The following is a 56,169-nucleotide window of genomic DNA, read 5'->3' as shown; positions in this document are numbered from 1 at the left end:
GCGAACAGCGGGTGACAAAAAACGCTGATGGGGGTAAAGCAATGTGACAGGAACAGACGACGGCTGCCAGTCGGCCAGGACTTCAACCAGCGTTCCTTTCTGCAGATGTTCTGCGACCACATTCTCAGCAAGCTGCGCCAGTCCGAACCCTTCAAGGCACATTTTTATATAGAGTCCCGTCTCGTTAACGGCGGCCTGCCCGCTGACGGAGACAGACAGCGTTTCCGTTCCCTGCACAAAACGCAGTTCGTCCGTGCGCCGGCTCTGGCCGGAAAAATAGTGAATGGCCCGGTGATGCGATAACTCGTCAGGTGACTGCGGAATACCATATGCCCTGAGATAGTCGGGAGAGGCACAGGTGATCCAGCGAAACTGCCCGAGCGGACGGGCAACCAGCGTTGAGTTAAGCAACTCTCCGGTTCTGATTACGCAATCCACCCCCTCCTGAACCAGATCGACCTGCCGATCGCTGACGCCGATCATCAGGTAGATATCAGGATACCGGCTGCAGAACGCTTTCAGATTAGGCATAACAACGAACTGGGCTATTCCTCCGGGCATATCAACGCGCAGACGGCCCCGGGGCCGTCTGTTCGCATCGGCCAGACTGGCTTCCGTATGTTCGATCAGGGCCAGTATTTCTCTGCACTGCGCCAGATACTGCAGGCCTTCGGGGGTCAGACTGACCCGTCTCGTGGTCCGGTTCAGCAGACGCACCTGCAGATATTTCTCCAGATTTTTGATGGTGCTGGTAACCGTCGAGGCAGGCAGGGAGAGTGTTTCCGCTGCCCGCACAAAGCTTCCGGCCTCAGCCACCCTTAAAAAAATCTGCATAGCCTGAATGCGATCCATCTGGCTGCTCTCCTGGATATCCTGTGAAGGTGATAAGCATGATTATTCGTTAATTCTGAATTATGAAAACGCGTTAGTCATCTTTTTCAACTTAATCGGAGGGCGTATCGTTTTCCTGTTCACACATAAAGAGAGGATGACAATGACCGATTACAACAGAGATATTGTTAATAATCAGTACGAAAACCCGCCGGTAACGCTGATTCGCGGGGCCACCATACTGAGTATGGACGAGAATGTAGGAAACCTTGAGCGTGGCGATATTCTTGTCACTGGATCAACGATTACAGCCGTGGGACAGAACCTTGACGCGCCGGGTGCTCACGTCATTGATGCTACAAACATGATCGCCATGCCGGGGATGGTCGACTCTCACCGTCACGCCTGGGAAGGTCAGCTGCGCCGTATCAACCCCAACGCCACCTGTCTGGACGACTACAGCAACGCCACGCACTTTTCGTTCGCTAAGTATTACCGTCCGGAAGATATCTATGTGGGTAACCTTCTGACGGCGCTGGGCGCGATTGACGCGGGCATTACCACAATGATTGATAACTCGCACAACAGCCGGACCGCAGCGCACGCCGATGCCGCCGTTGAGGCCCTGCTTGATGCCGGTATTCGCGCTATCCATGCTTCGGGCGCACCGGTGGCCGGCGAATGGGATAAGGCGCACTGGCCTGGCAACTGGCAGCGCCTGCAGGAAAAATATTTCGCGGACAACCCTGATAGTCTTGTGACGCTGGGCGTCATGGCCCAGCTGGAACCCGAACTGTGGGCTGAGGCGCGCAGGCTGGGGCTGCCGATTGTCACCGAGTTCTTTGGTGCTGAAATGGCCTCCGAGCTTCAATCACTGCATCAGCAGGGTCTGCTCGGTCCGGACAATATCTTCAACCACTGCACCGCCGTACCTGATGAGGGATGGGAGATCCTGCGTGATGCCGGTGTCCGGGTGAATGTCTGCCCGCGCTCAGATTCCCACTATGGTATCGAAAGCGGAATGTTCGCCATTGAAGCCGCCCAGCGTCATGGTATCCATCCTGGCCTTAGCGTGGACAATGAAACCTCTTACAGCACAGACATGTTTATGGAAATGCGCGTGGCGTTCTATCTGCAGCGCGTGATGGGGATGCACAAGCAGCACTGCTGTGATTCAGCGCATTCGCTGACGACGCTTCCGGCTGCGCAACTGCTTAAATCGGCCACCGTCGATGGTGCTTTCTGTGCAGGAATGCAGGACAAAGTAGGCAGCCTGACGCCTGGCAAACAGGCTGATCTGGTGCTGATTAACGCGGCTGATCTCAACCTCTATCCCAACGGAAATGCGTTTGGTACGGTAGTACATGCAACCGAACGCAGCAACATCGACACCGTGATGATCGGCGGGCGCATCGTCAAGCAGAACGGCAAAGTGCTGGGTGTGGACAGTGAGCGCCTCCGCGCCGCTATCGATGAATCCCGCGCGCACCTCTTTGCGGCAGCAGGCTATCAGCCAGACATCTTCGCGGAAAAATTCCTGCCGCTGGTTCAGGCAGACTGACAGAGACGAACAGTATGAGCGCGATTTATTACGTCATTGCTTTTGCAGCAGGACTGGGGATTACGCTTCAGACGACCCTGAACAGTCAGCTCGCAAAAGGGCTCGGCGGGGACCCGGTCACCGCCGCGTTGTTTTCCTTTACAGCCGGGGCGTTCAGCCTCGGAATTTACTCGCTGCTGCGTGGGGGATTATTTAGCTCGCTTGCCGCCATACCTTCGCAGCCTGTGTGGAGCCTGGCGGGTGGACTGATCGGTGCATGTGCATTATTCAGCTACGTCGTGCTCGCACCCAAAATCGGTTTTTCAGCCCTGCTCGGGCTGGCGATTGTCGGACAGCTGCTCTCCTCGCAGGTGATCGACCATTTTGGCCTGCTGGGCGCGGTAAAGCGGCCGGTCTCGCTGCTGAAACTGGGAGGAATGCTGGTCATGCTGGCCGGTCTCGCCATCATGCTTTTCGGCGATCGGCTATCAGCACGTTTTATGCATTAACCAAGCGACATTGGCGGTTACGGATGTTTTCGCAGATATCCGTGACCTTAAATTCAGCCACAACGCAACTTTAACCTCCCCCGGAGAAACAACATGTTTTCAGTAGTAGCCGATGTCAAAAACCTGCTGGGAGAATGCCCTCTGTGGTGTGAAAGAACGCGCAGGCTTTTCTGGACGGATATTGAAGGCAGTGAGCTGCTCGTCTTACAGGAAGAAACTGGCATCGTTATGCGATGGTTTCTGCCAGAACGTCTCGGATCATTTGCCTTTACCAATGAGAAGGATGTTTTACTGATGGGGCTGGCGTCCAGGCTCGCCTTCTTTAATCTTCATACCGGTACGCTTTCTCAGGTGGCAGCATCACCGGGGAGCTCAGGTACCCGTATAGGAGATGGCCGATGCGATCGGGACGGCAATTTCGTCTTCGGGACTATGGATGACGGTTATCACGTAAACATCCCAGGGAAATTTCACAGGCTCAACGCGCAAACGCGCACTGTTGAGACACTTACTCTGCCCTGTGTTGCCATTCCCAACAGCATCTGCTTTAGTCCGGAGGGCGATACAATGTATTACTGTGATTCTATGCAGGGCCGGATAATGTGCTGCGACTATCCTTCTCTGAACAACCAGCGTGTGTTCACCAAAACAGAAGGCACGGGGGCCCCTGACGGATCCTGCGTTGATGCCATGGGCTATCTGTGGAATGCAGAGTGGGGTGGCAATCGTATTGTACGTTACAGTCCGGACGGGTCAGCAGAGCGAATCCTGTCCTCACCCGCAATTCAGAGTACCTGTCCGGTACTGACTGGTGAGACTTTCACTACCCTGGTTTGCACCAGTGCCAGCGTGGGTCTTTCGGCGCCATCAGAATCTGACGGAGCTTTGTTAAAAGCAGAATCTGATGTGCCTCCCGGTTTACCTGAAAGCCGCTTTGCAGGCAAAGTACTCTGATGCATTTCAAAACCGGTGACGTTAGTTCTGGCGGAGCTTAAACGTCACAATGCGATGAAAATGTATGCAGTCATGGGGCGCTTTTTGCTGAATATTTCCATATCCTCCTGCCTGTATCCGGTATTGTATGGTGACTTCATAGCAAGCAGGGTAAGCCGCTCCTCTTCCTGAGGGTGGTAAAATCCTGGCTACACAGCACTTCACTTATTGTTACGGTCATAACTAAACTCTTCATTTTTTTATGCTTATAAAGCTTATTTAAATAGTATTAATATATCAGCGAATTTCGTTTATGGCGCAAAAGTGAATAACATAAAGAGCATTTCAGCTATGAGTAAAAATCATCTCTCTAAGGATTACGAATGACTTTCACTTTGCCAGAATACAGGATTGGCAATAAAATTAAGAAAAAATAAAAATTTTTTCTTCAGTGTCTTACGCCACCCTGAGAGATAATATGAATAAGCATGCCAGTAACACAATGGGATAAAGGTGAGTGATATTTTATCCGGGTATTTAGTAAGTATACGTAAGAAGTTGGCCGGCATTTTTCCAGCTGATTCTGGATACGGGCGCATTATCTGATGAAGGCATATCGGATAACGCCCTCTCGACTATGGCCCCGCCAAGTCGTTGATAAAAAGCTACTGCTTTGGTGTTATCTTCAAACACCCAAAGATAGAGCGGTGATTCCCCATCCCTGTCTTTGACCCATTCGGCAGCGTACCGGAGCAGATGTTTTCCTGCACCTTTACCACGAAGTGAAGAGCTGACATGAAGACTGTCTATATAACAGCCCCATTGAGCGTCATGGTAAAGCTTGACACATATGAATCCTTCAATCTTTCTATTATATTCTGCTACACAAACCATTTCATTATCACTGCAATAGTTAAGTGCTGAGCGCCAGTGCGAAAGACGATCTTCCTGCGCATGGTTTGTAAGGAAAGCTGAAGACATTACTTTAGCGTATGTATCTCTCCATCCGGCGGTATGGATATGTGCGATTGCATCTGCATCACTGCGTTGAGCCAGCCTTATATTAATCACTTTTACCTCTCACAAACGCATATTAGGTTCCAGAGTATCATTAGTCTTTATTTCATGGAACTCTAATGTGTAAGATAAAGAATCTTCGAGCAAGCCATATAAATGCTTGATGTTACGGCAACCAATCACCAAAAGGTAAATTCAGTGTCTGTAAATATTCCGTCTTCATTTCCTGCCCGTCGTTTACGCCGTTCCCGTACGCACGCTTTTAGCCGCCGTCTGGTTGCCGAAAACCATCTGACGGTGGATGACCTGATCCTGCCTGTTTTCATAGTTGAGGGAAAAAACCAGCGTCAGGAAATCGCTTCAATGCCTGGAGTGTTCCGGTTGTCTCTTGACAATCTGCTGTATGATGCTGAATCGTTCGTAAAACTGGGCATTCCTGCTATTGCGCTATTCCCTTCGCTGGAAGCATGCACCAAAACATTATGCGCTGAGGCTGCGTGGGATCCGAGCGGGCTTGTTCCTCAAGCTGTTCGTGCACTTAAAAAGGCCTTCCCTGAGTTAGGTGTCATTACTGATGTTGCTCTTGATGCCTACACCTCACATGGACAGGACGGCATAGTTGATGAAAACGGATATGTCCTTAACGACAAGACGAATGAAATACTGGTTAAACAGGCAATGGCACACGCCATTGCGGGCGCTGATATCGTAGCACCGAGTGACATGATGGACGGACGTATTGGTCAAATAAGACGCGCTTTTGAATCACAATCGTTACATAATGTTCAGATAATGGCCTATTCGGCAAAATACGCTTCAAATTATTATGGGCCTTTCCGTGAAGCCACAAAATCTGCAACTGCACTGGGTAAAGCAAATAAGAAAAACTACCAGATGGATCCAGCAAATGCTATGGAAGCGATGCATGAGATAGCGCAGGATTTACAGGAAGGGGCCGATATGGTGATGGTGAAGCCGGGGCTTCCTTATCTTGATGTCATTTCAGAAGCGAAAAAAAACTTTGCCGTACCTGTCTTCGCCTATCAGGTTTCCGGCGAGTATGCCATGCATATGGCTGCGTTTCAGAACGGCTGGCTTGAGGAAGAAAAAACAATTATTGAATCCCTGATTTGTTTTAAACGCGCCGGAGCTGATGGAATTCTCAGTTACTTTGCCACGCGAGTAGCTAAGTTGATTAATCTCGGGCGTGGGGAGTACTGATCTTGCCTGTTCAGATAAATAGATCGGGTCTATTGAAATAACGTCCGCTGTTGGCACACAGCAGTCCTCGGCGAATCCAAGGACAGCGTTGAACGAAGCGGACACTCAGGTTTGCATGACCATTTCTTAATGGGATGGCGATCTACGCGCTGTTACAACAGTCAGTACAGCGCAGACGACCAGGATTGCAGCACTGGCAAAAAAGGTACTGCGATAACCATTGTGATCGAAAAGCAACCCGCCAGCGGTTGAACCTAATGCGATAGACATCTGCACAACGGCAACAAATAACCCACCACCTGCTTCAGCATCATCCGGGAAGACCCGTGCAATCCAGGCCCACCACCCCACGGGGGCCGAAGTCCCTGCCAGGCCCCAGAGTGCAAGTAGAGCGACGACTAAACCTGTAGAATCGCCGTATTCAATCAGGGCAAGTGCTGTAAAAGCCATCAAGGCCGGAATGACGATTAGCGTCGGATAGAACGCGCGCTGCAGAACCCGACCAATTAATATTGTGCCGATGAAACCCGCCGCCCCTATCACCAGCAGGACAAGGGAAATGTATGTTCCGTGTACGCCAGTAACGGTTTCCAGAAAAGGTCGTATGTAAGTAAAGAGGCCAAACTGCCCCATAAACAGCAGACTGCTTGCCAGCATGCCTGCGACTACACCCGGATATCTGAACAGGGTAAACACCTTAAAAGCACTGGCTACCCCGGGTGCACGTGCGGCAGAGGGCATTGACGGTAGCGCTTTCCATTGCCATGCCAGAGCAATAAGTGAGATCGGAACAAGGCACAGGAAAGCGCCACGCCACCCTATGAGGGCACCAAGCCATGCGCCCATCGGCGCAGCCACAACGGTCGCGAGCGCGTTTCCACCGTTCACCATCGCCAGCGCTCGCGGTATGTCGCGTTTGGGCACCATTCTGATGGCGGTTGCCGCTGACATCGACCAGAAGCCGCCGACCACTATCCCTATAAGCGCACGACCCAACATATAGGTCAGATAGTCAGGCGCGAGCGCAACAGTTCCACCTGAAACACCCATGGCAAAAGTCAGCGCCAGCAACAGCGTTTTACGGTTAAGGCTCCCGGCGAGTGCTGATATAAACAGGCTGGTTAGAACGGCAAACAAGCCAGAAATGGCAATCCCCTGTCCGGTCATGCCTTCGGTAACTTGCAGATCAGATGCCATGGGCGTCAGCAGGCTCACTGGCAGAAACTCGGAACTGATTAGCGCAAAAGCGCAGACTGACATGGCAAAGACACCACTCCAGGATGAGGGAGCTTCATGTGATGTTGCAGTGCCTTCAGAGGCCTCTGATAGAGCTGAATTCATAGGATAATCTTCATATTTTAAAAATGGGCGACCGCGCACTGAATCGCCTCCGCGCGGTCAGGATGAATGATGAGGAGATGTAAGCGGCGCTCAGCCCGATCGCTTTATGCTGTGGCGGCCAGGTTTTCCCTGAAGAAAGCCGTCAGTTTGTCGAAAGGAATTTTGTCCATCTGGTCGTAGAGATCGACGTGAACAGCATCCGGGATGATCAGCAGCTCCTTGGGTTCAGCAGCTGCTGCAAAGGCGGTTTCGCTGAAATAGCGTGAATGTGCTTTTTCTCCATGAATAAAGAGCACGGGCCGCGGCGAAATTTCACTGATATAGGTCAGGATGGGCATGTTCATGAACGGCAGCGGCGTGGTCTGTGTCCAGGCGTTTCCGGAGTTAACGGCGCGAGGATGGTAGCCGCGAGGGGTCATGTAGTAGTCGTGATACTCAACCAGGAACTGTGCCTCGCCACCCTTGAGCGCATTGTAGGGGGGCTGATATGCCGGTTTCCCGGCTTCAGCATCTTTCCAGCGCTGCTGGCTTAATGCTTCCAGCGTTTGCGCGCGCTGTGTCGGCGTGACGCTGTCGTTGTATCCCCTGGACATCACTCGTGTCATGTCATACATGGTGCTGGCGACAACAGCTTTGATTCGTTTGTCCACCGCTGCCGCGCTCAGGGCCATTCCACCCCAGCCGCAGATACCGATGATACCAATTCGCGCCTGATCGACATTCGGCTGCAAGCCCAGGCAATCCACCGCTGCGCTGAAATCTTCTACGCTGATATCCGGTGAAGCCACATTACGCGGCTCTCCTCCGCTCTCACCGGTGTAAGAAGGGTCAAACGCCAGGGTGATAAAACCGCGTTCTGCCATGGTCTGCGCGTAAAGCCCGGATGATTGCTCCTTAACGGCACCAAAAGGCCCACCCACCGCAAGAGCGGGGAGTTTTCCGGTGATATTTTTTGGCTGATAAATATCTGCGGCAAGCGTGTTGCCGTAACGGTTGCTGAACGTCACTTTGCGATGTTCAATCCGGTCGCTTTTCGGAAAGACTTTATCCCACTTGTCTGTGAGCGTAAGGCCCTTCTGCTCCTGTGCCGCAGCAGGGGACATAACGCTGACGCCCGCGGCCGCAATGCCGGCGGCAGTCAGCTTAAGCAGAGTACGTCGGTGTGCGTCCGGTTCACCGGGCAGTTTCACATCACGGTCATCAACGTTTCTGGTCATGACAGATCATCCTTTCGCGTAAAAGTAAAAGTGAGGTTCAGGGTTCAATTCGCTCAATGCGCAGATTGTAGGGGCCGGGCTGTGAGAGGATGTCCAGACCCTGATCGATTTTTCCCAGCGGCAGAAGATTGCGCGACCAGGTTCGCGGCCTGATGAAGATGGCGAGGTTACCCCAGGGCGCATAATGGGTCAGCTCTCCCGCCACCGGCGTCATACCGTCCGGCGCGCCCTCAGTAACGAGCTTGCGCGGCAGGTCGGACACGCGCTCAATGGTGTCGTAATCATTCATCGTGAGAGAAAGCGGAAGCATCGAACCAAAGTCTCTGGCGGTGGCATTGTCATACAGGGTGGCAACGGCAGTTTTCTTACCAACAATCAGTCTAATCTTCATAGTGTCGCCCTTTGCTTGTGTACGATGCGGCGCAGACTGCGCCAGCGAACCGGAACTTTTCTGTGCCCATGCGGCTGGAGCCAGTATCAGCACGGCGATCAGAATGATGAGTCCGTGCGGCCATTGAAGTGCGTTTTTGGTCGTTTTCATGGCAGTTATCATCCGTAATGCTGCTCGACGTGACTAGCTTATTTATACTGAATAGCCTTATAAGTTATGCTAATTAATCATGACTTTTGACCGGAAGCTGAGCACCATGGCCAGACGAAACCTTAACGACCTGATGTACTTCGTGACTATTGCGCGCGAAGGGAGTTTTACCCGTGCAGCGGCTTTGCTGGGCGTGACGCAGTCGGCGCTGAGCCAGGCGATTAACGGGCTTGAAGCACAACTGGAAATACGGTTGTTGAACCGCACCACGCGCAGTGTTTCTCCGACCGCTGCTGGCGAGCGCCTGCTGAACACCATCGGGCACCGGTTTGATGAAATTGAATCCGAGCTGGACGAGCTGACTGAAATGCGTGATAAGCCTGGAGGAACGGTACGCATTACCTGCGGAGACCATGTACTGCGAACGCTGCTGTTACCGAAAATCACGCCACTACTAAGTGAATATCCGGACATCAGCGTTGAGTACGATATTAACTATGGATTCCGCGATATCGTGGCGGATCGTTTTGATATGGGGGTGCGACTGGGTGATACCATCGACAAAGACATGATTGCAGTACCGATAGGCCCGCCTGTGCGCGTCGCCGTTGCCGCCTCACCTGATTACTTTGAGAAGTACCCCCGTCCTGAAAAGCCTCACGATCTGCTGAAACATAACTGCATCAATATGCGTATGCAGTCCAGCGGGGGAATATACACCTGGGATTTTATCAGGCAGGGCAGGCTGCAGAGCGTGCGTGTAGAAGGGCAGCTGATTTTTAACACGACTCCACCCATGGTTGAGGCAACGCTGATGGGGGCAGGTATCGCCTCGCTGCCGGAAGAAGAGTTTGCGCCGCATATTGAAGAGGGACGACTGGTCCGCGTGCTTGAAGACTGGTGCGATCCATTCCCGGGATATTTTTTGTATTATCCAAGCCGCCGACAGCCTTCGCCGGCTTTCCGGCTGGTTGTAGACGCCTTACGGTATACAAGACCAGCCGGAACGAAACTCTAACCTGCAGACGTCTTCATTTGGTTTTGAGCATTTTTACTAAATCGTTTGATTTTGATTTTTAAAACAATACCTTAAACATATTGATTAGCTTTACTAATAAGCTCTTTAAGTATTCATCAGCTAGTCAGGCTAATGTGGTCCTGCAAAAATCTCCGCTCAGCTGTAAACAAAACCATGGAGATCCAAGTAATGAACTATAACCATCTGGGACGCACTGGCCTGAAAATCAGCCCGATCACGCTCGGCTGTATGAACTTTGGTGAACTGACCAACGAGCAGGATAGCTTCAGAATCATGGATACTGCTCTTAACGCCGGTATTAACCTGTTTGACACTGCCGACGTTTATGGTGGCCCACAGTCACCGGACATGGTCAAAGGTTATGGCACCTCCGAGGAGATTATTGGCAACTGGCTGGCGCAAGATAAGTCCCGTCGCGATAAAATTGTGCTGGCCACCAAGGTTTATCAGCCTATGGATACTGGACCTAACGATAAGTATTTATCGGCGTATCACATTCGCCGGGCATGTGAAGCCAGCCTCCGTCGCCTTAAAACAGACCACATCGATCTGTATCAGATGCACCATATTGATCGTTCAACGGCGTGGGAAGAAATCTGGCAGGCATTTGAGCAACTGATCAGGGAAGGCAAGATCACCTATGCAGGCAGCAGCAACTTTGCCGGCTGGGATATCGCTACCGCACAGTGCTCGGCCGCCTCGCGCAATTTGCTGGGACTGGCCTCGGAACAGAGTCTCTACAACCTGACGCAGCGTACCATTGAGCTGGAAGTCATTCCGGCACTGCGCCATTTTGGCGTTGGGCTAATCACCTGGAGTCCTGTAGGAATGGGGCTGCTGGGAGGCGTGCTGAAAAAGATTTCTGAGGGGCGGCGCGCCACGCCAGGCTTGCTGGCGCAAATCGAGGCACGCCGCCCGCAACTGCAGGCCTGGGAAGCCTTGTGTGAAGAACTGGGTGAGTCCCCGGCACTGGTTGCGCTGGCCTGGCTCCTGCACAATCCGGCAGTGGCTTCGGTGATCAGCGGTCCGCGAACTGCTGATCAATTGCAGGAAAATCTCAAGGCCGTTGAACTTAAGCTTTCAAAAAAGGTGCTGACCGAACTCGATGCCATCTGGCCGGGTCCTGGTGGTGAAGCGCCGGGGGCTTACGCCTGGTAAACGCTGTAAGGTATTACGGAGTGTGCGACTTATCCGGCAGATCTGTCGGATAAGCCTTGCGGGTTGGTCCGGACCTGCGACAAACGTTGAACATATCAACCTTCGCGCTATCAGAGCGCCGTGATGACCTCTGCTAATGCCGTTGCCATCTGGCGCCGGCTAGCATATTAAAGACGATATCCAGGAGAATGGGGCCACCACTCCTGAAGCGTTCACTTCTGATCAATTGTTTAAGCAACGTCCGCTTTTGGCTGTGAGTTCAACTGATGGACGCAACACACTTATTGAACCGCTCTGCGGGTGATTCATATTCTAGCGTTTTTCTCGGTCTTTCGTTGAGCTGTCTGGCAACGCTGTTTAGTCTCTGCTGACTGTGAACCAATAAGTCAGTTCCCTTTGGAAAATATTGTCTTAGCAACCTGTTCGTATTTTCATTTGAGCCACGTTGCCAGGGAGATTGAGGATCACAGAAGTAAATCTGGATGTCTGTTGCTACAGTAAACCGGGTGTGGCTGGTCATTTCAGCTTCCCGATCCCAGGTTAATGTTTTATATAGCTCAACAGGTAATTCCCGGGCTTGTCTGATGAGTGCAGATATAACCGTTATGGTCTTGTTGTCCCTGATTTTGGCTAACATAACAAAGCGGGAATGGCGTTCTACGAGGGTGACGATATAGGAGTTTTTCGAGCCCTGGATCAGATCACCTTCCCAGTGACCAGGGATGGCTCTGTCTGAGGCTTCCGGTGGCCTTTCGCTGATAGGTATCGCATTCGGGATTTTCCCTAATCCTTTCCCTTTAAGTGATGACGTTCGGGATCTACGTACCGCTCTTCCGCTTCTGAGGCATTGCTGCAGCTCTTTTTTTAATGCCCCCCGGGTTTGTATAAAAAGCGTTTTATAAATCGTTTCGTGTGACACATGCATTTCCTGATTATCCGGATAACAGCGTTTCAGCCAACCGGCGATCTGTTCCGGCGACCAGTCCTGATGCATCTTCTCTGCAATGATTTTACACAATGTGGGGCTTTCAATTAGCTTGCAAGGTTTTGGTCTCAGAGCATTTTCCCACGCAGCAGTATCGGCTTTTGCTGCACGGTATTGCTTGGCACCTCCGTGCCTCCTGACCTCGCGGCTAATCGTTGAGGGTGCTCTTGATAAGTTGGCAGCAATGTCCCTGATACTGAGTTTTGCTACCAGTCCTCTGGAAATCTCCTCTCTTTCATCAAGCGTAAGCGCTAATCGATGCCGCTTTCGAACGGGAGGACGGTAGCCACCTGTCTGGTGGATTGTGGGCATGATGGAAGAATGAAATCTGTCGAACATTCTGACGATATCATGCAGAGAATCACCTTGCTTATATCTGTCCCAGATAATCGCCTTCTGCTCTGGCGTGTAGTTAATCCGAGTTCTTCGTTTCATGGCAACGTCCCCCCTTGATTAAGGATAGCGTTGCATCGAGCCATTGAACTCACAGCACATAGCTGCCATTCACTTCTAAGGTTGTTCACCTATCTTTGTCTCCTGTGCGAGCAGGATTGAAAGCCGGACTGAGCTATAGGGAAACAGATGCGTCTCTGCACGATGGGCGTGGGTCTGATGGCAAAACAATGGTCAGGCAGACAAATGGTGGAAATTCGGATGCCTTCAGAATTTAGTATTGTCACAATCGTTAATCGCCTGTTTTTTAGACTCCCGGCGTTGATTCTGCTAAACCGGGTCCAATTTCAGACTCGATTAAGTAAGTCGTCCAAGCCTGAGCTTTCCTCCTGTCGTTCAGGATCTCGACTTTGAGAGTGATGGGGTTAAAAGGTTTAAAACCTTGACGTGAAGATGATAATTATTATCATTTATGCTATTTGTGAAAGGAGAACACGTGAAGATCTTCTGAACCCTGAAATCCATACCCGAACTGGCCGACCTAGACTTGTGGGAGCGCGGAAGACGATGGCGGGAGGCATATAAATCAGCTTTTCGTCACTGGCAGACCTGGGCGGGCATCATCGTCTGCGGGGCCTTCGGCTACTCAGGAGCGTATTTTTTTGGTATTGCCGGCTCCGTAATCATGTCCGGGCTGGGCGGCTTTGTGTACGGACAGATTGTCACAAACGTTGTCCTGAAACATTATCGTCACCGATTGCGTGGCGAAGCTGGCTGATCTCCAGGGGGCTACGGCATCCGCAGTTAGCAGGCACGAAAGCAACGGGGCTTCTTTCAGAGCGTTTCAGTGAAACTCCCAATATACAATCTGGTTGCTCAATGGCAAATAAGTCTCCATAAGCGGCTATACAGCAAAACCTGACCCTGTCTGAACCCAACCTTCCGCGAGGATTGATCAATCAATTGCCGGTGAGGGTTTTGTCAGGATTTCTTCTTATGCCATCTGTCATCATTGCCTTTTTCGTACGTATTCTTGACTGCAGCCCAGGCAACTTTATGTGAAACCTCTTCCCGGGAGCTGTCATCCTTGCGGTCTTTTTTATCCTTATACTCATCCCAGGCACTGTTAAAAGCTGCTTGATATATATCCTGCGCATGAGCAGGTAGTACGCTCCTGACGCTCTCTGGCAGGGAATCTCGTGATTTATACGGCATAGTTGCCCTCCTGTAATTTAAGACTTAAGTCTGGTTCACATGCGAAAAATTTCAATGTTCATTTAAGCGAGGCGCGTGAATGATGCAGAGCGATCGAATATTTTCAGGCAATGCACATCGCGCCAAAACGCCCGCTGCTAAACAATTCGAAATTGAAATTAAGAAGCATGCCCTGCTGGATTAGTCATCACGACTATCTCCATACAGGGGAGTGTTGGCAAACCTGATAACATGATCTGATTCTGGCTACAGAGGTATGATGGCAGTTCAGAGATTTGTAAACTATATCTAATGTTTGGGCGACCTTTGCTTCTGCGCTGGACTTCACTATGCTTCGCACCACTAAAAGACGTACCCGTTTTGATATCGAAAACCAGATTGAAACGCTTGAATCCTATTTGCAGGAAGTCGGCTTGATCATTCGTTCTCTTACAGGACAGGAGGTCGCAGCGGGCAAATCTCTGCTGCATGCGAGACGTTTGTCGGAAGCCAATCGTGAACATGAGCAGCTCCAGTTGGAGCTGGACCAGATAACCGAAAAGAGAAACAAAAGGTTCGGAAAGAAATTAGCTTCCTGACTTTGAACGAGCAAATCGAATGTATTTGCCTGTATGAAAATTTAGGAAGCGGGCGGTGCTGAATTACTCATGCTCAGGATTTAACCACAACTCATATTTGGTGCCGCAATCCATGATAAGTTTTAAGTAACCAGTGAGCAGTTGGCTGCATTCAGGGGAAAGCAGTATGCCTCTACAGACCAACCTTTGCCTTCTGCTGTCACCATTATCGTTGATGTGAAGTTACGTCAGGGGCGGTGCCGGGTCGTGCATGAGTTTCAGGGGGTACTCAGGCAAACCCCTCTTTCGGTTTTTCTGCTCCGGTTCCCTTATCAGATAGAGTCACCATGAAAAGTAAACTCATGTCGAAATGAAATCATGCCATTAGCGTGAAACTTTATACTTCGCTGCATCAGAGGGTTCGCATAATCATCTAAGCCTGGTACAGACAGCCGATACGTTTTGACGTCTTACAAGACCAATACCCGCATCAAATAATCTTTTCGGCTGTCTTTAAAATACTTACAAGGTTTAAGAGGAATCACTCACTATATTCCACTTAGCACGCAAGTCTTTATCAGCTTTAGCTTCCTTTGCGCATCCAGAAAAGAGCATCCTCAGTTACGCGAATAATCGCCGGAATAGTGCTCTCACGCTTTTTCTTTTCAAGCATAGCTATGATGCTATCCCGGCTAATATTCATGCTGCGTTCAACAAGCTCCAGCACCGCCTCACCAATTATGCCAGTCAACAGAGGGGCTGAAGAGAGGTCTGCGTATAGTTTTTTCATTGGAACATCCCTTTATATGATGTGATTATCAGGGATTTATACTGATAAGACCTCTTACCTGCAATAAGAATTTGCTTGAAAAAGGAACAGGTGAAACCCGTTTTTCATAAAACAAACAGGTATCGCTCAAAATCTATGAGCACGACGCAAGCGGATATGGGTCCATAGCTCCCCGAGGTAAGTCGCTCAGAGAGATATTGATCTATAAGCAAATTTTGAAAAGCGTTCACTTCCGATGTGCCTGAGATGACTACAGTCTCTCAGTTACAGGTAGATTGATCGGCCAGCAGCATCAGGGATTCCTGAAGAATTTTTCTGTCGATCTCTTCAGAGCAAAGCTCCAGCCTGACTGCCAGCATAAGCTGAACTTCAGGTATAGAGACAACCCCCCTTGTTTTGAGAACGGCCTGGCACATTGCGCCGATCGCCTCTACTGCACTGGTGAACTTCAGCCGTAACGTTAGCGGAACATGATTTCCACACTCGGTTACAGGGAGTGTGGCCGGCTTGAAGTGTTTACTGCTGGCATTGATATCTTTGGATATGGCCATGTAATTCCTGACTACACAGAAGGCATGTCACTCGTCCGCGATTAACATTGCGCTATTTTGGAATGTAAATGACAAATGGCGTGAAGTGTCCTTGCGAGCTATCGCACACCAGCGCTATCGAGCGCGCTTCATTTGACTTAGGAGTAGTGGTGGAAGCTGCTTGGTCAGCTCATGAGAGGTAAGTTGCACCCGCATCGATTCGTGGGCAACAAGCCTGTTGAAGGATAAGGTCTGGCTATTTTTCAGACAGCAGTAGCGTAACACCTTTTGCCGATGAAAAGTGAAATCATTCAGTGATCGTAGTTATTTTTTGGCTGGGGCAGGTGCAAGCTTCCGGATAAACTCATGATGAAAAGCAACTTAAGCGCAAGGCTAAGAACAGATAAACCTTCTGGTATTCAGAAGATTAGGGCAGCTGCACTGCGGCTTTTCAGCCGCGTCGGCAGCCGCGTTGGCTATTTAAAATTCTTCACGGTGAAAATCAGAAGACGAGTGAACTTGTTCGAAGAAGTTTATCGGTAGGGTAGAAACATAATTCATCTTCTAAGCTGCGCAGCAGGTAACCGTTGTCCCTCAGCCAGCGCACCATGTCTGCAATGTCTGCGTACAGCGCCTCCCGGTTTTTATCGGTGATGATAAAATGGTCGAACTCTGAAATGACGTCTCCAGTGCGATGGCTGAAGTTAAGACCGGGACCAGGTGCGTGCAAAGATGATCCTGAAGATTTGAGACAGGCGTTGACCGTTTTCTGCGAGCTACATTCAGCATGCTGTGGAAATTCGATAAGGCTATGTTGACGCACCATTCGGTACACGGCGTCAAAGTTGAGAAGTTGATTGTGCATGGGCTCTCCTGACGTTATCCGATACGTTGGAAACAGCAGGCGACCCACAACATGATGGTTAACGGCCAGCTGCTGCACCGCTGACCACTTATAACGCTGCGCTTAAAAAAGACATATTACAAAACATAGCTCAATTTCAGTTTTACGCGAGAAAGCCTGATTAAATTGTCGCAGCGCCACTTTCTGATTAACACCTCTCTCCATTAAGCACCCTAAAGAGTATCTAGTCCTCAGCGTTACATCCGACAACAATCTCAAGCGTTCTTCGTAAAACGTCAGCCTGTGGTGTACCTTGCACGCTTTCCAGTGCACCAATCAGGCTGAGAATAATAGCTTTACGGGTCACCTGTTCTCCCGACTGAAGGAGGCTTCGAATGACAAATCCGAGTACGGCCGATTCATCCTTGATGTCATTTCCCGCATTGCGAAAGCGTTCAGCCAGTTCAATGTCGGTAATCACGCTAAAAATATCATCTGGCGTTGGCATTCTTATTCGTTCCGTGCTTGATGGATAGGAGTTAATGATCAGACCTAAAATAAGGCTTCAATGCTTACTGTTATTTCCTGGGACGCCAGAGCCTGAAAATAAGGCGCGAACCTTGTCGGATCCTTCATTGTGCTCCCTCATATGCGCATCACCCTCAGAACGGTGTTTTCTGATATCGGTTATGGAAAGCGCAATCAGCGCCTGCCTGTCAGCATCCTCTGATAATCTCTGCATTGAATTCAGCTGATCCATCAAAGCTCGCAGGGATATGCGTCCAGGCCGCTGTAGTAATGCAAATGCTGCTTCTCCGATAATTTCGTCAATAGCTTTCTGCTGGTCACTTCTGTTCATAGGTTTCTCTTTACTGCAAGATGCTTCGATCACGGTGTGAAGATGACATGTTTGGCCGAAGTGCATAATGCTGATGATCACAACAACACCTGATGGGGGTATTACACCGCCACAGGTGTCATCGTCTGGGTCGCCGATTTCAACCCTCCCGGTCTAAGAGGAGGCCAATCAACTGGTGGTAATGACGTTCTTCTTCAGCGCATGAAGAGAGTTCAAGACGATGAAGCAGTTTGCTACAAAGTGACTTGCGGTTCAGATTGCGACCTTCCTTCAGAATCTCCACCACAATTTGTCCAAGCGATTCCTGCTGAGATGGCAAAGAGGCTTTACTGAAATACTGATTAATGGCTTCAGAAGAGATCGAAGCAGAACGATTCTGGCGCATTTGTTGATCCTCCAATGATAAATTCAAGCGACTTAAAAGTTGTACACGCTTTCTAGAACTTGTACAAGAATTAGTAGTCCTGTGGTTTTTGCTTCCTTTGAAAACAAGTTTTTTACACAGGGTTTAATGTTCAGGGCCATGGATAGCTAAGCCAGACATACTTTTCAATCACACTTTAAATCAATCAAGAAGTTGACGCTCACTCGGCCAAATTATGAAAACTGATGAGGTATGAAGATAAGGATTTTTCCTGGAAAAAATTCTCAGGTTTACAGAATGGAATTTCCTGCCAAACTAAGGTTTTAAACGTAAAAATGAGGTCAGGAAATGAAAAACTACACGCTATCAGCCGCCGTGGTATCCGCTATCCTTTGTGGTATTTGTTCTTTTGGCGCTTATGCTGGAGTATTCGGATAAAGCGAATTGTCAGCACCAGCTAAGAAAGTTTTCCCGGCTGGTGTCTGACGACAATCTAACTACGAAGTCCACATTTCTGTTTGAGCTTTCTATATGAAAACCGCTTAACACATTGATACAAGAAACTTCGACTCGACAGGGGTCCTTCGTCAGGCATTTCCAGTAATAAATGAGTTAAGCCCCCCAAGGGAAACTCAGAATGTGACTTTAATCCGCCTGATCAAGCCGGTACTGATAGCGCTTTTTGACTCCTTGCCCAGACCCGATGGGCTTTCATTGCATCAATAAAAGCACCCATCATCGCGCTGTCTGCTTTCAGGCCATCAACAATACCTTCCTCTTCTTCATCGTCCTGCAAGGCGAACTGTGTTTTGAATCGCCTGGCCTCGCCACTCAGGCCAATGACTTTCAGGTGCTTGTAAGCTTCCAGCAGATAGTAGCGGCTGTCGCCACTTAACAGCAGCGCATCAATGTTACCGTCTGGCACAAAAACGGCATCAAACGTCAGCGACGGCAATCCGGCAAACGTGGCATCAACGGGCAAAATTGAACCGTCATCCGCCACCACCTGACCCATATGGGGAGCCAGCAATTTTGTATGTACACCCGCCGCATTAAGCGACTGCAACACGGCCAGTACATCAGCCGACTTCACCCCATCGCTCAACAGCAGGGCAACCTGCCGACCTTTTATCTCCCCACCTGGCACGGCATACAAACTCAGACTGTCATCTTTTTTCAGACCGTGGACGTCGGGAGCGGGTGGGGTATTTAACTGATCTGCAGTCAGTGCAATCCCCAGGTTATCAGCCACACCCTGAGCGAGTGCAATATCGATATTCAACAGGTGGTCTATCACGCGCTCACGTATGTAGGGACGGGCGACTTTACTCATTTCAAAGGAGTAGGCCCCAATGATGTGCTGTTGCTCGACAGGCGTCTGACTTAACCAGAACAATCGAGGCTGAGAGTAATACTCGCCAAAGGAAGGACTGCGCTCGCGTACTTTATGGCCTTCCACGCGCTCCTGAAAGCTCTCGAACCCGCCACTTTCGGCTGACGGCGGCGTTTCTCTCGGCCAGTTATCATTAATCGAATTAGGTTCGTAATTTGCCGGATTGGCGTCGATGTCCTGACGATGCATGCCCTGCCGCTGAAAATTATGATAGGGGCAAACCGGGCGGTTAATAGGAATTTCGTGGAAGTTAGGTCCGCCCAGGCGGCTGATCTGGGTATCTGTGTAGGAGAAAAGTCTGCCCTGCAATAAAGGATCATTGGTGAAGTCCAGGCCTGGTACGATATGTCCGGGGTGGAAGGCCACCTGTTCGGTTTCAGCAAAGAAGTTATCGGGATTGCGGTTCAACACCATCTTGCCGACAATTTCCACCGGCACCAGCTCTTCCGAAATCAGTTTGGTGGCATCCAGGATATCGAAATCGAAACTGAATTCGTCTTCTTCGGAAATGAGTTGCAGGCCTAACTCATATTCCGGAAAATCGCCGGCTTCAATGGCTTCCCACAAATCGCGTCGGTGAAAATCAGGATCGCGCCCGGTCAGTTTTTGTGACTCGTCCCAAAGTAATGACGCTTTTCCTGCAACAGGTTTCCAGTGAAAGCGGACAAAGGTCGCTTTCCCCTCTGCATTGATCAGACGGAAAGTATGGATACCGAAATCTTCCATGGTGCGGTAGCTGCGTGGGATACCACGGTCGGACATCGCCCAGATAACGTTATGTAAGGTTTCAGGCTGCAGGGAGACATAGTCCCAGAAGGTGTCGTGTGCGCTTTGACCCTGAGGAATTTCATTGTGTGGTTCGGGTTTTACGGCATGCACAAAATCAGGGAATTTATGGGCATCCTGGATAAAGAACACGGGAGTGTTGTTTCCGACTAAATCAAATACACCGTCATCGGTATAAAACTTAGTGGCAAAACCACGTATATCGCGCACGGTATCAGCCGATCCTGCACCGCCCTGAACCGTTGAAAAACGCACGAAGACAGGTGTGATTTGGTCTGGGTCGGACAGGAAATGCGCTTTGGTCAGATCTTTCAATGAGCGGTAAGGTTGTAAATATCCGTGCGCTGCCGAACCACGCGCATGCACGATGCGCTCCGGGATGCGTTCGTGATCAAAATGCGTGATTTTCTCTCGCATAATAAAATCTTCAAGCAGGGTCGGCCCTCGTGCTCCCGCGCGTAAAGAGTTTTGATCGTTTGCAATCTTTGTTCCCTGATTTGTGGTCAGCGACTGATCAGCGCCATTTTATCTGTGAACCTCAAGTTGCTTTAGTTTGTTGTTCTGGGTATCAGGCGCCTTTAAACTTCCGGGGGCAGTAGGTTGTTTGCCGGGTGGTGTAGGTTCTGCTGCAGGCTGATGTGAACCATCTGCAGGTGCCAGAGATCCACGGGAAGGCTGCGACGACTCTGGCCCCTTTGAAGGAGCCTGATGAGTTAATTCTTTATTTTTTACTGGCTTCGACATTGCTATATTCCCATTTCATTAATTGAATGACCCTAATTAATACAGGTCAAAACGAAGAGCGGGGAATTTTAAGTGAATGCTTTTCTCGCGCTTTGCTTATTACCATGGCTTCTTTCACCTTAATGCAGGGGGCAGAAAGATCACTTCGGTTTAAGTTAAAGGCGGAGGGAAGAGAGTGTTTTCCATCGATTAATATATGAGAAGGTTCCTTAATTCGTTTCGCTTTAATTCACAAAGCGAAACGAGAAATTTTATTGCTCAACTTTTCTCCAAAGAGATTCATTGACTTGCGAATCAAGCGGTATAGATTTCACTCACATGCCGCCATGTGTTTTTACTGCACATGACGGCATGTTGTTTATCAGGATGCTCTAATTATTTAAACAATACATCAACCCCCACTTTGTCAGAGAGATCTTTCGCTGGCCAAGACGGTATGGGGTTGTGTGCGTCTGCCAATGCGTCCGAATACAGCAGCCAGCACGCCCTCAATAATCAATACAAAGAAGGTGAACCAGCTGGCTCTGGCGGTTGCGGCGGCGGCTTTCTCTGCGGCTTCACGGGCTTTCTGCTCAGCCTGCTGTTTCAGTTGCTGAAACTGTGCCATGGCTTTCTGATAACTCTCAACCGTCTGGTTAACGATCTGCTCAGCTTCCTGATCGCTCTTACCTGTCCGGGCTTTAATAATGTTTTTGAGCGCATCCCGGTCGGCAGCCTGTAGGGTGTCAGAATGACGATTAACAACTCCACGTATCCAATTCACGATATCGTTATCCGCATTTTGCGGGTTCTGAGCCGTTTGTTTAGCCTGATCTTGTGCGCTATTTGCCTCACTGTTCACATCCTGCTGAAGCTTATCCGGCTGAAGTTCAGGCTTACCCGTCTGACGGAGGGTGGCCTGTAACTCATTCTGGAGCGAATCTAAATTAATATTATTCTCCTGAAGTTTCTCTTTGGCCATGTTCCCGACAGACGGGGCAACGGCCGAAACACCACTGCCTAGCGCACTGGCTCCGGCACCAAGGATATTAAATGCGCCTCCGATAATCCCAGTTGCCAGTGAAAATGCCAGCCAGAGGGTGATAAGTGTACTGACGCCAAACATCAATAAACCGTGTAGTGCGCCCTCACGTTGAGCCAGTCTGCCAGCGACGTAACCGCCGGCAATGATGGCGATAAGCATACTGACACCGGTCCATATCAGCGCACCCGTCCCTAAATGTTCAAGCGGATTGCGTTCCTGTTGAGGGTCAATGACAGAAGCACCAATCGCAGTGCCGAGTAATCCTAATAAAATATGAACAATAAGCGCGGCGATAACACCCGCAAATACCGCGCTCCATGAGATACGTTTCAGCGGCAGGCCGCCATAAGAATCTGTGACGATTGCACCATCATTTACCCAAGGCTCAGCCATGATATTTCTCCGGTAATTTATGATAATTATCCAACATCACGAAACAGACGTTATGATTTAGCGTAGTCACTAAATAAAAAGCTCACCAAGTTTATTTTGGGGATTGATATGCATTAAACGAGACGGTTAACAATCTTGTAAGGCGCATCTAACAAAATCTCGATGAGGCGGGATACTTAGAGCGTATATTTCTTTTCCTTTACGACTCTTAACATGAAAACAGAGCTAACCTTTACAAGGCAGCTCATCAAAATGCTGTTTACAGTTTCAGTGATGAATTTTGCCATGGATACATAAACGGTTGTTAAATCCTGCATAAATATCTGATGACTCGTTGTGTTTAGGTGTCTGTTATTTTCCTCTCCTTCATTTTCTTCTGCTTAGCACCAACCGCCTGGCTTGTGTTTTATGCCATGGCGACCAGACTTATTGGGTTAACCGAGCCCCAAACGCTGAGCGTTTTTAACCGCAAGGAGAAACATATGGGTAAGAAAATAGCTGTCCTGATCACCGATGAATTCGAAGACTCAGAGTTCACCTCACCCGCCGATGCCTATGCCAAAGCCGGCCACGAAGTCGTGACTATTGAGATGCAGGCGGGGAAGGTTGTGAAAGGTAAACAGGGTAAGGCGGAAGTCAAAATCGACAGGGACATCGATCACGTTACTCCTGCAGAATTTGATGCCTTACTTTTGCCTGGCGGTCACTCACCTGACTCACTGCGCGGTGATGATCGTTTCGTGAATTTCACCAAAGAATTTGTTGCCAGCGGCAAACCGGTGTTTGCCATCTGCCATGGACCTCAGTTGCTTATCAGTGCTAATGGTGTGCGCGGCCGCAAGATGACCAGTGTAAAAGCCATCGCTATTGATCTGCGTAATGCAGGTGCTGACTTTTATGACAAAGAAGTCGTTGTGGATGACGATAAACTGGTCACCAGCCGTACGCCGGATGATCTACCTGCGTTCAATCGGGAAGCGCTGCGCATTCTCAATGCGGCCTGAGAGACATCTTCATCCTGCTATTTGTCAGGTGGCCGCTTTACAGAGCGGTCACATCCCTTCCGAAGCAGACTGGTTAATACCGGTCAACGTTTGCCAGATAAATCTTTCTCAGAGTTTAGCGCTTCAATGCGAACCAATGCTTTGAATGATGGGGGAAACCCGACAACTTTTTGCTAACTCTCCGCACGAATTGCATGAATAAAGAGGGATGAAAACGATGAGCATCAAGACCAGCGATTTTTTTGTCCAGCGCCTGAAAGAGTGGGGCGTGACGCGCATTTACGGTTACCCGGGGGATGGAATCAATGGGGTGCTGGGTGCGATACAACGCGCAAATGAAAAGGGCGATGGCATTGAGTTTATTCAGGTGCGCCACGAGGAAATGGCGGCCTTTATGGCCGCCGGTCACGCTAAGTTTACCGGCGAGATTGGCGTCTGCCTGTCCACGGGCGGGCCGGGTGCGACCCACCTTTTAACCGGGCTTTATGATGCCAAAATGGATCATGCTCCTCTACTGGCCATTGCCGGGCAGGCAGAGGCAACGGCGAGAGGCGCAAGCTATCAGCAGGAGATGAACCTGGATCGCGTGTTTGCGGATGTGGCGAATTTTGTACAGGAAGCGGCTGCACCGGGTCAGGTGCGGCATCTCGTCGATCGTGGCGTGCGTATTGCCAAAGCGCAGAACGGCGTTGCCGTGTTGATCATCCCGAAAGATATACAGGATGAAGAGTGGCAGTCACCGCCTCATCTGCACGGGTTTACCCATTCAGGCAGTGGCTATCATCGCCCCAAAATTATGCCCTATGAAGCCGATTTGCAGCGCGCCGCCGATGTACTCAATGCGGGTAGTAAAGTGGCAATCCTTATTGGCTCTGGCGCACGCGGCGCGGCGGTTGAAGTCGTGCAGGCGGCAAATCAACTGGGTGCAGGCGTCGCCAAAGCGTTACTGGGCAAAGATGTCCTGCCCGATGACGCCCCTTTTGTGACCGGCTCGATAGGTCTGCTGGGCACTAAACCTTCCTGGGAGTTGATGCAGAACTGCGACACGCTGCTGATGATTGGCAGCGGTTTTCCCTGGACGGAGTTCCTGCCAAAAGAGGGGCAGGCACGTGCCGTGCAAATCGATATCGACCCGGCCATGCTCGGCTTACGCTATCCCTGTGAGGTGAATCTTCACGGCGATGCAGCTGAAACCCTGCGAGCACTCCTGCCATTACTGGATCACAAAGAGGATCGCAGCTGGCAGGAAGAGATTGCGGTGCAGGTTCAGGACTGGTGGAAGCAGATGGAAGAGCGAGCGCTGGCACCAGCCAATCCCGTCAATCCCCAGCGGGTGGTATGGGAGATGTCTCCGCAGCTGCCGGATAACGCTATCGTCACTTCTGATTCCGGATCCTGTGCAAACTGGTTTGCGCGCGATTATCGCGTGAAGCAGGGACAACGGGCTACGCTGTCAGGGGGGCTGGCCTGCATGGGCGCAGCCGTTCCTTATGCGATCGCGGCCAAATTTGCGCACCCTGAACGCCCGGTTGTCGCGCTGGTGGGTGATGGTGCCATGCAGATGAACAACATGGCAGAGCTGATTACCATCCAGAAATACTGGCAGCAGTGGACGGATAGCCGTTTGATTGTCTGCGTGTTCAATAATCAGGATCTGAATCAGGTAACCTGGGAGCAGCGCGTCATGGAGGGGAATCCCCGCTTCAAAGCCACGCAACAATTGCCTGATGTGAAATACGCTGAGTTTGCTGAATCACTGGGGCTGGTGGGCATTTATGTCGACAACCCGGAACAGCTGGCCAGCGCCTGGCAACGTGCGCTAAGCGCAGATCGCCCCGTATTGCTGGAGGTCAAAACTGACCCCGAAGTGGCTCCGCTCCCACCGCATATCACCTTTAAACAGGCTAAAGCCTTTATGTCATCGATGGCAAAGGGCGATCAGGGAACCTCGCAGATACTCAAAGATACGGCAAGCCAGCTGTTTTCAAATAAAAGTAACGAAAGGCGGTCCTGAAAGGAGGCCGCATCTTCACAAGTCAACGACGAACGCAACATCGGAGGAACAGGTATGACGACAGTCACCGGGGCCAATGAACTTGCTCTGATAGACAGATACTGGCGCGCGGCTAATTACCTCTCTGTGGGACAAATCTATCTCATGGAAAACCCGCTTCTGCGGGAACCCCTGAAGCCAGAACATATCAAACCTCGTTTGCTGGGGCACTGGGGAACCACGCCGGGCCTTAATTTTATTTATGCTCATCTCAACCGCATTATTCGCCAGCGCGACCGTGATCTCCTTTACGTCTGCGGGCCCGGGCATGGCGGCCCCGGCATGGTGGCCAACAGCTGGCTGGAAGGTAGCTATAGCGAAATTTATCCTCACGTCAGTGAAGACGAAGAGGGAATGCAGAGGCTGTTTAAACAGTTTTCTTTCCCGGGCGGGATACCGAGCCACGCTGCCCCTGAAACACCGGGGTCGATTAATGAAGGTGGAGAGCTTGGCTATTCGCTGTCGCATGCGTTTGGCGCGGCCTTCGATAATCCTGAACTGGTGGTGCCCTGTGTCATCGGAGACGGTGAAGCGGAGACGGGGCCACTGGCTGCCAGCTGGCACGGCATTAAATTTCTGAATGCCCAACGAGACGGTGCGGTGCTGCCAATTCTGCATCTCAACGGTTATAAAATCGCGAACCCTACGTTGCTGGGACGCAGCAGTGATGAAGATCTTCAGCAGCTTTTTAGTGGTTATGGATATGCCCCGCTCTTTGTCAGCGGCCACGAGCCGCTTGCCATGCATCAGCAGATGGCCACCGCGCTGGACACGACGTTTGACATCATCGCTGATATCCAGCACCAGGCGCGCAGCGGTAATGCAACTGATGCTGTGCCACGCTGGCCCATGATTATTCTGCGCAGCCCGAAAGGATGGACCGGCCCGCGTGAGGTGGATGGCAAAAAAGTGGAGGGATTCTGGCGAGCCCATCAGGTACCGGTTTCCGCTTGCCGTGAGGATGATGGCCATCGCGAGATCCTTGAACAATGGATGCGCAGCTATCAGCCGCAGGAACTCTTTGACCCGAGCGGATCGCTTGCCCCTGAACTGCGTGCGCTAGCCCCGAAGGGTAATAAGCGTATGGGGGCAACGCCCTATGCCAACGGGGGAAGGTTGCGACGTGAACTTATCACGCCCGATATTCACGACTTTGCGCTGGAGACGGGTCAGCCCGGCAGCACACAGGGACAGGCCACCGAACAGTTTGGTCGTTACCTGAGTGCAATCTTCCAAAAGAATCTTGATAACTTCAGGCTGTTTGGCCCGGACGAAACGGCATCCAACCGTCTGTCACCCGTGTTTGACGTCACCTCCCGTACCTGGATGGAACCCATCAAGGATTACGACGAACAGCTGGCCCGGGACGGACGTGTCATGGAAATCCTCAGTGAGCATCAGTGTCAGGGCTGGCTGGAGGGCTATCTGCTTACAGGGCGCCACGGGCTGTTTAACTGCTATGAAGCCTTTATTCATATCGTCGATTCGATGTTTAACCAGCACGCTAAATGGCTGAAAGTCACCCGTAAGCTGGGCTGGCGACAGCCGATCTCCTCGCTTAACTATCTGCTGTCGTCCCACGTCTGGCGGCAGGACCATAATGGATACAGCCATCAGGATCCGGGATTTATTGATCATGTCGCGAACAAGAAAGCTGACATTGTGCGTATATACCTGCCACCCGATGCCAATACGCTGCTGTGGGTCGGGGACCACTGCCTGCGAACATGGGACCGGATCAATGTCATTGTTGCAGGTAAACAACCTTCACCCCAGTGGCTGGATATGGAAAGCGCCATTGCTCACTGTGAGGCAGGCATGGGCATATGGAACTGGGCGAGCTGTGAGGGTGAACCAGACGTTGTTATGGCCTGCGCGGGGGACGTGCCTACCATGGAAACCCTGGCGGCAGTCGATTTGCTAAAGGGCTATCTGCCGGAAATGCGTATCAGAGTCGTCAATGTGGTGGATTTACTGGCGTTGCAGACGCAGGAGCAGCATCCGCATGGCAAAGCCGAAGAAGAGTTCGATGCCCTTTTCACCACGGATAAACCCGTCATCTTTGCCTTCCATGGTTATCCAAGTCTGGTGCATCGCCTGACGTATCAGCGCAATAATCACGGCAATTTCCATGTGCACGGATTTAACGAAGAGGGCACTACCACGACGCCGTTTGATATGGCGGTAATCAACGAGCTGGATCGCTATCATCTGGCTCAGTCGGCCATTTTGCATGTGCCGGGCTTAGCTGATCGTCATCCGGAACTCCTCGACGACCTGCAGGAGCGAATCGCTGAGCACCATCGTTATGTAAGAGAGCATGGCGAGGATGTGCCTGAAGTGCGCAACTGGGTTTGGGGCGGATAAAGTCGCTTACACGGGGGATTGGGCCAAATGAAAGCGGGTAAGTATTTACCCGCTTCACTTTAAAGATATGGAATTTATCACGTCAGGGATTTCAGCGTTTGGCCTTTGAATCGGGATCCTCACTCAACGTCAGGAACTGTTCGGTTAACTCCGGCATATGACTGATCAGCCAGTCAGACATCGCCAGTTCCTGCTCGCATATTTGCTTCAGTACAGGGACGCTTTCTGTGTCGCCGACGCGCTTTGCCGCGCTAATCAGACTGGTATAGCTTCCCACTTCGGCATTTTCAAAGACATATCCGGCGATGGCACCTTTAATAACTTCATCATCCGTAAACATGCCACCAAATGCCTGTCCCATCGCAGCCATCTTTCCCATCACATCTTTTACGCTTGAGTGTGCTATTCCATGCCTGTCCAGAATGCCTTCAAGAAGCGTCTGCTGCTGACGCGTCTCTTCAATATGCTGCTCAATGCGCAATTGCAGCTGGGGATAATGTTCAAGTCGTTTTGCCATTTGCTCAAGCATCGTTTCAGCCTGCTTTTCCATGGCATACGCGTCACGCAGCCAGTCATGATAATGCGAATGTGCAGAGGTCGATGACATAGGTATCTCCAGATGGTGGCCGTGTCACTGTTTTTCAGCGATTGATGTCAGTTTCTGATCGGTATTTTTTTCTTCATCCAGCGTCTTTTTCAAAAGCGTGGAGGCTTCTCCAAGCTGAAGCTTGATGGCCAGTGCAATCAGCGTGCCGTACGTCGCGATCTCGTAATGTTCCACTTTCTGGGCGGCGCCAATGAGGCCTGCATCTCTGACGGGACCGGCTTCAGTCGCTTCGATAAGTTCCTGCGCTTCTTCAACTAAACCTTCCAGCGCGTGGCATTTCATACGCACAATCCGCACTTCCTCATGTGCTTCCACGAGTTGATCGAGACGCTCAATCTGACCCTGGGTTTCTTCAAGGTGATGCTGAAAGGCCTCTTTAAGTTTTGGCTCGGATGCAGCACGGATCATTTTTGGCAGGGCGCGGGTGATTTGTTTTTCAGCACTATAAACATCGGACAGGTCATGGATAAATAAATCGAGAAGTGTTTTAACTTTCATAGGGTAAACTCCAGCGAGTTCTTGACGGGTTGGCAATTACCGTAACAGGTAAGTGGGCAAAAAATAAAATTAATGGTTAGGTAATCAGAAATGTAATTATAAAAAACGCTTCCTTAATTATTAACGATATAACAAGCCTTCTCACGAACTTTGATGTCTGTTCTTACCACCTTTCTTACCTGCTGTGGAAGCTCTCTCACGATCATTTTTGAAATTACCACCGCTTGCCTGACCGCCTTTCCTTCCAGCTTCAGATGCTCTTTTTGGGTCTTCTGCAAAGTTTCCTGAACCGCCTCTATGTTGAGCCATAATACTTCCTCTACATGAACTGTTAACGTGATGATTAAGTGAAAATATGCATATAGCATTTTAATTGTAATTCACAATCAACTTCATGCAAGCGCGTCGGCACCATTTAAATCATAATCTGGAATATGTGCCATATTTGTTGTGGAGAATTGACAGGTAAAAGATATAAGCGCAACGATTAAATACTTCAGTTAACTTTGTAACCACTCAGATAATGGCTAAGGCGATCATATGAAAGCAATTATTTACAACGGCCCATTTAACGTAACGGTAAAAAATGTTCCTGATGCAAAAATTGAGCGTCCCGGTGATGCATTAATCCGGATAACCACCACGAATATATGCGGTTCGGATCTGCATATGTATGAAGGACGTACCAGCTTCGAAGAAGGACGGATTTTTGGCCATGAAAACATGGGCGAGGTCGTTGAAGTTGGCCAGGGAGTCGAGCGTATCAAAGTGGGTGACCGCGTGTGTATGCCCTTCAATGTAGGCTGCGGCTTCTGTGAAAACTGTGAAAAAGGCCTGACCGGATTTTGTCTGACAGCTAACCCGGGGAGTGCGGGCGCCGCTTATGGTTTTGCTGAAATGGGGCCATGGGACGGTGGTCAGGCGGAATTATTGCGGGTTCCTTTTGCCGATTTCAACTGCCTGGTGCTCCCAGAGGATGCGGCGGAGAAAGAAGAAGATTACGTCATGCTTTCAGACATTTTCCCGACCGGCTGGCATGCAACCGAACTGGCGGGACTGCGTCCGGGAGAAAGCGTCGCCATCTACGGGGCGGGGCCGGTGGGACTGATGGCCGCGCACTCAGCCATCATCAAAGGTGCCTCCCAGGTCTTTGTTATTGATACTCACAGCGATCGTCTGGCCCTTGCTGAGCAATTCGGTGCCACACCGGTTAATGCTGCCGGGGATGAAGCCGTACAGAAAATCCTTGAGCTGACTGACGGCAGGGGCACAGACTGCGGTTGTGAATGTGTCGGTTACCAGTGCTGCAATAAACACGGCCATGAAGACAACAGTGCAACTATGAACAGCCTGGTCGCCTCCACCAAGGCGACAGGCGGAATAGGCGTGGTGGGGGTCTTTGTACCCCAGGATCCTGCAGCGGAAAGTGACCTGGCAAAAGAGGGTAAAATGCCGTTTGATTTTGGCAGCTTCTGGTTCAAGGGGCAGTCCATCCGCACTGGTCAGGCAAACGTGAAGGCCTACAACCGGCAGCTCGCACGGCTTATTCACCATGATAAAGCCAGCCCTGGCCGAATTATTTCGCATCGTCTGAGCCTCGATGAGGCTCCTGAAGGCTATAAAAATTTTGACAGCCGAGCGCCCGGCTGGACAAAAGTCATTCTTAAACCTTAAACCCGGCTCTTTAGGTTTTCGATAAGCCCTTTACCCTAATCAAAAGGGTAAGGGCTTACCGGGTATGCCCACGGGTATCCACTTCCATTGATGTCCCATCCTGGCGAGCCTGCTTCGCTTGATCATCCCCTCATGGCTGCCAGGCTTATCACTCATAAAAAAGGCCAAAAGGAGAATAACGATGTCACGATTTTTGGAAAAAGTTGTCGTGATCACCGGTGCGGGTTCAGGAATAGGGGCGGCCTCAGCAAAGCGTTTTGCCAGTGAAGGTGCTTCGGTGGTGCTGGTGGGAAGAACCCGTGAAAAACTCGAAACCACGCTGCATTCGCTTCCGAAAGGGGAGCACCTGATCGCGCCTTGTGATGTGTCTGATTCCGTCCAGGTTAAACAGCTGGCGGAACTGGTCGAGCAAACCTATGGCAGAGTCGACGTCCTGGTGAACAATGCGGGGAGTGTCGTTCAGGGAAAAATACATGAAGTGGCCGTTGAAGATTGGAAAAAGCTGATGGGGGCTGATCTGGATGGGGTATTTCATTGCGTCCATTACTTCATGCCCTCATTGCTCAAAACTCAAGGGAATGTGGTGAACACGTCTTCGGTTTCAGGGCTGGGTGGAGACTGGGGAATGAGCGTTTATAACGCTGCTAAGGGCGGCGTAACTAATTTTACGCGCGCACTGGCGATGGATTATGGTGCGGACGGTGTTCGCGTAAATGCCATCTGCCCGGGATTTACGCTGACCGATCTTACCGAAGATATGAAGGACAATCAGGAACTGTTAAACAAGTTCTATGACCGCATTCCCCTCCAGCGGGCAGGGCAGGCTGAAGATATCGCCAGTGCCATCGCCTTCATTGCCAGCGATGATGCGCGTTATATTACAGGGGTGAACCTCCCGGTCGACGGCGGGCTGACGGCGTCTAATGGCCAACCCAAACAGGCTTAATCTATAAAAGGGGAGCCATCAACGTTCCCCTATCAATTCTTCAAAATGCGTGTGAGTTCGGTTATGCAATGCAAGGACGCTTTCCTGACCACCTTGAAAAAGATATCAGGTACATCTTCAGTGCATACATATATGTTAGTCCCTGACAGTCTCAACGCTCTTTATCGGTCAAAGTCACACGCAGAGCCGATATATAGCTGGAGTCGACTCAGTTGGGTGCAAATGCATAAAATTTATATGGTGGTGATGAGTGTAGTGCTCATTTGAGAAAAGGGGGCAGGGACATCAGGAAAGCCATTTTCAGAACGCGTACTGAGACAACAAGGGCGGGTCAACGCGCTGTTCGGGCAATTTTTACTATCTTGCTGAAGTATAACAAAATAGCTTGCTAACTTGTTTATAAAATTTATGATTAATCATGATTGTTCATATCAAATCAGATATTTACTGCAATTTACAAAATCTGTTCATGAGAAAGGCTAAACTATATATGTGTCAACTGAATCTACGGATGTGTTGTCACAACGATTTTCCCTGGTGTTGTCACTATCATATGACACCCGCTTCGGCGGGCTTTTTTTTGCCTCGAAGGTGATTGAGATAGAGGGAAGAGGCTAACCTGAATAAAGGCAGGCATACGGTGTGAAACTTAGTGAGCGAAGGTAAATTTCTGTCCAGGTAAAATCGTCACAACGGAACATTAATAGTCTCTTTAGGTTAAACCGCCAGAAAAAAAGTTTCCTGAATATCTGATCCTGAGTGGCTTGACGCCGGTTCAGAATTTTATGAGATACCAAAAATATGCTGCACCTGTGCTTCAAACGCGCTTTTTGTTCAGTGCGAGTGACCAGGTATTGCGTCCGCATTCGTGGCATTTTCGTTCTTCATATCCAGGTATTTCTTGGGTTGTCCCGCAGCGGTTACATGCATATAAACCTGTTTCAGGGATTTGGGTGAAACATTGACGATGTGCTTCAGGAAGTACAGATAACCCGGCCCGCACTTCTTCGTCCGGATAAAAGTAGAGGCTGAGCTGGCCATCGACCTCTACCAGCCCCAGCCGTATCTGACCAAGGTGTTCGGCCCCTTTAAGGCGTAACTCCATCAGAAACTCATCTTCTGAAATGTTCAGCCGGTCCAGATTCTCAGAAACGTACTTACCCTCAGCGATTAGCGTTACCACTTCTCCTTCAATCAGAGTTGAGAACCAGGAAGATTTGGTCATTGCCCAGGTGGTTAGGCGATACAGTAATAACAATATGACAAAGACCAAAATGACAGGTATAACGGGGACATCATCGTAAAAAGTCACATCCCCTGAAGCTGATCCTAGTGTCAGGATCACTACAACTTCGAAGAGTGAGAGCTGCTGGACACCGCGCCTGCCTGAAATTTTCAAAAGGTGAAAACGACGATATATGCAATGAGTACGCGTACAACGACTTCAAAGAGGAAGGTGTAAGGCTGATCGTTAATGAGAAATTTATGGAGGTCGAAATCTGCCATGGTTCACCCCTGAACGTTAAACCTGAATCGAGCCCTGAATCGACTTGGAACGTGAGCTATGTAATGAAGATTACTGATACCCATAAATTATAGCCGGATAGCTTTCAATCAAGGGATTAGCTTGAATAGGAGTGAGTGGGAAGTTTCAAACGGGCTTTGGGTTTTAAAATCAAAGGTGAAAAATTAATGAAGGTTTTCTCCTTTAAAGTGATGATTTGGCGCTTCGTTTATTCATTATGGCTAACAATATTTTATTTTTACAACGGTTCGCTTCTATACCTTAAACAGTTCACGAAGCATGATAGAAATGAAAAAGTTTCGCCCGCGCTCAATGCAAACTGATTCAAAAAAACCGCCGACCCATTCACACCCCTCTACAACAAATAGGCTAAAACTTCCCCCTTGATTGAATGGCATTGTTTATCTTGGCGTAAAATAAAAATGAGGATAATTAGTTAAGTCTCTTTCATGAGAGACGCAGGACAAGTTAAATGAATGGTTGTTCACTTAAATGACTTCATTCGACATAGAATGTGTGGGAGGAGATAATACAGGGAAGAAAGTGGATTTCATTAATTTGAACAGTTAATGTCGTTACTTAGTTAATACAGTCCGGCACACCGGCCGGACTTTTTTATGACTGTGGCTGACCGATGGGACCCTGGCCCTGAGGACCTCCGGGCACGGATTGCTGGCTTGGTGCGTGAGGACGGCCATCCGGCCCTACTGCAGGACCGGGTTCCTGACAGCCTGCCAGAGTCATCAGACTTGCAACGATAAAAATCCCACCTAAAAAACTCTTCATAACATTCCTTTCCAGAAATCAGGCAACCCAGCGTTGCTTACAAAGCCTGGTCACATCTGTCCACATATGAAAGCGAAGCCGGAAAAGTAAATCCTTTTTACTGCCAATGAGTTCTGATAAAACGCCCTTAAAGCACTTGCTCACTCTCAGAGATTGCAATTACTGTATGTATATACAGTTATTTATTGGAGGGCACCGACATGCTCCGCGACTATGAAATTATGATTGCCTTCAGGCAGGCGGTTAAACGCGATGCTGCGGGCCGTTTCACCATCAGCACACTCGATTTTGTGAAAGAACTCGATCGTCTGAACTGGCGCTACTCGCTACGTGCCGCTAACAAGTGGATCGAGATGCACACAACGACCTTCCGGGACATCTCGACAAGTGAGGGGGAGGAACGCATGTTTCAGATCTTTAATCCGAATGGAAGGAATTGAGCAACGTGTGCCACGTTCAATTGGGTACTCTCTGTAGCAGGCAATTGTTTATGCGTTAATCAATGGGACTAAATCGTGAACAGCGAGACATTGATTTTTCTATCTTGCTGAAATAAATGAAAAATCCAGATCAATATAATTACAAAATTAAAAACCGTGATATGTGTCACAAAAAAGCAAATCCAACAATTTTGTACAGCTTGTTTTGGTTTTGTACAACTTCAAAAATTTCCCTTTTAAAAGCAATTGAATATAAGCGTAACGGGTAACTTATTGTTTTAAAACAGAAACAAGCGAAGCGATAAACATGCATTTTAAATGTGGTTTTATCGAGAATTTCAGCCATATTATTTCTTGTTGGGAACGTTAGCACGCTAAATATTCGACTGATAAATAAGGGGGAGACATGCCATCGAGAAGAGGTGGAGCCGGTAATTTTGCTGAGGATGCAGACCGAGCGCGTGAGGCCGGACGTAAAGGAGGAAGCGCAAGCGGGGGGAATTTCAAAAATTGTCCTGATCGCGCAGTCGAGGCCGGTCGCAAGGGCGGACAAATCAGCCGCAGGCGCAAACCGGTAATAGAGGAAAGTTAATTCGCCAGACAGTCGGCCGGTTAGAATCATACCGGCCTTGCTTCGGAAAACAGAAACAGGAGGAAGTATGAGGTTCTCATCCATCCTTGCATCCAGACATTTTGCTGAACAAGTTAATACCTTACTGAGCAGAGGAGGCGGAATATGTCACTGTGCAGATCCTGTTGCCACCCGTGGCACACCTCAAAGTACTTGTGTAAATCTCTATAAAATTCTATGTGTAGAGGATGACACGGTAAAAGCAACGGATTCACCAGAGGTCAGACACAAAAAGCGTTCAGGTGACCGACCGGTAAGATAAGTTGGTGGATGCCTGATTATTAAGCGGCTCAGATAACAATTCTGTTAAGTAACACCCAAACGTCCTGTCCTTTTACGTCCTTTTAGCGCATGCTTTAATCTCTTCCCCGGTGCTATGCCTGGGCCATTCCCCCTCTGACAAGGGGCAAATATGAAATCTCAAAGGTCAAAAACCTGTTGCGCACCGAATTGCGCGGTGACTGGCACTTCTGATCTGATGTCGCTTTCCAACACCCCATCTTCCCGTGCTTCATTCATGAATCATTCACCTATTCGCAGACGAAACATATTGTCTGTTTTTTCTGAGACTGGACGAACATTAATTTCGTTGGGAGTGAACAAATGGAACAGGGTTTTTATTGGGTCCAGAAGGGCGAGACTCAACCTGAAGTCTGGTACTTCGCCGATGGTGAAGGGGGAGGATGGTTCAAGCCAAGCCGAAGTCTGCCCGTTCACCCTGATGATTTTAACGAGCAGGGGTACAATGTCATCAGTGATCGCCTCGAACCCCCGGCAGAATAATGACAACACCTGTACGACCTACCTCCCCCCCCTGGCAAAGGAAGTCGTATGGAAACGAGGCATTGCCATTTGAAATGCCCGCCTGGGACGGCCTACATGCGGTAGGTATTTCTCCTGTAGACGCAAACCGAGTGCTTTAACCTGTTTCAGGTTCTGCTTTCGGCTACATGAAATAAGTCGCAGGTATTTAGTAAAAGTAGATCGGGATGCACCAGATAACTTTCAGGTATGGCTGTTGGGTGATGAGTAATCTCTCAAGGTGTTCAATCCCAACGGGTGCTGAGCAATTATCCTGATTACTCTCGGTAGGGGGGCATCGCCAGCAAAAAAAAGCATGAACCAGACGTGAGTCCGGTTCATGCAGAGTGCTGACTACTTAGTTTTCTTTTTATTTGCCCGCTCTGATGCGTCGAGTCACCAGGGCGTGGGTCCCCACTGGGTTTGTACCAGAAACACAATCACCAGAACCAGTAAAGTGGTGACGGCCGGTATGATCAGGTATCGCATGTTCAATCTCCTGTCTGTATGACCACGAGAATTTGAAACGATGAAAAACCCGCCCGTATTCAACACCAACCGCTCAGTGGCATCGGCAGCCTGGCGATGGATACTAATGTCGTGTTATGGCCAGCAAAGCGCCGGGCTTAGCGCTTTAAAACCCGTTCAGATATATCGGTAAACCTATCGCTAACACTGTAATGGCCACGATATTCAGTACAACAACGAATCCTGGTGAAACATCCATAAATCACCTCAGGTAAACGAGCGGCATTCAGCAAGACACGACATCGGGCTGCTGGCCAGTTGGTCATCGCTGAAATCACCGACACTGCCGTGCTGATAATTCACCTACTGAGCACGCAGCATGTATCCCAGCGTTACCGCACAGGCATTTTGCTCATTAAGCGTAGTGCAGGTCTTCACAGACCAAAAGCGTAGCCGTATAGCGAAGTCAGGGTTTTTTTTACAGGGTGCGGAAATTGACGGGCAGCCCCACAGCTAAACGCCACTCAAACGAGCTGCCGGTTTTCAACCGCGCGGTGCAGGTGAGAGGTTAAGCTAAAAAAAGCCCGCTCAGGGCGGGCAAAAAGCAGTGGCTAAGGAATGTCTCTCTCGTATGAAACGCATCCTGTGTGCTGTGCTGCCAGTCAACGACTGACCCACATAACTTAGACCATTAATTAATGAATGGTAGGATGTGTTAACAAAAGCGATAAAATTCCAGTAATTTACAATAAGTTATTTGAATTAACGACTTATAAACAAAATTTCAGAGAGTTAACCGAAGCGGCAAGAGATTGCTGCTAATTATCTCTGGTTTATGTCGGCCTGAATAATGCTCAAATTTAAAACTACTGTGCTTATGGCAACCGGCCCGGTCAAACTGAAATGCCATGTCCACCTCAGATTAAATCCCCTTTGCCAACAACGCGTTTGGAAAAAGTCTTCATCCCCGACTTGATCGATTGTGCTGATTACGATTACTGTTTATATATACAGTATTTATCAGGGCTATCATCATGGAGTTTTTCAGACCTGCGGAAATCCGCGCCATTCTTGAGTTACCGCTTTTCATTGCCAGAGTTCCGTGTGGCTTTCCTTCGCCGGCTCAGGACTATGTCGAACAGCGGCTGGACCTTAATAATCTACTGGTCAGTCATCCCAGCTCAACCTACTTCATCCGGGTCAGCGGAGATTCGATGATTGAAGGCGGCATCAACGATGGCGACATGCTGGTGGTGGACAGCTCCGTCACTGCTGAGCATGGGGATATCATCGTGGCCGCCATCTCCGGCGAGTTTACGGTCAAGCAGCTGATGACAAGACCTTTCCTGCACCTGAAACCGATGAACGCCGCGCACGCCATTATCCCGATCCCCGATGCCGATCAGTTTGAAATCTTCGGCGTGGTCCGGCACTCGATTAAGACGATGGGCCGTTAATGTTTGCCCTGGTGGATGTGATCTCATTCTATGCCAGCTGCGATACGGTGTTCCGACCTGATCTGCGCGGTAAGCCGGTATCTGGTCGAGTTAAGAGGGCGAAGCTGCATTGTGAATGTACTCAGGCAGCCTGGTAACGGCAGCACCGTGCTTCTGAAGGTGGCGGGGATGCTGGAATGGGGTGTGACGATGTTTCACCCCAACCGGATCCTGACGGAAGACGGACTGCTTTTAGAGGATGATTTGCTTGAGGATGTGACCGTTGTGGGGCTGGTGACGCATGTAGTAAGTGCTTTGAACGTGTCGAATTCTTCCCCCGTTTGAACTTCATCGGGCAAAAAAAGGCCCGCATCGGCGGGCGAAATTCGTTACATGGGATAATCTCCATATAAGTTATGACGTTAGGATGATTTGAAAGTTCATATTTTCCGACTAACTTTGTACTTAAACCAAACCGGCGTTGCCTTTACATGATATGAAAGATATAAATTCTCACCGCGCAGGAATGATTGGATGTGCCATCGGATCGGCTGTAGTCGAGCTGGCGGCAAAAGGTGTGCCGCTCAGCAGGGTCAGTATCATCATTGAACTTGAACGTATCGCTACGGAGTCATCAGACCTGCAGGTAAAAGCGTTTGCATTAGATGCCGCAAAGTTGCTTAGGGCAGGGAACGATGAAGTTAACGCTTAGCGTTTGAAAATTGACGCTGGTGTAAGGTGAAAACATTCGGCCCCCTGCTGAAACTTAAGCGGAGGCCCTGAAATGCATGGTTAAGGTTCGTCGATGCGTGAAACTTTCAGATGCGCGCTTTCGCCCTTACCGTAGACTTTGCCACTCACGCGCACTTTATCTTCTGCACTGTAGGTTTTACCTTTGAAAGTGCTCACCGGGGCATCGATGTTGACCGTGCCAGAGCTGTCACGGAACTGATAAGTGTCGCCTTTGATCTTTTTAGCGATATAGCCCTCCAGCGTGACATATCCCCCCTGACGAAAATCTTTGATCAGCGTAACCGGTGTTTCTGCCGTATCTTCCGACCCCTTATACCCGGCATCCTCCTTATTCTGAGGTGGGGGCGTCTTACCTGCTTCATATCCACCCGTTTCGGCATACGCACCGAAGCTCAGAGGTAACATTACTGCAATCCAGGCGACCTTATTCATTTCATTCTCCATTGATGTGTCTTCAGGAGTAAGCCTGGCACAGTGCCTGGAAAGTAAACGGAACGGGTGTGAAATAAATATTTGATCTCAGCGCAGGGAGTCAATGCATGAGAACCCAGATCACAAGATTTCAGGTGAGGTACAAACACCGAATAGGCTTTTTTTAAGCGTATCCCGCTTAAGAAAGTTAGCTCCTTCTACAATATCCGTTGTAATACATTGATATATGAGCAAAGTGACACGAGCGAGACTGAACTAAATTGTACTGTAAAATTGATTCTAACCTTATGAATATAATGAAGTTAATATGATTTTTTAAGGTGTGCCGGATGAATAGGTGGCAGCCGTGGCGACCTACCTGCACAACAGCTGGGGGAATGCGGCAAAACCAGTGACATCGGATGAGGTGGCAGACAAGCGAGCCCTGCTGCGCCTGCCTCCGCAGATGGCCGCGCATTAATCAGGTCTGAATCACAGGCCGTCCGGAAGGGCGGCCTGTGATTCAAAACTCCTCCAAAATTCTTCCTCAAAATGAATTTTAAATTCAGGGAAAACTGGCCGGCTGATAGCGGCTGGCCATGGGGTAGTGATTTCAGGGGCGGTTTCAATGCATCAGCAGCCCGGGCTTCATGCGGCAAAAATACTGACTTACAGCCCCAGATCTGACAGGCCAGGATGATCGTCCGGACGTCGGCCCAGCGGCCAGAAGTACTTACGCTCGCTCTCTTTGATTGGCATGTCGTTGATGCAGGCGAAGCGACGCTCCATCAGGCCATCAGCGCCAAACTCCCAGTTTTCGTTTCCATAAGAGCGGAACCAATTGCCGGAGTCATCGTGCCATTCGTAAGCATAGCGGACGGCGATGCGGTTACCGCCAAATGCCCATAGTTCCTTAATCAGGCGGTATTCGTGCTCTTTCTTCCATTTACGGTCGAGGAAGCTCTGCGCTTCTTCACGATTGTTGGCGAACTCGGCGCGGTTACGCCATTTGGTGTCCAGTGAGTAAGCCAGAGCCACTTTTGCAGCATCGCGACTATTCCAGCCGTCTTCAGCCAGACGAACTTTCTCGATGGCCGTTTCCAGTGTGAAAGGCGGGAGCGGTGGACGAACTTGTGAATCAGTCATGGTAAAACTCCTGTAAATTTAGTTTCAGTCTAAAGATCGTTCTCGTGACTTAGGACTCAGTGAAAGACCTGTTCCAGCAAAAACTTCGCTACTTTTGATGCATTGACCAGAAGGCTCACATCGGTGGCATCAATACCGTTCTGATAAGAGACCTTTCAACAAATACAGGGATTCCCCTTTGGTATCGCGCGGCGTCCTGTCTGTGGCTTAAAGGTAGAACGGTCGTTCTACCTCGTCAATGATTTTTTCTGAAATGAATGCCGGGAGCAGAGAATATTCGGCATTAAAATCGAAATAAGATATTGTTTTTAATTGGTTTTAAATTAACTGAGATTCGCCCGTTTCAGGTTTGAACAGGGAAGGGTAAGGGAACAAAATGTCGCTTATGAATGCGCCAGGGAAGTGCCCGATATACTCAAACGTCGATAAGAAGAAACACCATCGAGCTGTGGGTTATCCCTAGAAAATTAACTATCCCGTTGCAGAAGAAGACTTTGACTGTTGACTGTATGTGCGGCGCGAACGTCCGGGCAGGCGGTGTGGTGACATCGCTGTTGTGTATGATGATGGCTGCGGGTATACGCACAGATTGAAGGCGAGACCGTTTATCGGTCCCGCCTGTCTGAAGATAAATCGAATTCAAAAACGCATTTAAATCTTCATTCAGGGGAAAAGCGTTTGCGATCCTCAGGGCCGGGAGGAGGCTCGTTCCAGCATGAGTTTCGCGATGTCCTGAGCGTTGTCGGCAGCACCCCCGTCGCCCATGACGTATGACATGGTGATCGCGCCTTCCAGCAGGATCAGCAACTGTCGAGCCAAATCATCCGGATGCTCAACGTTCAACTGTTCGGCAAGTTCCAGAGCGTAATCCAGCAACTTCTGTTTATGCATCTTGGCTATCTGACGCACAGGGTCTTCAGGATCGCCAACCTCACCCGCCGTGTTGATAAACGCGCAACCCCGGAATCCGTCGGACTCGAACCAGCTCTTCAGAACAGTGAACATGTTCAGGATACGCTCTTGAGGAGTCTTGCCTTTGTCAGACTCTGTTCTGAACCATTGCATCCACCGTTCGTCGCGCTCTGTTAACGCGGCGGATGCCACGTCTTCCTTGTTCGCGAAATGGCGGTAAATACTCTTTCTGGCGACACCAGAGGTCTTGACCAAAAGGTCCATGCCCATAGCGTGGATACCGTTCTGGTAGATGAGCTCTTCGGCGGTTTTCAGGATTTTATCCCGTGTATCAGTTGTTTTTTTGATCATGGGTTAAAAGTAGAATTATCGTTCTACCACGTCAACGCTTTTATCAAAGAGCCTGTAAAAAAGTCATGCGATCCTTGCGAAAGCTGGAAGGACCCGAAGGAACGGACGTTGATCGGAAGGCTTTGCAGATACCCGTCAGTATGAATGAGGGAGAGGGAAAGTCTTTTTAGTGAATAGCTATTTCATCCCCTCACCGACAACAAGGTCATTGTCCCTTCACTTTCGTAATTAACTTAATCATCACCAATCTTAATTTTGACTAAGGTGTACAACTTGAATCTTCGTGTACAAATATGTTGGTTAATTCGTGTTTAGTTATTTATTCTGGGATCTAAATTGATCATTAATATATATAGGAAAAGTTCTGGATAAGCGAAGCGGCAAATGATGCACGATTGATCAAGAAATGATCGATTTTTTGTTGTTAGCGATGGGAATAACCCTCCTGACGTAGCGAATTATGCATTTAAGCGAAGCGCTAATACACGTCAGGAGAGTGTTGTGATGAAGGCTAGCGAACGTAACCCAGTGTTGAATTATTGATAGTGTTATTTCCGGCGGCTGATCTTTCCTCCCTTCCGGCCAGCTTCAACGGCGCGGTTCGGATCGTTTTTAAAATTGCCGCCACTTACCTGACCGCCTTTGCGGCCTGCTTCAGCAGCACGCTCCTTGTCCTCGGCGAAGTTCCCTGTGCCCCCACGACGTTGCGTCTTTTTCTCTTCCTCTTCAGGATGCTTGTTAGGGTCCGTCATGCGTTCTCCTCATTATATTTGTACCAACATAAAGCAAAAATAAATGTAGCGTTGTTTTTACCATAATCAAGTCAGGATTAATCTTAAGTTTTATTATTTTGCGGACTGTTTGTTTAAGGATAAGTCGATTTTTGTTTATAAGCGGATGAAACTCACTTGAATGATGATTGTTAGCGCACTTTAGATGTTGAGTAAAGAGTGTCGTGAGGTTAAATATAAGCGAAGCGGCAAGGTGGTGATATTAATCCCCTCTCTCAGTTTTGCGTCGATTGGCTTGCGCAGAAGGGCTTACTTGCTACGTTTAATTAAGATGATTGTTAATCCGTTAATTAACGCTTCGCTTATTTCCAGATAATTCCATCAGCGACGGTGTTGAATCGGTTAGCTTGCTAAGCAACTGCATACCATCCCCAAAGGTAGTTCATTAAAAGCACATCAACCAGGAGTGAATGAATGACGAGGGAATCTGTTTATCTGGATTGGCTACGTGATGCACACGCGATGGAGAAGCACGGTGAAACGTTATTAAAACAAGCGATGGAGCGTCTCGACAGTGATTCTTCCATCGGGAGTCACATCGCGCATTATCTTGCGCAGTCACGCGCACAGCAGTTGCGGGTGAAAGAGGTTCTGAAATGCCATGACGATAGTTGGTCGGCATTGAAAGAGGCATTAGGCCGCCTGTCTGTGGTGGGGCAGGCAGCGAGCGATTTGCTGCGTGTTGAGCAGGACGCACGGATGGCCGTCAGCGTCTATGTCTTTTGTAGTTATAAAGTTGCGACTTACACCACGTTAATTGCCGCCGCCAGACAGGCTGATGACCGTGAAGGCGTGGACATTTTTCAGCGGATCTTGCAACAGGAAGGGAAAATGGCGGCCAGACTGCTTGCGGACTTGCCTGAAGCAGCGAATCAATCGATAGACTCGCTGGCTGAAAGTGAAGCATCAAGCGCGGTGTAGTGTTTTCTGCGGGCAGCTTGCTGGCTGCCCGCAGAGAAAATGGCCAGCATTATTAATGATTACACGTTAACGGCAATTGCATAAACGGCAGTAAAAGGCCGCTACGTTTATCCAAACGTAGGATTAAGCGCTACAAACTCAGTTTAATAAGTAAAGCACACTGATCACTCGGGTGACTATTATTGCCAACAATTTAATATAACTGATCAAATTTTTTAATTGCGCAACTCCACAGGAAGTGAATTGTTTTGCACGAGTAAGTTATATTTAAGTAAAAGCATTAAGGTTAGTGAGCATGCTGACGATAACAGCAGGGATGCTGCCGATGAGAACGCGGAGCGTCTCCATTTCTTTGTTTTAATAACACCTGGATTTCATGACTCACTAATAAAAATCATTGAGGTTTCTAAATGGACATAGTTCAAGGATTTTCACGCAATATTAAATTGCGCAGCAAACTCATTATTTCTTCGCTCATCAATATCGGTATGCTGCTTTTGGTCGCGGTACTGGGTTTAAATTCGCTGTTTATGGCACAAACCGGCGTCAACGGCATGATGAAAGATGATTACCCAACCATTGCGTTGGGCAATCAGTTAATCAATGAGATTAACACTACCATTCAGCGACAGGCTTTGCTGCTCAGCCCAATCAATGCGGAGCGCCGCAGCGCCATCATGAATGAGCTTCAGGGGGCAACCGGGCAAATTACGGAGATTTATCGTCAACTCCATGCACTGTCAACAGATGACGATTCAATTGCTTATCTCAAAATTTTGGATGATAAACGCAAAGCTTATTTAGAAGGCCGTAATGAATTTTTGCAACTCGCTAGTCAGGATCCTAATAAAGCGCTGGATTATTATCTTACAGCATTGGCGAGTAAACAAAAGGATTATACGGTCGAAGTGCAGCGTTTTATTGCACTGCAAGAGCAGCAGATGAATGGTTCCTACACACACTTTATGGATTCCTATCACACCACTAAAATTTCAATGGTGGTGATATTTATTGCGGCGGTTATTCTCTCTGCGTTGATTGGCTGGATTATTATCCGATCCATTACTGTGCCATTAAAAAACGTGATTGCGTTTCTTGGCCGTGTTGCTGATGGCGATCTCAGTACGAGCTTCTATGAAAAACGTAAAGACGAAATGGGCCAGTTAATAAACGCCATTCAGCAGATGCAGGATAAAATGTCGACCATTGTCAGTCATATTCGTATCAGCGCAGAGCAAATCTCAGGAGGTGCCAGCGAAATTATGTCGGGTACACATGATTTGGCCGCGCGTACTGAAGAACAAGCCAGTTCGGTTGAACAAACAGCAGCATCGGTTGAAGAATTCACCGCCACCATTAGCAACACGCGCAATAACACCCACTTTGCTGCCGATCTGTCTGAAAAGGCGGAAAGCGCCGTGGGGCAGAACGCCACCATGATGAACAACGTGTCGACCAAAATGGCTGAGATCCATGATTCAGCCGGTCGCATGGCAGACATTATCAATCTGATTGATTCGATTGCTTTCCAGACCAATATCCTGGCGCTCAATGCGGCTGTTGAGGCGGCACGAGCAGGGGAGCACGGTCGCGGTTTTGCGGTAGTCGCGCAGGAAGTGCGCGCGCTGGCGCAAAAAACCGCCACCTCATCGCATGAGATTCGGCATCTGATTGAGGAGTCTTCCATGCGCATCGTTGATGGCCGTGACATGGTAGCGGATGCCAACAAACTGATGTCGGAAATGATGAACAACGTGGTGAACATGAAGGAAGTGCTGTCACAGATTAACCAGGCCAGCACCGAACAGGCCGATGGGATCAGTCAGATCAACACTGCTATCAGCCAAATTGACATCACGACACAACAAAATGCCTCGCTGGTGGAGCAATCCCTGGCTGCTTCCGCCATGCTCAGCGAGCAAGCGGCAAACATGGTGAACAGCGTCAGTGTGTTTACCCTGCGTCAGAGCGCATAACCAGAAGTGACAGGCGGTGTTAAGGCCGCCATTACTCTAAATTCTTGCTATTTAACACGGGCACCTGATCAAGCAACCATTGAAGCAATAGCTTGATGTTGGGCGCTTCCTGCCGGGTTTTCGGCCACACCAGATAATAACCGTCACCTGTCGCCACCGGCTGGTTAAATGGCAGCACCAGTAAGCCGTTATTAATCGCCTCCTGGCTGAGCAGCAAGTCACCAATTGAAACGCCGTGTCCACTGATCGCCGCCATCGTGCCCTGTTCCAGCGTATCAAACAGTTTGCCTTGCCACAGATTGATAGCTGGTGCATCAACTGCCCCCTGTGACCACCTCAGCCAGTCGCGGCGATCGTGTGAGGGGTGAATCAATTCACAACTTGCCAGTTGCGTTTGTGCCTGTCGTTCCAGTGCGGGTGCGCAAATCGGAATTAACCACTCCTGAAACAGCAAATGGCATTCGGTGTCTGCACCAAAATGACCGTTGCCCAACAAGATGGCGCAGTCAAAAGGTTCACGGGCAAAATCGACGTTGTCAGTGTCCATCCAAACGCTGGTAATCTGCACTTCAGATGTTGAGTTTTGCTCGCGATAGAGTTGGAGTGCATCCAGCAGCCACCGCATGGTCAGTGTCGAAGGGGCCTTGAGACGGAGTTGATGACCCTGCTGCGTGAAGGCGGCGCAAGCTTGCTCCAAAGAGGCAAATCCGGCCTGTAATTGTGCCGCTAATACGCTACCGGCAGCGCTGATTTCGACCCTGGGGCCTTTACGGACAAACAGTTGGCAATCGAACCACGCTTCAAGGGTGCGGATGTGGCGGCTAATCGCCCCAGGGGTGACGTTGAGTGCCGCAGCGGCCTGGCTAAAAGACCCCAATTGCGCCGCACTGGCAAAGGCGCGCAACGCATAAAGTGGAGGAAGCGTCATAAGGCAAACTCAACATTGAGTAAAACTCACATTCAACGGCATTTTAAAGCGTTTTTCAATGTGGAAACGAGAAGCCATACTGGCGACCTTCTAATACGTTTCAGGTCGTTACCATGAACCTCTCACTGCTGCTGGCGTATATGCTGGCGATTTTATTGCTGTTAATGACGCCCGGACCGGTGGTGGCGCTGATCACGGGCACGGCCGCGCGTCATGGTTATCGACGCGCTTTTGCCACAGTGGTGGGCACTAACGCGGCATCACTGGTGTTGATTGCGCTGGCTGCACTGATGTTGACGGGTTTGGTCTCTCTCAATCCCTTGAGTTTGCAAGTCGCCGGGGTGCTGGGTTCCCTGTTTATTGGCGTGATTGCATGGCGAGGCTTACGTGCTGCGACAAGTGCAACCGCCCACCGGCCTGCAGCACAGGGGGGATTGCTGAAAGGCTTTGTGGTGGGCATCTCTAATCCAAAAGATATTCTGTTTTTTGCCGCGCTCTTTCCACAGTTTATCGCCATCACGCCCGATCTGAGCAGCAGCCTGATCACCCTGGCGCTGGTGTGGATGGCCTTCGATTTTGCGGTGCTGGCGTTTTATGTCATCACCGTAAAGCGCTGGCTGCCGGGAGCACATCAGCAGCGCCTGGAGCGAATATCAATGCTGATGTTGTTGCTGATCGCGCTGGCGGGAGCGTTCTACAACCTGAGGCATTTGTTGTTATAGCGTGGTATTGAAGATTTTACCCAAAACGCCGATAACGCATAGCGAATGGCTGCATGGAGCAGCAGACTAAAGGGAAAGTAATGAAAAAAGCATTGATAGCGTTAGCGGTTTTAACCCTGGCAGGGTGCGCCAGACCTTATGGATCAGCCGATACCATCATCAATCAGCAAATGGTGACACCGGATGCCAGCAAGAAGCAGACACCGGTGACTGTTACCCGCCTCAAGCAGTTTATCGGTAGTGCCAGCGGTGGAACCTGCAAATTCGTGGTGAACGTGGATGGTCAGGATGTCGCGATGTTGCGTCAAAACCAGTTTGTCACTGCTTATCTGGAAAATGGTCTGCACAAGTTGCGCGTCAGTAATGACTGTTCAGTGATGAGTCTGGGGATGCGCAAGTCGCTGGATATTGTGGCTGACGGCACGCCACAGGAGTACGCCACAGAAGTAGGCTTCTGGGGACAGTACCGCATGTGGCGCACTAAATAAGTTACAGGTCAATCACCCGATTGACTGCGTGAGCAGCACAGCGCGATAAACTGTTCAGCGGCGGGCGCTCGTTTTTTTTGTTTCCACCATCAGGCAATCCTCTTCAAATACCCGCAGATTGAAAGCGTGCACATCTTCTACCTGGACCCACAGCTCGACGTTGCGGGTATTCATGGTGATGTTCCTGCCATTGGCTCACGAGGGCGACTGAAAGACTTCATTTTTATCAGGACATTGTGAATAATTAGCTCTGTACAAATCCATCCGACAGAATTCAATCAAGTGTTGTAAAAAACAGTACAGGTGATGCATGAGTCCGTTTTCCCGCTTTTCCGTTTACTTTGCAGAAGTGGCTCGCAGCGGCAGCTTACGTAAAGCCGCCTAGAAACTGCACGTCTCCGCGTCCGCCATTAACCGGCAGATCCTGCAGGCGGAAGAGAGCTTTGGTACGCCGCTGTTTGAGCGTTTGCCGGATGGGCTGCGGATGACCACCGCCGGTGAGTTGTTGTACGACGATGTGATGCGCTGGCAGCGCGAGTTTCGCGTTACGTGCCAGCGTTTCGACGATATACAGGGGTTTGAAGCGCGGTAACGTCAGCGCGGATCTGGTGCAATCACTGACTAAGGGACCGGTGGCTGATGCGATTGCGGATATTGCACGTGAACATCAGTGGCTGCGGCTGGAACTTACCGTCGACAACAGCCACGCCATCAGCCAATTGATTCGACAGTCTGCGATTGATTTTGGCTTGATCCTGGATCCGGCGGGACAGAGTGGACTGGATGTGTTGGCGTTTGCTGAACTGGATATGGGTATAGTCATGGCGCCCGATCATCCATTGAGCCAGTGCGATGCGCTATCGCTCAGTCAATTGAGCCAGGAGCGGCATATCATTCCTGGTGATTCGCTGGTGGTCCATGAACGGGGCGATGCGCTATACCGCAAGCAGGGCATGGCGCCGGATAACATTATTGCCTGTAACGATATTCGCCTGATACGCAGTTTGGTTGCTCAGGGCACTGGCGTATGCGTGCTGAGTTTGTTGGATGTGATGACTGAAGTGCAGGAGCAGCAACTGTGCTTTGTGCCGCTGAAAAACAGCGTGATGCGTCCGCTGACGTTGGCCCTTTGTACTGCGCCATCCCGACAGTTATCGCGGGCGGCGCAGAGGGTGATTCAGCGCATCACACAGGTTATCGATGAGATGGCGCGTTAAGCGTCCGATGCCTGTTTCGGAAATTTATTGCGCAGTTTCTGCAGTTTTGCCGGGATATTCATCATACAGAAGGCGTTTTCCTGTCCTTCTTTCTCCCAGAAGTTTTGATGATAGTCTTCGGCTGCGTACCACTCGGCTAAGGGTTCCAGCTTTGTCACCAGCGGCTTGCTGAGTTCGGCAGCGGCACGCGCTATCCCTTGTTCAGCGGCAATGCGCTGTGCATCGCTGGTCGGAAACAGTGCGGAACGATAACGTGAACGCACCACGCCGTCTTTGATGTTTTCCTGCGTGGCATCATGTGTCGCGAAGTGGATGTCGAGCAAATCGTCGTAACTGACGAGATCGGGATCGAACTCGATTTTCACCGCTTCGGCGTGACCGGTGGTGTCGCTGTAAACTTGATCGTAAGTGGGTGACGAGACATGGCCGCCGATATAACCACTTTCCACGCTCAATACACCATGGATGGATTGGAAAATCGCTTCAGTACACCAAAAGCAGCCGCCGGCAAAAATGGCTTGTTCACGCATCAGTCTAAGTTCCGGATAAAAAAAGTGACGTTACCTTACACGGCGGTGAAAAGTAACGCCACTGCATTGGCGCATCCTGAATGCCTGTCAGCGCGCTAAGCCGCATTCAGGCTTCTATTGCTGCGTAATCGCCTGTGCCTTCAGGCCATGGCGTAAGCAAATCGAAGCCGGTCTCGGTCACAGCAATAGTGTGTTCCCACTGCGCCGACAGCGAGCGATCTTTTGTCACCACCGTCCAGCCATCAGATAAAACACTGGTGCCTGCTTTGCCGGCATTGATCATTGGCTCGATGGTGAAGATCATGCCTGCCTGCAGCTCAATCCCTGTGCCCGGCGTACCGTAGTGCAGAATCTGAGGCTCGTCGTGATAAATCTCACCAACACCGTGTCCGCAATATTCACGCACCACTGAAAATCCGGCTTTCTCCGCCACCTGTTGGATCGCGGCGCCGATATCACCCAATGTCGCACCGGGTTTGACGACTTTAATGCCCGCCACCATCGATTCGTAGGTGATATCGACCAGACGTTTAGCGCGCACCGATGGCTCACCCACGTAATACATGCGGCTGGTATCACCGTACCAGCCATCTTTGATGATGCCGACGTCGATGTTGACGATATCGCCATTCTTGAGCTTCTTCTCACCTGGAATGCCATGGCACACCACGTGGTTTACCGAGGTACAGGTGGTGCGTGTATAGCCGTGATAACCAATATTCGCGGGAACAACCTTCAGTTCATTGACAATATAGTCATGGCAAATGGCGTCCAGTTCATCTGTGGTCACGCCGGGTTTGACGTAAGGGGTGATGATTTCCAGCACTTTTGCCGCGGCGTGTCCGGCAGCGCGTGCCAGTTCGATCTCTTCAGCAGAATGTAGTTTGATGGTCATTGCGCGATTCCCTGCGAGGTTAATGTAGGCTGGTCAAGCAGCTGCGCTAAATCTGCGCCGCCGTCACGTTCGACACGCATCAACAGGCGCGTCAGTTCCTGAAGGTTGAGGTCAGGATAAAGCTCAGCCAGCATGCCAATCTTCATCCAGTGTTCTGCCTGCGCATTGATGGAACGGCTTAACGCCGTGCTCGCGATACGCAGATTCTCATGCATCAGATCAGAAATTTTTACGATACCCATTATGCGATCCGTATATGAAACATAGTCGTTTTGCATATAGATTACGCTGCGTCCGGATAAGATGGAAGGGGAAATGTTGGGAAGTTTGCCGTGACCCTGTACAGCATCTCCACCTCTTAACCGTTTAAGCCTGCTACGGCGTGACAGGGTGGCGTGATGTGTGGAGGAAAAGATAGACTAAAGAAAAAATACCCTGCGAAGCGGCTTAATATTCGTTGCAGAGTAATATCTCTGGATTTCCCCAGAGCAGGGTGTTGAAAGTTCGGGATTTGAAACCTCAGCTAAAATAAAATAATCGTTTGATAGAGAGATTAAGCTAATAATCGAGACGCATCATTAAGAGAAAACCTGGACCGACTTAGCGATATGACAGAAATACATATGCCGTGATGCATCGCTTATTTGATTGTTTTCTGTGCTTGTTGAACTACGGACAACAGACTGAATTTTTATGCGGTAATCATTAAATTCTATTAATGCGTGCGCTATTGATAAGATCTCTGGGCAGCCGTAATCCTTGTTATCAATTTACGCCTCGCTTGAATGGGATGAAGGATACCTTTACTCAGTTTTCATGTAAGATTTTTGTAAAGATATTTCAGCATGACAAACAGTGATGGCGGGCATAATATGGTGATATTCACCAGTTAATAATGAGCAAAATAGACGCAAAATGGCGGATATTCTCCTTAATGATAATGAAGTTATTCTTTTGAGTTCAGCATTGCTATCCGTGCCAATGGAATGGGCGAGTGCAAATGAGCATAACTAACGAATTGAAGCCAGGCTGCATCACGCTCCAGGCACTTCGTAATCCGGATATCTGCCGTGACGATGTACTGAGTAAATTCACTGATTTGGTCAGTAAAACGCTGGATGTTCCCAGCAGTTTCATCTCTGTCCTTGACGATGATTTCCAATACATCAAAGCTGCGCACAACTTTAACGTCGGTGAAACGTTGCGTGCCGATTCATTGTGCCAGTACGTGGTCGAGGGGGACCAGCCGCTGGTGGTGCCCGATACCCAACTGGACGCCTGTTTTTCCGTCAATCCTTTTGTTATAGGTGAACCTTTTGTTCGCTTTTATGCGGGCGTGCCACTAAAGAGCCAGGAAGGGCTGGTCTTAGGCACGCTGTGCGTGGTGGATAGCAAACCACATACCTTTAGCGCTGAAAAGCTGGCGACGATGACGTTGCTATCACAGCTGGTGATTTCCTTTCTTGAAGCCTGGCATTCTGTCGGTTTTACCGATTTGGTTACAGGATTGCCTAACCGACAGCAACTGATTAGAGACCTGCAAGCCTTGCGTAATGCGGGTGATAACACGCGGTATCGACTGGTGTTGATCGACTGCATCGATATGCCGCGAGCCTATGAGCTGGCGCGTTCGTTGGGCATGGCACCTGTCGAAGGGCTCCTCAAAGATATGGCAACGTTACTGCCGCTACGTCTGCGTCCCGGCAAAAATGAACTGCTCTATACCGTGGCAACCGGGCGGTTTGCGCTATTAACTCAACAAGAAAGTCCATTGTGCGCCGAGTGGGTTGCGCGACGCATGGAGGGCGTACGCGCCGAGATTGGCGAAGGTTTATCGGTCGATTTGGCGACTCATAGCGGTGAAACCCTCTTTTCGCCGTCAGAAATTTCCGCTCAGGAAGCGCTGCGTCGAGCCGTTAGCGCCTTGCATGAAGCCATTTGTCGCGGGATCCCGTGTATGAACTTCAGTGAGGAAAACGATGAGCGGCGAACGGATGACTTTACTCTCGTCAACGACCTGGCCACTGCTGTACGGCACAATCATGGCTTGTATCTGGTGTTCCAGCCGAAAATCTGTCTGAGCAGCGGTTTACCGATTGGGCTCGAAGCGCTGATCCGATGGCGCCATCCCACCCGAGGTGAACTTTCTCCTTCAGTTTTCATCCCGCTCGCGGAACAAACCACGTTGCTGCAAGAGATCACCGAATGGGTCATTGATAAAACCATTGAGCGATTGAAACGGCTCAACGGGCAAGGTATCCAGTTGCCTGTCACCGTGAACGTTAGCGTGCGCGACTTTATCCATGAAAGTTTTGCTGACAGGCTCGAGAATAAGATGATCAAGGCACGTCTGCCGACGAATCTGCTCGGCATTGAGTGTCTGGAAACTGAGCGCATCATCGAAAGCGCGGCGGCCATTAAGGGACTGGAAATGTTGAAACTGCGCGGTTTTGGTATTGCGCTGGATGATTTCGGCACCGGTTACAGCAATATCAGTTATCTGCGAAAAATGCCTCTGGATGTGGTCAAACTTGACCGTTCGATTGTCGGCGGACTTGCCACGGATACCGCGTCACGCATCATCACCCGCAGCATTATCGCTATGCTCAAAGAACTGGATTATGTGGTGTTAGCGGAAGGCGTGGAAAATATTGAGACGCTCGAAGCGTTAAAAGAGTTCGGTTGCGATCAGGCGCAGGGGTTCTTTCATTCTCGCCCATTACCTGAAAGCGAACTGGATAATTGGTTACGCTGGAAGTTAGGGTGATGCGTCTGTCCTGACTTCATCGGTTCCTGCCTCACCCATTGCCAGAGCACTGGCGCTGGCGGGATCAAATAGTGACAGACTCTCGATTTGTTCCACCATAATCACTTTACGAAACGCTAAAGCTGTTTTGGGTTTCGACATGAAATCAATTTGGTGCTGATGGTACCAACGGCTGTAATTGTGCTCAATGGCGAGATTCAACGTACGTGAATCGCGATAACCGCTGAGCATCGGTATTAATACAATATTGGCCGTGCTGGCATATTCGAAGGTGGCGGCATGAATCATGCCAATGTAGATGCGTCGGGATTTTAGCGTTATCCAGGCTAACTCACCTTCTTCCATACACTGCAACAACATCTGTTCAATACCGTTCGAACGTGACAATCGCTGATAGAGGTCGCGGCGGCTGCTGGCGGTTAATCGCGCGCTGCCAGCCCAGTTTGAGCGATACACACAAAACAGCACGGCAAAGGCGAGCATAATCACGACCGGTGCCTGAATACCCAGGAAGCTCCAGGTCATAAAATCCACATGCCAACGGGCATGCACCAGGCTGGTAAGTGCAAAAGTATTATTGATTGCGGAAGCGGCGAGTAATATCAGCCAGACAATCCCGGTGGCAAACACGCCCTGTAAGACAAAAATACAACCATAAAGGGCAATTAAAAAGTAAACATCCCAGCCAAAGGAACGCTTTATTTTTAACCGACTCGACATGTCCCGGCTGGTGTACCAATAGCCACACACCATCAGCACCATAAATATTGCCGTTCCCACTTAGATATCCTTCAAGGTTTTGACATGATGGGCAAAATCGCGCTGAACTTTGGGACTTAACGGATTAACCGAAGCGTTGCCATCTTCATCAATAATGATCCTGTCACCCTCCTGAATGGATTCATTCATATCTTGCTGGCTCATCACTTGTAGCAATGACTCAGGGCTCTTGAAGAGGGCGATAACAAAGTGAAACATGTTATGTTCCAATTAATTTGGGTAGCGAGAGTATGGCACACTTTTCGATGTGAATTTGGGTTAGTGACTTGAATAAGAGGCGTGTTTTCGAACTTACGGATTAATCTGTCTAAAAAGCTGAAGTAAGCGAGACCATAGGTGAACGGAAAAATTTAACACTTTTAATAATGACTGGCTTAAACGTTCAGCATTCATTTCCTGTCGTTAAAAATAGACTACAATAAGAAAGACATTAAATATGAGGTTAATTATGAAGAAAATCATACGAATGAACAACGTAATAAAGAAGGGGATGTGCATAAGGGACTTCCCGAAGCCGCCCCCAATGTCGGCAATGCGTATGAAGAGGATGACCATCCGGCAAAAGACAACCCTGAAGATCATGGAGAGATTCCGCGCACGCGCGATGATAGTAAAGATCACAAGCATGATCCTTATCAGGATAAATAGTCCCGCTGAGAATTAATCTCACCCGACATTTAAAAAACATCTCTCTAATTTTAGGGTGTGCTTAATCAATTGAAATTGTTGATTAATCACCCTGTAATTTCGAAATAAACGAAGCATGTAGTTTATAAAGTAAGCTTTTCTAGTGGTTAAAATATTTTATAAAATATCCTACGCTTGATTCACAAAATCGGTTATTTTCTGCACCGTATCAATCATCACCCCACTAAACTACTTATACCCAATCAGGGTGAATGGAGGTATATATGTCAGAACGTCCAGATCCAGATGATGTTAAGCCGCTGCCTGGCGACGATTTACCCTTACCCGATGAAGAGGATGATGAGACTGACGATCGTGATTTACCTGATGATCAAAAACCGATGATCTGATTCTCAATTCAGAGCCGCGGAAGCGGCTCTTTTTCGTGATTTGTAAGGGTATTATTGCGGTACAGCATTTCAATCATTGGATGATGCATCATCTTTGATGTATTGCCGTATCGCTTCATGCATGGCTCGGTTACGGTCAACTTCCAGTCCGCGCTCTTCATACTCTTTAGCCATGTTAATAATGACTTCATCATATTTCCCTTTAAAGGTGATGTTATTCACCGCGACCTGTTTAATCATCAGTTCACGCAACACCTCAGTTTCGATTTTTAAACGCTGAACCGTTTCTTCAAGTTCCTTTATTCTCTCTTCGGTGGACATTATCACTCCCTATTAAGTTATGTAGATTAAGCAAGCCACATTATTGAAAAGAATATGGCATTGAAAAGCCTATAACTCAAGCCTCACCATTCGCATCATATTAAGCGAGCCGTAAAGCACAGATAGGAGAGCGATAACCTAACATTTGGTTTATATTGACGGCGCAAATTAACGAGCCGCAATGATTGATGCGGATGAATAACGCGGCAGCGCTGGAACCCTCTTATGATGAACATCTTCGCCCTGATACTGGCCATTGCTGTGGTTTTTAGCGGCCTGAGTTGGACATACAGGCTTTGGGCTTTGACGCGCATCACCGTTGAGAAAAACCAGGCAGAATCTTCGCTCATACAGCAGGGTAAAACTCAGCGCCTCCCGAGTTGGCTGGATACGCCCGCATCGCTCTTTCCGTTACTGGTCATCGTGTTACTGGTTCGGGCCTTTGGCTGGGAGCCTTTTCGCATTCCTTCTGGTTCCATGATGCCAACTCTCCTCACCGGCGACTGGGTGCTGGCAGATAAATATTCATACGGGCTTCGAAATCCATTCAATCAGAAAACGTTGCTTGCCACCGGACACCCTAAACGTGGTGATATTGCGATATTTACGTTTCCTCAGGACGAAACACAGTTGTTCATTAAAAGAGTTATTGGTTTGCCCGGTGACAAAGTCATATTCAATCCAGCCGCACAACAGCTCACTATTTTCCCTTTTTGCCAGGACCATCAATCTTGTGCACCTGCGCTAGCCATTCATTACGGTGCGCTCAAAGCGGGCGAATTCGTCGAGACTGCCGGAATGCATCCGGGCTTTTATGCCAGACCGATTGGCGAGGAAAAGCCTGATGAACAGCGTCTACTGATGGGCACTGAAACGCTGGCGGGGGTGACGCATCGCATTTTGCAGAAGCCTGAATTGACTGTTTCAGCATCGGCATTTTTCCATCAGCCAGGTCAGCAGCCTGGAGAGTGGGTGGTGCCGGCGGATAGCTATTTTATGATGGGAGATAATCGTAACAACAGCTATGACAGCCGCTATTGGGGTTTTGTCCCTGAGCGTAATCTGGTGGGCAAAGCGGTGGCGATTGGATTTAGTATGGAAAAACAGGAAGGGCAGTGGCCGACGGGGTTGAGGCCAGGTCGCATCGGGCGGATCCATTAAGAGAAGATGCCAGTCCCTGGCAGAACAAATCCTAAAGCGCTTTACTCAGACTTTGTTGGAGGACGGCGACTTATCTTACCTCCTTTCCGACCCGCTTCAACGGCGCGTTCAGGATCGTTTCTGAAGTTGCCTCCACTGGCTTTGCCTCCCGCTTTGCCAGCTTCTCTTGCGCGTGCCGGATCGTTAGCAAAATTCCCTGCACCGCCTCTGTAGCTCTGTTGTTTCATAGGAAGACCTCATATCAATGTTCCGTGAGAGATAAGGACTAGCTAGTCACTCCATAATTTTAGTGCGCGATTGCGGCTTCGCCAGCGCGGGATAATTAATATTTTGTAGTCTTTATCGCACAAAAAAAGAAATGTTGTCCGATTTAAAATAGCCACTAATCACGATTAAATGGTTTTTTAATTGTTTAAGTAATAAACATGAAAATATTATGTGTTGAAGCCAATTTCTGGGCCGCATTTGGCTTAGAAAAGTTATTAATATCTGTAGGTTACCAATTCATATCATGCTCATCTTTAAGTGATGCAAAAAAAATATTAATCGATCAATCTATCGAAGTAATGATTATTGAGTTAAAAACCGAAGCGGATGATATT

The 56,169-nt window shown here is 49.4% G+C and carries 57 protein-coding genes and 3 pseudogenes (2 of these 60 cut by a window edge); 28 read left to right on the top strand and 32 right to left on the bottom strand.

Translation table 11 applies throughout. The features are described from left to right. On the bottom strand, positions 1-852 hold the 5' portion of the coding sequence (locus tag AC1MDE_RS02520) for a LysR family transcriptional regulator (RefSeq protein WP_161736118.1). It extends 36 nt beyond the left edge of the window; 852 of the gene's 888 nt are visible here — the first part of the coding sequence; the start codon lies at positions 850-852; its stop codon lies off the left edge, out of view. A gap of 142 nt (positions 853-994) precedes the next feature. Here AC1MDE_RS02520 and AC1MDE_RS02515 point away from each other — a divergent pair, with 142 nt between their 5' ends. From AC1MDE_RS02515 to AC1MDE_RS02505, 3 genes are all read left to right on the top strand, one after another. Beyond that, the gene (locus tag AC1MDE_RS02515) at positions 995-2,392 is read left to right on the top strand and encodes an amidohydrolase family protein (protein ID WP_288474198.1); all 1,398 of its coding nucleotides are present in this window, start codon (positions 995-997) and stop codon (positions 2,390-2,392) included. Between the two features lie 14 nt (positions 2,393-2,406). Beyond that, positions 2,407-2,880, top strand: a complete 474-nt coding sequence (locus AC1MDE_RS02510; RefSeq protein WP_480344191.1) for a DMT family transporter — start codon at positions 2,407-2,409, stop codon at positions 2,878-2,880. A gap of 93 nt (positions 2,881-2,973) precedes the next feature. After that, positions 2,974-3,834, top strand: coding sequence for an SMP-30/gluconolactonase/LRE family protein (locus tag AC1MDE_RS02505; protein WP_480344190.1), 861 nt, complete (start codon positions 2,974-2,976; stop codon positions 3,832-3,834). A 516-nt stretch (positions 3,835-4,350) separates the two neighbouring features. On the opposite strand, the gene AC1MDE_RS02500 is transcribed toward AC1MDE_RS02505, so the two are convergent. Further along, complete coding sequence (locus AC1MDE_RS02500) at positions 4,351-4,884, bottom strand: N-acetyltransferase family protein (RefSeq protein WP_480344189.1); 534 nt, start codon at positions 4,882-4,884, stop codon at positions 4,351-4,353. 144 nt (positions 4,885-5,028) lie between these two features. Here AC1MDE_RS02500 and hemB point away from each other — a divergent pair, with 144 nt between their 5' ends. Then, complete coding sequence (hemB, locus tag AC1MDE_RS02495; protein ID WP_480344188.1) at positions 5,029-6,051, top strand: porphobilinogen synthase; 1,023 nt, start codon at positions 5,029-5,031, stop codon at positions 6,049-6,051. 126 nt (positions 6,052-6,177) lie between these two features. Here hemB and AC1MDE_RS02490 read toward each other — a convergent pair whose 3' ends face one another. The 3 genes from AC1MDE_RS02490 to AC1MDE_RS02480 form a co-directional block, all read right to left on the bottom strand. Continuing rightward, a complete protein-coding gene (locus AC1MDE_RS02490) occupies positions 6,178-7,392 on the bottom strand; it encodes an MFS transporter (RefSeq protein ID WP_479400384.1) in 1,215 nt (404 codons plus the stop codon). Positions 7,393-7,496: 104 nt separating this feature from the next. Further along, positions 7,497-8,609 (bottom strand): alpha/beta hydrolase, encoded by a 1,113-nt coding sequence (locus AC1MDE_RS02485; RefSeq protein WP_480344187.1) that lies wholly within the window; start codon positions 8,607-8,609, stop codon positions 7,497-7,499. 37 nt (positions 8,610-8,646) lie between these two features. Then, positions 8,647-9,150 (bottom strand): cyclophilin-like fold protein, encoded by a 504-nt coding sequence (locus AC1MDE_RS02480; RefSeq protein WP_480344186.1) that lies wholly within the window; start codon positions 9,148-9,150, stop codon positions 8,647-8,649. Between the two features lie 106 nt (positions 9,151-9,256). Here AC1MDE_RS02480 and AC1MDE_RS02475 point away from each other — a divergent pair, with 106 nt between their 5' ends. Both AC1MDE_RS02475 and AC1MDE_RS02470 read left to right on the top strand, forming a co-directional pair. Then, on the top strand, positions 9,257-10,168 hold the full coding sequence (locus AC1MDE_RS02475; RefSeq protein ID WP_480344185.1) for a LysR family transcriptional regulator: 912 nt from the start codon (positions 9,257-9,259) through the stop codon (positions 10,166-10,168). Between the two features lie 189 nt (positions 10,169-10,357). After that, the gene (locus tag AC1MDE_RS02470) at positions 10,358-11,347 is read left to right on the top strand and encodes an aldo/keto reductase (protein WP_480344184.1); all 990 of its coding nucleotides are present in this window, start codon (positions 10,358-10,360) and stop codon (positions 11,345-11,347) included. Positions 11,348-11,606: 259 nt separating this feature from the next. Here AC1MDE_RS02470 and AC1MDE_RS02465 read toward each other — a convergent pair whose 3' ends face one another. Beyond that, entirely contained in the window at positions 11,607-12,767 is a 1,161-nt protein-coding gene (locus tag AC1MDE_RS02465; RefSeq protein WP_479403062.1) for an IS30 family transposase, read from the bottom strand. Positions 12,768-13,706: 939 nt separating this feature from the next. Beyond that, on the bottom strand, positions 13,707-13,940 hold the full coding sequence (chaB, locus tag AC1MDE_RS02460) for a putative cation transport regulator ChaB (protein ID WP_058960718.1): 234 nt from the start codon (positions 13,938-13,940) through the stop codon (positions 13,707-13,709). Positions 13,941-14,269: 329 nt separating this feature from the next. On the opposite strand from chaB, the gene AC1MDE_RS02455 reads away from it, so the two are divergent. Next, on the top strand, positions 14,270-14,518 hold the full coding sequence (locus AC1MDE_RS02455) for a hypothetical protein (protein ID WP_058960717.1): 249 nt from the start codon (positions 14,270-14,272) through the stop codon (positions 14,516-14,518). Between the two features lie 562 nt (positions 14,519-15,080). Here AC1MDE_RS02455 and AC1MDE_RS02450 read toward each other — a convergent pair. The 8 genes and pseudogenes from AC1MDE_RS02450 to AC1MDE_RS02415 all read right to left on the bottom strand — a co-directional run bounded on the left by AC1MDE_RS02450 (position 15,081) and on the right by AC1MDE_RS02415 (position 22,224). Then, on the bottom strand, positions 15,081-15,287 hold the full coding sequence (locus tag AC1MDE_RS02450; protein WP_058960716.1) for a hypothetical protein: 207 nt from the start codon (positions 15,285-15,287) through the stop codon (positions 15,081-15,083). A gap of 260 nt (positions 15,288-15,547) precedes the next feature. Further along, positions 15,548-15,838, bottom strand: coding sequence for a hypothetical protein (locus AC1MDE_RS02445; protein WP_058960715.1), 291 nt, complete (start codon positions 15,836-15,838; stop codon positions 15,548-15,550). Positions 15,839-16,319: 481 nt separating this feature from the next. Next, complete coding sequence (locus AC1MDE_RS02440; protein ID WP_480344183.1) at positions 16,320-16,682, bottom strand: hypothetical protein; 363 nt, start codon at positions 16,680-16,682, stop codon at positions 16,320-16,322. Positions 16,683-16,905: 223 nt separating this feature from the next. Next, the gene (locus AC1MDE_RS02435; RefSeq protein WP_058960713.1) at positions 16,906-17,169 is read right to left on the bottom strand and encodes a biofilm development regulator YmgB/AriR family protein; all 264 of its coding nucleotides are present in this window, start codon (positions 17,167-17,169) and stop codon (positions 16,906-16,908) included. A 57-nt stretch (positions 17,170-17,226) separates the two neighbouring features. After that, positions 17,227-17,601 (bottom strand): hypothetical protein, encoded by a 375-nt coding sequence (locus AC1MDE_RS02430; RefSeq protein WP_480344182.1) that lies wholly within the window; start codon positions 17,599-17,601, stop codon positions 17,227-17,229. A 58-nt stretch (positions 17,602-17,659) separates the two neighbouring features. Continuing rightward, positions 17,660-17,905, bottom strand: coding sequence for a regulatory protein YcgZ (gene ycgZ, locus AC1MDE_RS02425; RefSeq protein ID WP_436361274.1), 246 nt, complete (start codon positions 17,903-17,905; stop codon positions 17,660-17,662). A 637-nt stretch (positions 17,906-18,542) separates the two neighbouring features. Continuing rightward, positions 18,543-20,807 (bottom strand): annotated as a pseudogene (gene katE, locus AC1MDE_RS02420) (catalase HPII). Positions 20,808-21,213: 406 nt separating this feature from the next. Continuing rightward, entirely contained in the window at positions 21,214-22,224 is a 1,011-nt protein-coding gene (locus AC1MDE_RS02415) for a hypothetical protein (protein ID WP_480344181.1), read from the bottom strand. A 482-nt stretch (positions 22,225-22,706) separates the two neighbouring features. Here AC1MDE_RS02415 and AC1MDE_RS02410 point away from each other — a divergent pair, with 482 nt between their 5' ends. The 3 genes from AC1MDE_RS02410 (at position 22,707) to AC1MDE_RS02400 (ending at position 27,648) form a co-directional block, all read left to right on the top strand. Then, complete coding sequence (locus AC1MDE_RS02410; RefSeq protein WP_058960710.1) at positions 22,707-23,228, top strand: type 1 glutamine amidotransferase domain-containing protein; 522 nt, start codon at positions 22,707-22,709, stop codon at positions 23,226-23,228. Between the two features lie 217 nt (positions 23,229-23,445). After that, positions 23,446-25,242, top strand: coding sequence for a thiamine pyrophosphate-requiring protein (locus tag AC1MDE_RS02405; protein WP_480344180.1), 1,797 nt, complete (start codon positions 23,446-23,448; stop codon positions 25,240-25,242). Between the two features lie 54 nt (positions 25,243-25,296). After that, positions 25,297-27,648, top strand: a complete 2,352-nt coding sequence (locus tag AC1MDE_RS02400) for a phosphoketolase family protein (RefSeq protein ID WP_480344179.1) — start codon at positions 25,297-25,299, stop codon at positions 27,646-27,648. 91 nt (positions 27,649-27,739) lie between these two features. On the opposite strand, the gene AC1MDE_RS02395 is transcribed toward AC1MDE_RS02400, so the two are convergent. The 3 genes from AC1MDE_RS02395 to AC1MDE_RS02385 all read right to left on the bottom strand — a co-directional run bounded on the left by AC1MDE_RS02395 (position 27,740) and on the right by AC1MDE_RS02385 (position 29,062). Continuing rightward, the gene (locus AC1MDE_RS02395) at positions 27,740-28,255 is read right to left on the bottom strand and encodes a ferritin-like domain-containing protein (RefSeq protein ID WP_058960708.1); all 516 of its coding nucleotides are present in this window, start codon (positions 28,253-28,255) and stop codon (positions 27,740-27,742) included. A gap of 24 nt (positions 28,256-28,279) precedes the next feature. After that, positions 28,280-28,753, bottom strand: a complete 474-nt coding sequence (locus AC1MDE_RS02390) for a YciE/YciF ferroxidase family protein (RefSeq protein ID WP_479400001.1) — start codon at positions 28,751-28,753, stop codon at positions 28,280-28,282. A 141-nt stretch (positions 28,754-28,894) separates the two neighbouring features. Next, positions 28,895-29,062 carry a con-10 family general stress protein gene (locus AC1MDE_RS02385; RefSeq protein WP_182058582.1) on the bottom strand — a complete coding sequence of 56 codons (168 nt, stop codon included), beginning with the start codon at positions 29,060-29,062 and terminating at the stop codon, positions 28,895-28,897. 231 nt (positions 29,063-29,293) lie between these two features. Between AC1MDE_RS02385 and AC1MDE_RS02380 the strand changes: the two genes are divergently transcribed. Both AC1MDE_RS02380 and budC read left to right on the top strand, forming a co-directional pair. Beyond that, positions 29,294-30,427 (top strand): glutathione-independent formaldehyde dehydrogenase, encoded by a 1,134-nt coding sequence (locus AC1MDE_RS02380; protein ID WP_058960705.1) that lies wholly within the window; start codon positions 29,294-29,296, stop codon positions 30,425-30,427. Between the two features lie 181 nt (positions 30,428-30,608). Beyond that, the gene (gene budC, locus AC1MDE_RS02375; RefSeq protein ID WP_480344178.1) at positions 30,609-31,373 is read left to right on the top strand and encodes a meso-2,3-butanediol dehydrogenase; all 765 of its coding nucleotides are present in this window, start codon (positions 30,609-30,611) and stop codon (positions 31,371-31,373) included. A gap of 817 nt (positions 31,374-32,190) precedes the next feature. Here budC and AC1MDE_RS02370 read toward each other — a convergent pair. After that, complete coding sequence (locus AC1MDE_RS02370) at positions 32,191-32,685, bottom strand: YetF domain-containing protein (protein WP_480344177.1); 495 nt, start codon at positions 32,683-32,685, stop codon at positions 32,191-32,193. Between the two features lie 1,199 nt (positions 32,686-33,884). On the opposite strand from AC1MDE_RS02370, the gene AC1MDE_RS02365 reads away from it, so the two are divergent. The 5 genes from AC1MDE_RS02365 (at position 33,885) to AC1MDE_RS02345 (ending at position 37,805) form a co-directional block, all read left to right on the top strand. Beyond that, complete coding sequence (locus AC1MDE_RS02365) at positions 33,885-34,124, top strand: DNA polymerase V (protein ID WP_480344176.1); 240 nt, start codon at positions 33,885-33,887, stop codon at positions 34,122-34,124. A gap of 406 nt (positions 34,125-34,530) precedes the next feature. Next, entirely contained in the window at positions 34,531-34,716 is a 186-nt protein-coding gene (locus tag AC1MDE_RS02360) for a con-10 family general stress protein (RefSeq protein ID WP_072016972.1), read from the top strand. Between the two features lie 642 nt (positions 34,717-35,358). Then, a complete protein-coding gene (locus AC1MDE_RS02355; protein ID WP_058961187.1) occupies positions 35,359-35,538 on the top strand; it encodes a hypothetical protein in 180 nt (59 codons plus the stop codon). A gap of 1,520 nt (positions 35,539-37,058) precedes the next feature. Then, positions 37,059-37,481, top strand: coding sequence for a translesion error-prone DNA polymerase V autoproteolytic subunit (umuD, locus tag AC1MDE_RS02350; protein ID WP_058961188.1), 423 nt, complete (start codon positions 37,059-37,061; stop codon positions 37,479-37,481). A gap of 168 nt (positions 37,482-37,649) precedes the next feature. After that, on the top strand, positions 37,650-37,805 hold the full coding sequence (locus tag AC1MDE_RS02345) for a hypothetical protein (protein WP_167347124.1): 156 nt from the start codon (positions 37,650-37,652) through the stop codon (positions 37,803-37,805). A 447-nt stretch (positions 37,806-38,252) separates the two neighbouring features. Here AC1MDE_RS02345 and AC1MDE_RS02340 read toward each other — a convergent pair whose 3' ends face one another. Next, entirely contained in the window at positions 38,253-38,645 is a 393-nt protein-coding gene (locus AC1MDE_RS02340) for a YgiW/YdeI family stress tolerance OB fold protein (RefSeq protein WP_058961192.1), read from the bottom strand. 337 nt (positions 38,646-38,982) lie between these two features. On the opposite strand from AC1MDE_RS02340, the gene AC1MDE_RS02335 reads away from it, so the two are divergent. Continuing rightward, a complete protein-coding gene (locus tag AC1MDE_RS02335; protein ID WP_286119899.1) occupies positions 38,983-39,105 on the top strand; it encodes a hypothetical protein in 123 nt (40 codons plus the stop codon). Between the two features lie 188 nt (positions 39,106-39,293). On the opposite strand, the gene AC1MDE_RS02330 is transcribed toward AC1MDE_RS02335, so the two are convergent. From AC1MDE_RS02330 to AC1MDE_RS02320, 3 genes are all read right to left on the bottom strand, one after another. After that, positions 39,294-39,770, bottom strand: a complete 477-nt coding sequence (locus AC1MDE_RS02330; RefSeq protein ID WP_034822635.1) for a nuclear transport factor 2 family protein — start codon at positions 39,768-39,770, stop codon at positions 39,294-39,296. A 687-nt stretch (positions 39,771-40,457) separates the two neighbouring features. After that, on the bottom strand, positions 40,458-41,033 hold the full coding sequence (locus tag AC1MDE_RS02325; protein WP_058961193.1) for a TetR/AcrR family transcriptional regulator: 576 nt from the start codon (positions 41,031-41,033) through the stop codon (positions 40,458-40,460). 548 nt (positions 41,034-41,581) lie between these two features. Next, positions 41,582-41,785, bottom strand: coding sequence for a con-10 family general stress protein (locus AC1MDE_RS02320; RefSeq protein ID WP_034822638.1), 204 nt, complete (start codon positions 41,783-41,785; stop codon positions 41,582-41,584). A 453-nt stretch (positions 41,786-42,238) separates the two neighbouring features. On the opposite strand from AC1MDE_RS02320, the gene AC1MDE_RS02315 reads away from it, so the two are divergent. Continuing rightward, positions 42,239-42,745 carry a YciE/YciF ferroxidase family protein gene (locus AC1MDE_RS02315; protein WP_058961195.1) on the top strand — a complete coding sequence of 169 codons (507 nt, stop codon included), beginning with the start codon at positions 42,239-42,241 and terminating at the stop codon, positions 42,743-42,745. Between the two features lie 410 nt (positions 42,746-43,155). Continuing rightward, on the top strand, positions 43,156-44,721 hold the full coding sequence (locus AC1MDE_RS02310; protein ID WP_058961196.1) for a methyl-accepting chemotaxis protein: 1,566 nt from the start codon (positions 43,156-43,158) through the stop codon (positions 44,719-44,721). 31 nt (positions 44,722-44,752) lie between these two features. Here AC1MDE_RS02310 and AC1MDE_RS02305 read toward each other — a convergent pair whose 3' ends face one another. Next, positions 44,753-45,649, bottom strand: coding sequence for a LysR substrate-binding domain-containing protein (locus AC1MDE_RS02305; protein WP_058961198.1), 897 nt, complete (start codon positions 45,647-45,649; stop codon positions 44,753-44,755). 113 nt (positions 45,650-45,762) lie between these two features. Here AC1MDE_RS02305 and AC1MDE_RS02300 point away from each other — a divergent pair, with 113 nt between their 5' ends. Further along, positions 45,763-46,371: a LysE family translocator gene (locus tag AC1MDE_RS02300; protein WP_058961200.1), complete on the top strand. Its 609-nt coding sequence runs from the start codon at positions 45,763-45,765 to the stop codon at positions 46,369-46,371. 80 nt (positions 46,372-46,451) lie between these two features. Beyond that, positions 46,452-46,859: a hypothetical protein gene (locus AC1MDE_RS02295; RefSeq protein ID WP_034822646.1), complete on the top strand. Its 408-nt coding sequence runs from the start codon at positions 46,452-46,454 to the stop codon at positions 46,857-46,859. Positions 46,860-46,931: 72 nt separating this feature from the next. On the opposite strand, the pseudogene AC1MDE_RS02290 reads toward AC1MDE_RS02295, so the two are convergent. Next, positions 46,932-47,024 (bottom strand): annotated as a pseudogene (locus AC1MDE_RS02290) (hypothetical protein); the annotation flags it as partial. 145 nt (positions 47,025-47,169) lie between these two features. On the opposite strand from AC1MDE_RS02290, the pseudogene AC1MDE_RS02285 reads away from it, so the two are divergent. Beyond that, positions 47,170-48,076, top strand: a pseudogene (locus AC1MDE_RS02285) (LysR family transcriptional regulator). Here AC1MDE_RS02285 and msrA read toward each other — a convergent pair. The 3 genes from msrA to AC1MDE_RS02270 form a co-directional block, all read right to left on the bottom strand. After that, positions 48,073-48,609, bottom strand: a complete 537-nt coding sequence (gene msrA / locus AC1MDE_RS02280; RefSeq protein WP_082678132.1) for a peptide-methionine (S)-S-oxide reductase MsrA — start codon at positions 48,607-48,609, stop codon at positions 48,073-48,075. The pseudogene AC1MDE_RS02285 and the gene msrA sit on opposite strands and share 4 nt — an antisense overlap. A 103-nt stretch (positions 48,610-48,712) precedes the next feature. Beyond that, a complete protein-coding gene (map, locus tag AC1MDE_RS02275; protein WP_058961203.1) occupies positions 48,713-49,501 on the bottom strand; it encodes a type I methionyl aminopeptidase in 789 nt (262 codons plus the stop codon). Beyond that, the gene (locus AC1MDE_RS02270) at positions 49,498-49,743 is read right to left on the bottom strand and encodes a ParD-like family protein (RefSeq protein WP_034822655.1); all 246 of its coding nucleotides are present in this window, start codon (positions 49,741-49,743) and stop codon (positions 49,498-49,500) included. Before AC1MDE_RS02270 ends, map begins: the two co-directional genes overlap by 4 nt. A gap of 752 nt (positions 49,744-50,495) precedes the next feature. On the opposite strand from AC1MDE_RS02270, the gene AC1MDE_RS02265 reads away from it, so the two are divergent. Then, positions 50,496-52,268, top strand: a complete 1,773-nt coding sequence (locus AC1MDE_RS02265; RefSeq protein ID WP_480344175.1) for a sensor domain-containing phosphodiesterase — start codon at positions 50,496-50,498, stop codon at positions 52,266-52,268. Here the strand turns inward: AC1MDE_RS02265 and AC1MDE_RS02260 are convergent. Beyond that, the gene (locus AC1MDE_RS02260; RefSeq protein ID WP_058961206.1) at positions 52,260-53,048 is read right to left on the bottom strand and encodes a hypothetical protein; all 789 of its coding nucleotides are present in this window, start codon (positions 53,046-53,048) and stop codon (positions 52,260-52,262) included. The genes AC1MDE_RS02265 and AC1MDE_RS02260 overlap by 9 nt on opposite strands. Further along, the gene (locus AC1MDE_RS02255; protein WP_058961208.1) at positions 53,049-53,246 is read right to left on the bottom strand and encodes a hypothetical protein; all 198 of its coding nucleotides are present in this window, start codon (positions 53,244-53,246) and stop codon (positions 53,049-53,051) included. It abuts the gene before it with no gap. Between the two features lie 231 nt (positions 53,247-53,477). On the opposite strand from AC1MDE_RS02255, the gene AC1MDE_RS02250 reads away from it, so the two are divergent. Together AC1MDE_RS02250 and AC1MDE_RS02245 are read left to right on the top strand one after the other, a co-directional pair. Then, complete coding sequence (locus AC1MDE_RS02250) at positions 53,478-53,696, top strand: hypothetical protein (RefSeq protein ID WP_480344281.1); 219 nt, start codon at positions 53,478-53,480, stop codon at positions 53,694-53,696. Between the two features lie 263 nt (positions 53,697-53,959). Beyond that, positions 53,960-54,085, top strand: coding sequence for a hypothetical protein (locus AC1MDE_RS02245; RefSeq protein WP_255492405.1), 126 nt, complete (start codon positions 53,960-53,962; stop codon positions 54,083-54,085). A 69-nt stretch (positions 54,086-54,154) separates the two neighbouring features. Here the strand turns inward: AC1MDE_RS02245 and AC1MDE_RS02240 are convergent, their stop codons facing one another. Continuing rightward, the gene (locus AC1MDE_RS02240; protein ID WP_034822671.1) at positions 54,155-54,406 is read right to left on the bottom strand and encodes a hypothetical protein; all 252 of its coding nucleotides are present in this window, start codon (positions 54,404-54,406) and stop codon (positions 54,155-54,157) included. Between the two features lie 225 nt (positions 54,407-54,631). On the opposite strand from AC1MDE_RS02240, the gene lepB reads away from it, so the two are divergent. Further along, positions 54,632-55,567, top strand: a complete 936-nt coding sequence (lepB, locus tag AC1MDE_RS02235; RefSeq protein WP_058961212.1) for a signal peptidase I — start codon at positions 54,632-54,634, stop codon at positions 55,565-55,567. 41 nt (positions 55,568-55,608) lie between these two features. Here lepB and AC1MDE_RS02230 read toward each other — a convergent pair whose 3' ends face one another. Then, positions 55,609-55,794, bottom strand: a complete 186-nt coding sequence (locus AC1MDE_RS02230) for a con-10 family general stress protein (protein ID WP_072016973.1) — start codon at positions 55,792-55,794, stop codon at positions 55,609-55,611. 198 nt (positions 55,795-55,992) lie between these two features. Between AC1MDE_RS02230 and AC1MDE_RS02225 the strand changes: the two genes are divergently transcribed. Then, positions 55,993-56,169: the 5' portion of a LuxR C-terminal-related transcriptional regulator gene (locus tag AC1MDE_RS02225; protein WP_082678133.1), read on the top strand. 426 nt of this gene lie beyond the right edge of the window; 177 of the gene's 603 nt are visible here — the first part of the coding sequence; it begins with the start codon at positions 55,993-55,995; its stop codon lies off the right edge, out of view.

Source organism: Pantoea folii (assembly GCF_056678875.1).
This window is presented reverse-complemented; position numbering and strand designations above follow the sequence as displayed.

What these genes read in the sequence shown, in the direction of transcription:
- AC1MDE_RS02345 (WP_167347124.1), top strand. Translation starts at nt 37,650, where the DNA reads ATGCTGGAATGGGGTGTGACGATGTTTCACCCCAACCGGATCCTGACG.
- AC1MDE_RS02485 (WP_480344187.1), bottom strand. Translation starts at nt 8,609, where the DNA reads ATGACCAGAAACGTTGATGACCGTGATGTGAAACTGCCCGGTGAACCG.
- AC1MDE_RS02415 (WP_480344181.1), bottom strand. Translation starts at nt 22,224, where the DNA reads ATGGCTGAGCCTTGGGTAAATGATGGTGCAATCGTCACAGATTCTTAT.
- AC1MDE_RS02410 (WP_058960710.1), top strand. Translation starts at nt 22,707, where the DNA reads ATGGGTAAGAAAATAGCTGTCCTGATCACCGATGAATTCGAAGACTCA.
- AC1MDE_RS02355 (WP_058961187.1), top strand. Translation starts at nt 35,359, where the DNA reads ATGGAACAGGGTTTTTATTGGGTCCAGAAGGGCGAGACTCAACCTGAA.
- AC1MDE_RS02505 (WP_480344190.1), top strand. Translation starts at nt 2,974, where the DNA reads ATGTTTTCAGTAGTAGCCGATGTCAAAAACCTGCTGGGAGAATGCCCT.
- AC1MDE_RS02240 (WP_034822671.1), bottom strand. Translation starts at nt 54,406, where the DNA reads ATGTCCACCGAAGAGAGAATAAAGGAACTTGAAGAAACGGTTCAGCGT.
- AC1MDE_RS02325 (WP_058961193.1), bottom strand. Translation starts at nt 41,033, where the DNA reads ATGATCAAAAAAACAACTGATACACGGGATAAAATCCTGAAAACCGCC.
- AC1MDE_RS02405 (WP_480344180.1), top strand. Translation starts at nt 23,446, where the DNA reads ATGAGCATCAAGACCAGCGATTTTTTTGTCCAGCGCCTGAAAGAGTGG.
- lepB (WP_058961212.1), top strand. Translation starts at nt 54,632, where the DNA reads ATGATGAACATCTTCGCCCTGATACTGGCCATTGCTGTGGTTTTTAGC.
- budC (WP_480344178.1), top strand. Translation starts at nt 30,609, where the DNA reads ATGTCACGATTTTTGGAAAAAGTTGTCGTGATCACCGGTGCGGGTTCA.
- AC1MDE_RS02305 (WP_058961198.1), bottom strand. Translation starts at nt 45,649, where the DNA reads ATGACGCTTCCTCCACTTTATGCGTTGCGCGCCTTTGCCAGTGCGGCG.
- AC1MDE_RS02435 (WP_058960713.1), bottom strand. Translation starts at nt 17,169, where the DNA reads ATGCCAACGCCAGATGATATTTTTAGCGTGATTACCGACATTGAACTG.
- AC1MDE_RS02390 (WP_479400001.1), bottom strand. Translation starts at nt 28,753, where the DNA reads ATGAAAGTTAAAACACTTCTCGATTTATTTATCCATGACCTGTCCGAT.
- AC1MDE_RS02360 (WP_072016972.1), top strand. Translation starts at nt 34,531, where the DNA reads ATGCCATCGAGAAGAGGTGGAGCCGGTAATTTTGCTGAGGATGCAGAC.
- AC1MDE_RS02470 (WP_480344184.1), top strand. Translation starts at nt 10,358, where the DNA reads ATGAACTATAACCATCTGGGACGCACTGGCCTGAAAATCAGCCCGATC.
- AC1MDE_RS02365 (WP_480344176.1), top strand. Translation starts at nt 33,885, where the DNA reads ATGCTCCGCGACTATGAAATTATGATTGCCTTCAGGCAGGCGGTTAAA.
- AC1MDE_RS02515 (WP_288474198.1), top strand. Translation starts at nt 995, where the DNA reads ATGACCGATTACAACAGAGATATTGTTAATAATCAGTACGAAAACCCG.
- umuD (WP_058961188.1), top strand. Translation starts at nt 37,059, where the DNA reads ATGGAGTTTTTCAGACCTGCGGAAATCCGCGCCATTCTTGAGTTACCG.
- AC1MDE_RS02480 (WP_480344186.1), bottom strand. Translation starts at nt 9,150, where the DNA reads ATGAAAACGACCAAAAACGCACTTCAATGGCCGCACGGACTCATCATT.
- AC1MDE_RS02475 (WP_480344185.1), top strand. Translation starts at nt 9,257, where the DNA reads ATGGCCAGACGAAACCTTAACGACCTGATGTACTTCGTGACTATTGCG.
- AC1MDE_RS02450 (WP_058960716.1), bottom strand. Translation starts at nt 15,287, where the DNA reads ATGAAAAAACTATACGCAGACCTCTCTTCAGCCCCTCTGTTGACTGGC.
- AC1MDE_RS02445 (WP_058960715.1), bottom strand. Translation starts at nt 15,838, where the DNA reads ATGGCCATATCCAAAGATATCAATGCCAGCAGTAAACACTTCAAGCCG.
- AC1MDE_RS02230 (WP_072016973.1), bottom strand. Translation starts at nt 55,794, where the DNA reads ATGAAACAACAGAGCTACAGAGGCGGTGCAGGGAATTTTGCTAACGAT.
- AC1MDE_RS02400 (WP_480344179.1), top strand. Translation starts at nt 25,297, where the DNA reads ATGACGACAGTCACCGGGGCCAATGAACTTGCTCTGATAGACAGATAC.
- AC1MDE_RS02340 (WP_058961192.1), bottom strand. Translation starts at nt 38,645, where the DNA reads ATGAATAAGGTCGCCTGGATTGCAGTAATGTTACCTCTGAGCTTCGGT.
- AC1MDE_RS02315 (WP_058961195.1), top strand. Translation starts at nt 42,239, where the DNA reads ATGACGAGGGAATCTGTTTATCTGGATTGGCTACGTGATGCACACGCG.
- AC1MDE_RS02380 (WP_058960705.1), top strand. Translation starts at nt 29,294, where the DNA reads ATGAAAGCAATTATTTACAACGGCCCATTTAACGTAACGGTAAAAAAT.
- AC1MDE_RS02395 (WP_058960708.1), bottom strand. Translation starts at nt 28,255, where the DNA reads ATGTCATCGACCTCTGCACATTCGCATTATCATGACTGGCTGCGTGAC.
- chaB (WP_058960718.1), bottom strand. Translation starts at nt 13,940, where the DNA reads ATGCCGTATAAATCACGAGATTCCCTGCCAGAGAGCGTCAGGAGCGTA.
- AC1MDE_RS02295 (WP_034822646.1), top strand. Translation starts at nt 46,452, where the DNA reads ATGAAAAAAGCATTGATAGCGTTAGCGGTTTTAACCCTGGCAGGGTGC.
- AC1MDE_RS02310 (WP_058961196.1), top strand. Translation starts at nt 43,156, where the DNA reads ATGGACATAGTTCAAGGATTTTCACGCAATATTAAATTGCGCAGCAAA.
- AC1MDE_RS02300 (WP_058961200.1), top strand. Translation starts at nt 45,763, where the DNA reads ATGAACCTCTCACTGCTGCTGGCGTATATGCTGGCGATTTTATTGCTG.
- AC1MDE_RS02270 (WP_034822655.1), bottom strand. Translation starts at nt 49,743, where the DNA reads ATGGGTATCGTAAAAATTTCTGATCTGATGCATGAGAATCTGCGTATC.
- AC1MDE_RS02385 (WP_182058582.1), bottom strand. Translation starts at nt 29,062, where the DNA reads ATGGCTCAACATAGAGGCGGTTCAGGAAACTTTGCAGAAGACCCAAAA.
- AC1MDE_RS02455 (WP_058960717.1), top strand. Translation starts at nt 14,270, where the DNA reads ATGCTTCGCACCACTAAAAGACGTACCCGTTTTGATATCGAAAACCAG.
- ycgZ (WP_436361274.1), bottom strand. Translation starts at nt 17,905, where the DNA reads ATGCGCCAGAATCGTTCTGCTTCGATCTCTTCTGAAGCCATTAATCAG.
- AC1MDE_RS02490 (WP_479400384.1), bottom strand. Translation starts at nt 7,392, where the DNA reads ATGAATTCAGCTCTATCAGAGGCCTCTGAAGGCACTGCAACATCACAT.
- AC1MDE_RS02330 (WP_034822635.1), bottom strand. Translation starts at nt 39,770, where the DNA reads ATGACTGATTCACAAGTTCGTCCACCGCTCCCGCCTTTCACACTGGAA.
- AC1MDE_RS02510 (WP_480344191.1), top strand. Translation starts at nt 2,407, where the DNA reads ATGAGCGCGATTTATTACGTCATTGCTTTTGCAGCAGGACTGGGGATT.
- AC1MDE_RS02465 (WP_479403062.1), bottom strand. Translation starts at nt 12,767, where the DNA reads ATGAAACGAAGAACTCGGATTAACTACACGCCAGAGCAGAAGGCGATT.
- AC1MDE_RS02245 (WP_255492405.1), top strand. Translation starts at nt 53,960, where the DNA reads ATGTCAGAACGTCCAGATCCAGATGATGTTAAGCCGCTGCCTGGCGAC.
- map (WP_058961203.1), bottom strand. Translation starts at nt 49,501, where the DNA reads ATGACCATCAAACTACATTCTGCTGAAGAGATCGAACTGGCACGCGCT.
- AC1MDE_RS02440 (WP_480344183.1), bottom strand. Translation starts at nt 16,682, where the DNA reads ATGCACAATCAACTTCTCAACTTTGACGCCGTGTACCGAATGGTGCGT.
- AC1MDE_RS02320 (WP_034822638.1), bottom strand. Translation starts at nt 41,785, where the DNA reads ATGACGGACCCTAACAAGCATCCTGAAGAGGAAGAGAAAAAGACGCAA.
- AC1MDE_RS02255 (WP_058961208.1), bottom strand. Translation starts at nt 53,246, where the DNA reads ATGTTTCACTTTGTTATCGCCCTCTTCAAGAGCCCTGAGTCATTGCTA.